This window comes from Streptomyces sp. NPDC002133 (assembly GCF_040296405.1).
Taxonomy (GTDB): domain Bacteria; phylum Actinomycetota; class Actinomycetes; order Streptomycetales; family Streptomycetaceae; genus Streptomyces.
The window spans coordinates 341,078-386,270 of record NZ_JBEOXF010000003.1; the positions used below are offsets into that span (position 1 = coordinate 341,078).

32 protein-coding genes and 4 pseudogenes (1 of these 36 only partly in view) are annotated in these 45,193 nt (G+C 72.9%); 21 read left to right on the plus strand and 15 right to left on the minus strand.

What is annotated here, in order from left to right; genetic code table 11:
* Nucleotides 1-990 carry the 5' portion of an AAA family ATPase gene (locus ABT078_RS06215; RefSeq protein WP_351224422.1) on the minus strand. Its footprint begins 909 nt before the window's first position, so 990 of the gene's 1,899 nt are visible here — the first part of the coding sequence; its start codon is at nt 988-990; the stop codon falls past the left edge of the window.
* Between the two features lie 317 nt (nt 991-1,307).
* A complete protein-coding gene (locus ABT078_RS06220) occupies nt 1,308-1,994 on the minus strand; it encodes a uridine kinase family protein (RefSeq protein WP_351224329.1) in 687 nt (228 codons plus the stop codon).
* A 247-nt stretch (nt 1,995-2,241) separates the two neighbouring features.
* On the opposite strand from ABT078_RS06220, the gene ABT078_RS06225 reads away from it, so the two are divergent.
* Nucleotides 2,242-3,612, plus strand: coding sequence for a C39 family peptidase (locus ABT078_RS06225; RefSeq protein WP_351224331.1), 1,371 nt, complete (start codon nt 2,242-2,244; stop codon nt 3,610-3,612).
* 127 nt (nt 3,613-3,739) lie between these two features.
* The gene (locus ABT078_RS06230) at nt 3,740-3,907 is read left to right on the plus strand and encodes an SCO1431 family membrane protein (protein ID WP_451082707.1); all 168 of its coding nucleotides are present in this window, start codon (nt 3,740-3,742) and stop codon (nt 3,905-3,907) included.
* 147 nt (nt 3,908-4,054) lie between these two features.
* On the opposite strand, the pseudogene ABT078_RS06235 reads toward ABT078_RS06230, so the two are convergent.
* Nucleotides 4,055-4,216, minus strand: a pseudogene (locus ABT078_RS06235) (glycosyl hydrolase family 18 protein); the annotation flags it as partial.
* 524 nt (nt 4,217-4,740) lie between these two features.
* Between ABT078_RS06235 and ABT078_RS06240 the strand changes: the two are divergent.
* The 3 genes and pseudogenes from ABT078_RS06240 to ABT078_RS06250 form a co-directional block, all read left to right on the plus strand.
* Nucleotides 4,741-5,913, plus strand: a complete 1,173-nt coding sequence (locus ABT078_RS06240; protein WP_351224333.1) for an acyl-CoA dehydrogenase family protein — start codon at nt 4,741-4,743, stop codon at nt 5,911-5,913.
* Nucleotides 5,914-6,456: 543 nt separating this feature from the next.
* A pseudogene (locus ABT078_RS06245) lies at nt 6,457-6,771 on the plus strand (Rv3169 family protein); the annotation flags it as partial.
* Nucleotides 6,734-7,315: pseudogene (locus ABT078_RS06250) on the plus strand (phosphotransferase); the annotation flags it as partial. The pseudogenes ABT078_RS06245 and ABT078_RS06250, both read left to right, overlap by 38 nt.
* A 1-nt stretch (nt 7,316) precedes the next feature.
* Here the strand turns inward: ABT078_RS06250 and ABT078_RS06255 are convergent.
* The gene (locus ABT078_RS06255; protein WP_351224335.1) at nt 7,317-7,721 is read right to left on the minus strand and encodes a hypothetical protein; all 405 of its coding nucleotides are present in this window, start codon (nt 7,719-7,721) and stop codon (nt 7,317-7,319) included.
* A gap of 217 nt (nt 7,722-7,938) precedes the next feature.
* On the opposite strand from ABT078_RS06255, the gene ABT078_RS06260 reads away from it, so the two are divergent.
* The 4 genes from ABT078_RS06260 (at nt 7,939) to fxsA (ending at nt 11,935) form a co-directional block, all read left to right on the plus strand.
* The gene (locus ABT078_RS06260; protein ID WP_351224337.1) at nt 7,939-8,379 is read left to right on the plus strand and encodes an Lrp/AsnC family transcriptional regulator; all 441 of its coding nucleotides are present in this window, start codon (nt 7,939-7,941) and stop codon (nt 8,377-8,379) included.
* A 10-nt stretch (nt 8,380-8,389) separates the two neighbouring features.
* On the plus strand, nt 8,390-10,012 hold the full coding sequence (locus tag ABT078_RS06265) for an amidohydrolase (protein WP_351224339.1): 1,623 nt from the start codon (nt 8,390-8,392) through the stop codon (nt 10,010-10,012).
* A gap of 515 nt (nt 10,013-10,527) precedes the next feature.
* The gene (locus ABT078_RS06270; protein ID WP_351224341.1) at nt 10,528-11,307 is read left to right on the plus strand and encodes a polyprenol monophosphomannose synthase; all 780 of its coding nucleotides are present in this window, start codon (nt 10,528-10,530) and stop codon (nt 11,305-11,307) included.
* 46 nt (nt 11,308-11,353) lie between these two features.
* Complete coding sequence (fxsA, locus tag ABT078_RS06275) at nt 11,354-11,935, plus strand: FxsA family membrane protein (RefSeq protein WP_351224343.1); 582 nt, start codon at nt 11,354-11,356, stop codon at nt 11,933-11,935.
* A gap of 199 nt (nt 11,936-12,134) precedes the next feature.
* Here the strand turns inward: fxsA and ABT078_RS06280 are convergent, their stop codons facing one another.
* The 4 genes from ABT078_RS06280 to yczE all read right to left on the minus strand — a co-directional run bounded on the left by ABT078_RS06280 (nt 12,135) and on the right by yczE (nt 15,664).
* A complete protein-coding gene (locus tag ABT078_RS06280) occupies nt 12,135-12,509 on the minus strand; it encodes an RNA polymerase-binding protein RbpA (protein WP_003959706.1) in 375 nt (124 codons plus the stop codon).
* A 268-nt stretch (nt 12,510-12,777) separates the two neighbouring features.
* Nucleotides 12,778-14,145 carry an MFS transporter gene (locus ABT078_RS06285; RefSeq protein WP_351224345.1) on the minus strand — a complete coding sequence of 456 codons (1,368 nt, stop codon included), beginning with the start codon at nt 14,143-14,145 and terminating at the stop codon, nt 12,778-12,780.
* 71 nt (nt 14,146-14,216) lie between these two features.
* Nucleotides 14,217-14,990: a glycerophosphodiester phosphodiesterase family protein gene (locus ABT078_RS06290; protein WP_351224347.1), complete on the minus strand. Its 774-nt coding sequence runs from the start codon at nt 14,988-14,990 to the stop codon at nt 14,217-14,219.
* The gene (gene yczE / locus ABT078_RS06295; protein ID WP_351224426.1) at nt 14,987-15,664 is read right to left on the minus strand and encodes a membrane protein YczE; all 678 of its coding nucleotides are present in this window, start codon (nt 15,662-15,664) and stop codon (nt 14,987-14,989) included. Before yczE ends, ABT078_RS06290 begins: the two co-directional genes overlap by 4 nt.
* 68 nt (nt 15,665-15,732) lie before the next feature.
* On the opposite strand from yczE, the gene ABT078_RS06300 reads away from it, so the two are divergent.
* On the plus strand, nt 15,733-17,232 hold the full coding sequence (locus ABT078_RS06300) for an SCO1417 family PLP biosynthesis transcription factor (RefSeq protein WP_351224349.1): 1,500 nt from the start codon (nt 15,733-15,735) through the stop codon (nt 17,230-17,232).
* A 459-nt stretch (nt 17,233-17,691) separates the two neighbouring features.
* Here ABT078_RS06300 and ABT078_RS06305 read toward each other — a convergent pair whose 3' ends face one another.
* Together ABT078_RS06305 and ABT078_RS06310 are read right to left on the minus strand one after the other, a co-directional pair.
* Nucleotides 17,692-19,284 (minus strand): hypothetical protein, encoded by a 1,593-nt coding sequence (locus ABT078_RS06305; protein ID WP_351224351.1) that lies wholly within the window; start codon nt 19,282-19,284, stop codon nt 17,692-17,694.
* 46 nt (nt 19,285-19,330) lie between these two features.
* Entirely contained in the window at nt 19,331-19,525 is a 195-nt protein-coding gene (locus ABT078_RS06310; RefSeq protein WP_351224353.1) for a hypothetical protein, read from the minus strand.
* A 287-nt stretch (nt 19,526-19,812) separates the two neighbouring features.
* Between ABT078_RS06310 and ABT078_RS06315 the strand changes: the two genes are divergently transcribed.
* The 6 genes from ABT078_RS06315 to ABT078_RS06340 all read left to right on the plus strand — a co-directional run bounded on the left by ABT078_RS06315 (nt 19,813) and on the right by ABT078_RS06340 (nt 29,452).
* Entirely contained in the window at nt 19,813-20,205 is a 393-nt protein-coding gene (locus ABT078_RS06315; RefSeq protein WP_351224355.1) for an ankyrin repeat domain-containing protein, read from the plus strand.
* A gap of 219 nt (nt 20,206-20,424) precedes the next feature.
* Nucleotides 20,425-21,843, plus strand: a complete 1,419-nt coding sequence (locus tag ABT078_RS06320; RefSeq protein ID WP_351224357.1) for a HEAT repeat domain-containing protein — start codon at nt 20,425-20,427, stop codon at nt 21,841-21,843.
* A 421-nt stretch (nt 21,844-22,264) separates the two neighbouring features.
* On the plus strand, nt 22,265-23,386 hold the full coding sequence (locus tag ABT078_RS06325; protein WP_351224359.1) for a glycosyltransferase family 4 protein: 1,122 nt from the start codon (nt 22,265-22,267) through the stop codon (nt 23,384-23,386).
* Nucleotides 23,383-24,546: a glycosyltransferase gene (locus tag ABT078_RS06330; protein ID WP_351224361.1), complete on the plus strand. Its 1,164-nt coding sequence runs from the start codon at nt 23,383-23,385 to the stop codon at nt 24,544-24,546. The genes ABT078_RS06325 and ABT078_RS06330 overlap by 4 nt, the downstream gene beginning before the upstream one ends.
* Nucleotides 24,543-25,853, plus strand: a complete 1,311-nt coding sequence (locus ABT078_RS06335; protein WP_351224363.1) for an SGNH/GDSL hydrolase family protein — start codon at nt 24,543-24,545, stop codon at nt 25,851-25,853. The genes ABT078_RS06330 and ABT078_RS06335 overlap by 4 nt, the downstream gene beginning before the upstream one ends.
* On the plus strand, nt 25,850-29,452 hold the full coding sequence (locus tag ABT078_RS06340) for a hydantoinase B/oxoprolinase family protein (RefSeq protein ID WP_351224365.1): 3,603 nt from the start codon (nt 25,850-25,852) through the stop codon (nt 29,450-29,452). The genes ABT078_RS06335 and ABT078_RS06340 overlap by 4 nt, the downstream gene beginning before the upstream one ends.
* A gap of 131 nt (nt 29,453-29,583) precedes the next feature.
* Here the strand turns inward: ABT078_RS06340 and ABT078_RS06345 are convergent, their stop codons facing one another.
* The 4 genes and pseudogenes from ABT078_RS06345 to ABT078_RS06360 all read right to left on the minus strand — a co-directional run.
* Complete coding sequence (locus ABT078_RS06345; protein WP_351224367.1) at nt 29,584-30,480, minus strand: 5-oxoprolinase subunit C family protein; 897 nt, start codon at nt 30,478-30,480, stop codon at nt 29,584-29,586.
* A complete protein-coding gene (pxpB, locus tag ABT078_RS06350) occupies nt 30,477-31,193 on the minus strand; it encodes a 5-oxoprolinase subunit PxpB (RefSeq protein ID WP_351224369.1) in 717 nt (238 codons plus the stop codon). Before pxpB ends, ABT078_RS06345 begins: the two co-directional genes overlap by 4 nt.
* Complete coding sequence (locus ABT078_RS06355; protein WP_351224370.1) at nt 31,190-31,954, minus strand: LamB/YcsF family protein; 765 nt, start codon at nt 31,952-31,954, stop codon at nt 31,190-31,192. Before ABT078_RS06355 ends, pxpB begins: the two co-directional genes overlap by 4 nt.
* 134 nt (nt 31,955-32,088) lie before the next feature.
* Nucleotides 32,089-32,625 (minus strand): annotated as a pseudogene (locus ABT078_RS06360) (MFS transporter); the annotation flags it as partial.
* A gap of 271 nt (nt 32,626-32,896) precedes the next feature.
* On the opposite strand from ABT078_RS06360, the gene ABT078_RS06365 reads away from it, so the two are divergent.
* From ABT078_RS06365 to ABT078_RS06380, 4 genes are all read left to right on the plus strand, one after another.
* Nucleotides 32,897-33,613, plus strand: a complete 717-nt coding sequence (locus ABT078_RS06365) for a GntR family transcriptional regulator (RefSeq protein ID WP_351224372.1) — start codon at nt 32,897-32,899, stop codon at nt 33,611-33,613.
* Between the two features lie 99 nt (nt 33,614-33,712).
* Nucleotides 33,713-35,239 (plus strand): hypothetical protein, encoded by a 1,527-nt coding sequence (locus ABT078_RS06370; protein WP_351224374.1) that lies wholly within the window; start codon nt 33,713-33,715, stop codon nt 35,237-35,239.
* A gap of 301 nt (nt 35,240-35,540) precedes the next feature.
* Nucleotides 35,541-36,452, plus strand: a complete 912-nt coding sequence (locus ABT078_RS06375; RefSeq protein ID WP_351224376.1) for a hypothetical protein — start codon at nt 35,541-35,543, stop codon at nt 36,450-36,452.
* A 39-nt stretch (nt 36,453-36,491) separates the two neighbouring features.
* Nucleotides 36,492-41,675: a hypothetical protein gene (locus ABT078_RS06380; protein WP_351224378.1), complete on the plus strand. Its 5,184-nt coding sequence runs from the start codon at nt 36,492-36,494 to the stop codon at nt 41,673-41,675.
* A gap of 20 nt (nt 41,676-41,695) precedes the next feature.
* Here the strand turns inward: ABT078_RS06380 and ABT078_RS06385 are convergent, their stop codons facing one another.
* A complete protein-coding gene (locus ABT078_RS06385; protein ID WP_351224380.1) occupies nt 41,696-42,112 on the minus strand; it encodes a hypothetical protein in 417 nt (138 codons plus the stop codon).
* A gap of 474 nt (nt 42,113-42,586) precedes the next feature.
* Between ABT078_RS06385 and ABT078_RS06390 the strand changes: the two genes are divergently transcribed.
* The coding region (locus ABT078_RS06390) for a sensor histidine kinase (protein WP_351224382.1) at nt 42,587-45,193 on the plus strand (2,607 nt) is incomplete at its 3' end.

Below are 45,193 nucleotides of genomic sequence, written 5' to 3' on the forward strand. Positions count from 1 at the left end.
CTGGGGCGCGGCCGACTGGGCGGGTACGGTCGCCTTCTCCCGTACGCCGTCGGCAGGCGCGGCCGGGGCGGCGGAGCCGAACTGCGCCTGCGGATCGGTGCCGAACCGCGGCTCGGGCACGAGCGGGGGCTCGGCCTCGGACTGCGCGTCCACCGCGTCCTGCCCGAGGCCCGCGCCCGCCAGCGACACCGCGGCGAGCCCGGCCGGCTCGTCGGGCCCCTCCATCCCGTCGTACTCGGCGATCGTCGCCAGCCGTGCCGAGGTGTCCATAAATGCCGGGTCGACCCGGTGCACCGCCCGGTACAGCGGCAGCGCCGCCGCTGTACGGCCGGTGCCCTCATGAGCGCGTGCCAGCCAGTAACGCAGCTCCTTGCGCTGCGGCTGCTCGCTGCGGCAGCGCATCAGCGCCGCGGACAGCAGCGGCTCGGCCTGCCCGTACATCTCCAGCCGGACCCGTGCCATCCCGCCGAAGAGCCCGGCCTCGATGCCGAGCAGAGGATCGTTCACGAGCGGCTCGGTGTGCCGCACGAGCTGCTCCCAGTCCTTGACCAGATACGCGCGGCAGGCGTGCAGGAAGCGCACCTGGGGGTCGGTGTCGACGGGCGGCAGACCGGCGAGCGCCCGGTCGAGCTCCGGCACATGGCGGCCGTCCAGCCAGTGGGAGGCGTGTGCGAGCAGGAGGTCGCGCGGGCTCTCGAGGACCGGCTGCACCCACCAGCCCAGCCAGTACCAGGAGTTCAGCGTGCGCCGGTGGTGGGCGCGCTGCTCGCCGAAGCGCTCCCTGTTGCGGTACATCCGCAGCAGCGCGGTGGTGGTGTCCACGCGCAGCGCGTGGAGGCCGAGCCAGCCGTCCGCCATCCCGGGGTCGAGCCGCACCGCGGTCCTGAATTCCTCCTCGGCCTGCGGATAGGCGCCCATGGTGTAGGCGTCCACGCCGCGCACCCAGGCGAGGTCGGCCGGAGCCAGCGCGCCGTGCGTGCCGATGTCCATCGGGTCCCCCACATACCGTGCCTCCGTGCCATCCCGCCGGGCGGGCGCCCGTCGGAGCGTGCTGAACCACCTTCTCGCGGACGGGAATTGACCGCACCGAAGGGCATCGTACCTGCGCAGGGGGCGGGTGATTAAGGGTGCGCGAGCGTCCCGCAGACGGTGACCCAGGGTGAGCGCCGGGCGGCGGAGACGGCACCGGGAGAGTGGGGCGAGGGCAAAACGAAGCCCCCGATCACGGGGGAACAACCGGGGGCCTCGCGTCTGGGCGACTTCGGAAAGCCGCACATTGAGAACGTAAGACCTGTATGGCCCTTGGGTCAAGCGCAGTTGGGGCACTCGCCGGGGCGTATTTCCGACTGCTCGGTACGGAAGGAAGGGTCATCACGCTCCGTGAGGAAGTGACTCGGTCCCGCTGTCGTCCCAGGTCCCGGGAGCCACTCGTACCCCTCTGACCACTCCCGTACCAGGGTGTCCGCGAAGGGGCGCGAGGGGTCGCCGGCGAAGTGGCGTGTCTCCGCCTCGATCCATGCGTCCCAGAAGCCGGAGAGCGCCGGCCCGTCGCGGTGCCGCCCGCGCACCCAGGACTCCCGGGGGCCCCGGTCCATCCAGAGCAGCCGGGCGAGGTGCGGCCGCAGCGCGCGGCGGCCCGCCCCCACGCCCTCGACGAGGACGACGGGCTCGGCGGGCAGCGGGCGCGGTGTGCCGAAGCGGCGCAGATTCCAGTCGTAAGGCTCGTAGAGCGCGCTGTCGCCCCGTGACAGGGGCCCGATCACCTGATCGAGCAGCCGGCCGGTCCACTCGAACAATTCGTCGTGCGTGGCGAGATCGTCGAGATGGAGCACGGGCGCGCCGTCGAGCGCATCGGCGAGCCGGCCGGCCAAGGTGCTCTTGCCCGAGCCCGCGTGTCCGTCGATCGAGACCAGCCGGACCGGGCCGCAGGACGGCGGCAGCGCGCGAAGCCCGGCGGCGGCGCGGTCGGGATCGAGGGGGACGGCGGGGCTCATAGGGGTCACCCTAAGGGCCCCTGGGCCAGGAGGGTGACGGTCGTCGCAGCTCATGCCACTGGTCAAGACCAATATTGGTCGCGCGGCACGGCGTGAATCGCTGGCAGAAGCCGTACGGGAACCGGGATAGTTGCCGGGAGTTGCCCCACCCCCACGACCCGTGCGCGCCGGCCGGGTGCGCCCTGAGCGCTCCCTGTCCGCGCCCCATGCGCGCCGCGAGACTGTCGCGCCCCGAGACGGAGGTCCCATGACCCGACCCGCTACGCGCAGAACCGTCCTGACCGCCGCACTCGCCGCCGCGGCCTCGGTGTCCCAGGCGGCACCGACGACGGCCGCCCCCACGACAGGCCGGGCGCAGACCCCGGCCCGCGGTGTCGCCGGCAGGCTCGTCGACAACCGCTTCTGGACCTCCCACGCCGACTGGCGGCAGGGCGAGCAGGCCGGCACCCGCGCCGTCACCGGCCACCGACCCGCGCTGGTGATCGCGGCCCCCGTCGGCCGGACCGAATACGCCGACCCGCACACGGGGAGGACCGCGGCCTGGGAGTACGCGACCTGGACCTCGCCGATGCACCGCCCCTCCGTGCCCGCGACCGAGGTCATCGCCTCCTGGAACGCCCGCACCCCGTCCGGCACCTGGCTTCAGGTGGAGCTCTCGGGTGCCTATTCGGACGGCACCGCGACCCCCTGGTTCGTCATGGGCCGCTGGTCCTCCGGCGACGGCGAGCGCGACATCCGCCGCACCTCCGTCGACGACCAGACCGACGGCAGAAGCACCGTCTGGACCGACACCTTCTCCATGGACGAACCGTCGACCGGGCTGCGGCTCGCCTCGTACCGACTGCGCCTCACCCTCTACCGCGCCCCCGGCACGGGCCTGACCCCCACGGTGTGGCGCGTCGGGGCCATGGCGTCCGACATCCCGGACCGCTTCACCGTGCCCGCGTCCACCCCCCGCCTCGCCCGCGAGCTGGCCGTGCCGCGGTACTCGCAGAACACACACGTCGGCCAGTACCCCGAGTACGACGACGGCGGCGAGGCCTGGTGCAGCCCCACGTCGTCGCAGATGATCATCGAGTACTGGGGGCGGAAGCCGACCGCCGAGGACCTGGCCTGGGTCAATCCCGCCTTCGCCGACCCCCAGGTCTGCCACGCGGCCCGGCACACCTTCGACTACCAGTACGAGGGCTGCGGCAACTGGCCCTTCAACGCCGCCTACGCGGCCACGTACCGGGACATGAACGCCGTCGTGACCCGGCTGCGGTCGCTCGGCGAACTGGAGAACCTCGTCCGGGCCGGGATTCCGGCCATAACGTCGCAGTCGTTCCTCAAGGAGGAGCTGACGGGTGCCGGGTACGGCACCTCCGGCCATCTGATGACCGTCGTCGGCTTCACCGCCGCCGGCGATGTGATCGCGAACGATCCGGCGTCTCCGGGCAACGAGGCCGTCCGCCGGGTCTACCGGCGCCGCGAGTGGGAGAACATCTGGCTCCGTACCAAGCGGTACAACGCGAGCGGGAACGTGGTGTCCGGCACAGGCGGCGTCTGCTACCTCTACTGGCCCGAGCACCCGACAGCCGCGCAGAGCAAGGCGCTTGCCGCCCTCGGTATCCGCTGACGCGCGCGCTCCCGCCCCCCGGGTGGTGACCGGTGTCACTGCCCGCGGGGCGTTGGGCCTGGCACTGTGGAGCGGTCACTCCCCCTGCGCCCCGAGGGCGTGGGGGACCCGCACGGGGGGGACGTCCATGACCACGACGACCGAGCGAGCAGCCATGACCGCGACCACCGCCACCGCGACCCGGGCCCGTACCGGAGGCCCCAAGGACGACGGCCCCAAGATCCTCGAGCACATCCTGGGCTGGACCCTCGTGATCGTCTTCGCGATGCTCGTCACCCAGGCCGGACTGCTCTGACGTCCTCGTCCCCTCGCTCCTCGTCCCCTCGCTCCCTGTGGCCGCGCGACGGCGTCGGGGCATGACAGAGGGCGGCGGGCATGACCGAGGGGGCAAGGAGCCGACCCGCTCCCCGCCCCCTCCGGTCCTTCCGGGGCGCGACCAGCCGATCGACTTGATCAGTTCTCCGTTCGCCGTGTCACCGCTGAGCTCCCAGAAGAACGTGCCTCCCAGGCCCTGCTGGTTCTTGTACGTCATCTTCCCGGCGATGGTCGCGGGCGTGTCGTAGCTCCACCACTGCGTGCCGCGGTGCGCGTACGCCGTCCCCGGCAGCGGCGGGCGCGGCGGCCGTCGTGGCGCTCGCGGTGGTCCCGCCTGCGGTGGCGGTGCCCGCGCCGCCGAGCAGGCCCGCGGCCAGCACGGCCGTACAGACGCCGGCGATCAGCGCCCGCAGGCGGGTGTGTGGGGGTGGGGATCCGAGCATCGTGTCTCCTCGTGGGGGGAGGGGGAGCGTGTGGGGGGACGGTGCTGCCGTGGCAGACATGGCATGAACGGGTCATGCCTCCAGGGGGCGGTAGAAGGGCTGCACCAGTTGGGTCAATGGTTCGGACCAATTTCGAGGAGGGTTTCGAGGAGCGCCCAAGCGGCGTCGGAGTGGCGTGCGGCAACCGGAAGGTGATATTCCACCCCGTGACGGACGCCCCCGGATCGGGCATACTCAACCCGCCACAGCCGCTGGTCAGCCACTTCCGTGATCCGGGAGGGCAGCATCGGCGCACAAGTGACATCCGGCGGCGCCGCCCAACCCTTCGCGCGCGACCGCCGCAGCGCCCGACAGGGAGGAGAGCGCCGAAATGCCCGACCGCGCCCCGCAGCCGGTGGACCGCACGCTGCCCACCGAGGAGTCCAGGGACCTCATCGCCCTGGTCCGAGAGATCACCCAACGGGAGATCGCGCCCCGCGCGGCCGAGGAGGAGGACGCGGGCCGTTTCCCGCGCGATACGTTCTCGCTGCTCTCCGACTCCGGTCTGCTCGGCCTGCCGTACGACTCCGCGTACGGCGGAGGTGACCAGCCGTACGAGGTGTACCTCCAGGTACTCGAGGAGCTCGCCGCCGCCCGCCTCACGGTCGGACTCGGCGTCAGTGTCCACTCCCTCGCCTGCCACGCCGTGGCCGACTACGGCACCAAGGAGCAGCAGAGCGAGTACCTTCCCGCGATGCTCGGCGGCGGACTGCTGGGCGCCTACTGCCTCTCCGAGCCGGCCTCCGGCTCGGACGCCGCATCCCTGCGCACCAAGGCGGTGCGCGACGGTGACGACTGGGTCCTCACCGGCACCAAGGCCTGGATCACGCACGGCGGGGTCGCCGACTTCTACACCGTCCTCGCCCGCTCGGGCGGCGAGGGCGCGCGGGGCATCACGGCGTACCTGGTGCCCGGTGACGCGGAGGGCCTGAGCGCCGCCCCGCCCGAGAAGAAGATGGGTATGAAGGGCTCGCCCACGGCCCAGCTGCACTTCGACGGCGTACGCGTCCCGGACTCGCGCCGCATCGGCGAGGAGGGGCAGGGCTTCGCGATCGCGCTCGCGGCACTGGACTCGGGGCGCCTCGGCATCGCCGCCTGCGCCATCGGCGTCGCCCAGGCGGCGCTCGACGAGGCGGTGGCGTACGCCACCGGCAGGCAGCAGTTCGGCCGCCCCATCGCGGACTTCCAGGGGCTGCGCTTCATGATCGCCGACATGGCGACGAAGGTCGAGGCCGGCCGGTCGCTGTATCTCGCCGCCGCCCGGCTGCGCGACGCGGGCCGGCCGTTCTCCCGGCAGGCCGCCATGGCCAAGCTGTTCTGCACGGACGCCGCGATGCAGGTGACCACGGACGCGGTGCAGATTCTCGGCGGATACGGCTACACCGCGGATTTCCCGGTCGAGCGGCTCATGCGCGAGGCCAAGGTGCTCCAGATCGTCGAGGGCACCAATCAGATCCAGCGCATGGTCATCGCCCGTCACCTCGCTGGGCCAGAGTCCCGCTGACCCATCCGGTCCGCTGCGTCCATGCCGGCGCCGCCGTGAGCCTGTTCCACTCCTGGTCGCGGCGGCCCGGCAGGGTCCGGCCCGCGCTCGCCCAGTGGCGCATCAGATCGCGGTAGATGGGCGGATCCGCGGAGTGCGGAACCGATTCTTCCTGACGTGGTGTCGTCAGGCGCCGGCGGCTCGGGCCGCCCAGGGGGTACTGCGGCGTCATGACCGTCAAAACGTGCGTCGGCCGCGCGGGGTCACCGTCACGCCGATTCGGGCGCCAGTTCGTGCCGTAACCGTCAGGGGGCAAAGCGGGTTGGGGTGGACCCGAAGGGGATCGGAAGGGGCCCCGAGGCCGTCCCTGACGTGTTCCGGGGCGCCCCTGGCGGTCTCCGAGCACTGCCGGAGCTCCCGCGGAGCTCCCACGGACCGGCTGCGGACCGGCCTCGGGCCGATCCGGGCCGAGCGCGCTCGCGCCCTCCGGCGGCGGTGACACGAGTATGGCCCTCGGCAGTTCTCTGACGTACCGTCAATTCTCCTGCCGGCCAGGAGGCCGCCGTGTCCGAGGACCGTCCGATCGCGCTCGACGAGTACCCGATCCACCAGGCGCCGCTCTCGATGAAGCACGTCGTCACGGGCGACCGCAACGCCTACGACCGTTGCATCTTCCACGTCCTCGACCACGAGGGCCGCGCGCTGCTCGTCGCCGGCCTGGGCGTCTATCCCAACACCGGGATCATCGACGCGTACGCCACCCTGCGCACCGGCGACCGGCTGCACGCCGTACGCGCGTCCGACGCGCTCGGCGACGACCGGATGCGGCTGTCGGTCGGACCACGATCAGTACCCGGTCGCGGGCGCCGGTGCAGGTGCGCTGAGACGCCACGTCGACGCACAACGCGAGTACTACGCCTGGGTCGTGGACGGGCTGCCGCGCTCATCGCTCATCGAGCGCGCCTTCGACCGGCTGGAGGCACGGTGGCCCGCCGACGAGGGCCCCGCCGTGCAGAACTGGGGCGACGCCCGGATCGGCAACATCGTCTACGACGGCTTCACGCCCGCCGCCGTGCTGGACTGGGAGATGGCCGCGCTCGCCCCGCGCGAGGTCGACCTCGGCTGGACCGTCTACCTGCACCGCTTCTTCCAGGACCTGACGGTCTGCTTCGGGCAGGCGGGACTGCCGGAGTTCCTGCGCCGCGACCGCATCGAGCGGCGCTATGCCGAACTGACCGGCCACACACCGCGCGACATGGACTTCTACACCCTCTACGCGGCCCTGCGGCACGCCATTGTGATGCTGCGCGTGGCCTACCGCCAGGTGTACTTCAAGGAGGTGGAGGTGCCCGAGAACCCGGACCGGATGATCCTGCACCACGACAGCCTCGCCGCCATGGTGCACGGAACGTACGACTGGTAGCTCAGGCCGCCCGCCGCATCCGGGGCACCTTGATGGGGCGCGAGCCCGGACCGCCGACGTGCGAGAAGGGCTGCGTCCGCCAGTCGAGCCCCTGCGGGAGCGTCAACAGGAGCGCGGTGTCCTGCTCCTGGACCTCCAGCGATTCGTCGGCGGGCCGCGCGTCCGCGGCCGGCCGCCCGGTCCCGGCACACACCGACAGCACGAACGGGTTCCACGGCGTGGGGCACAGCGCGTGCTCGGGCAGCGCGTCCTCGTCGGCGAGCAGCGCGATCGGCTGCGCGCAGTCCGGGCAGATCACCCGGTACATCTCGAAGGTGTCGTAGGTGTCGAACTCGTCTTCCTCCGGGGACGCGACGGATTCAAGAGGCTCCGGTTCGGTACGTCCGGTGCGCTTCACACTCTGCATGGAGATTCTCCCCCTCGGGTGGGCCGACCAGGCTCTTGCGGCCTCGACCACACCAAGCACTTCCCTCCGGGCCCGGCAGGTAACCGTGAGGTCTCGAACGACCCGCTCCTGGGTCTGTGGCGTTCGTCACATGCCCGCCGCAGGTGCCGGTCCACGACCCCGTCCGGCCGTGCACCCGACTGTGCCGGAGGCGACCTGGGGCAATAGGTTGATCCGCATGGAGGAGCTGGATCGTCAGATCGTCGAGTTGCTCGTCAAGGACGGGCGCATGAGCTACACGGACCTGGGCAAGGCCACGGGCCTGTCCACCTCGGCGGTGCATCAGCGCGTCCGTCGACTCGAGCAGCGCGGCGTCATCCGCGGGTACGCGGCCGTCGTGGACCCGGAAGAGGTCGGTCTGCCTCTCACGGCGTTCATTTCGGTGAAACCCTTCGACCCCAGCGCCCCGGACGACATCGCCGACCGGCTCGCCGGCGTGCCCGAGATCGAGGCCTGCCACAGTGTCGCCGGCGACGAGAACTACATCCTCAAGGTCCGTGTGGCCACTCCGCTGGAGCTGGAGGAGCTGCTCGGGCAGATCCGCTCGCTGGCAGGCGTGTCCACCCGGACGACCGTGGTGCTCTCCACCCCGTACGAGGCACGGCCGCCGCGAATCTAGGCTGTTCCCCATGAGTGAGAGCGCACCCCCCGCCGACCACCGCACCGTGCTGCTGCGCGGCGGTGAGGTACACAGCCCCGCCGATCCGTTCGCGACCGCCATGGTCGTGGAGCGCGGGCACATCGCCTGGGTGGGATCCGAGGGGGCGGCGGACGCCTTCGCATCCGGTGTCGACGAGGTCGTCGACCTGGAAGGCGCCCTGGTCACCCCCGCGTTCGTGGACGCGCACGTGCACACCACCGCCACCGGGCTCGCGCTCACCGGCCTCGATCTGTCCGGGGCCGCCTCGCTCGTCGAGGCGGCGGACCGCATCGCCGCCCACGCCGCGGCCCGGCCCGCCGACCGCATCCTCATCGGGCACGGCTGGGACGCCTCCCGCTGGCCCGAGCGGCGGCCGCCCCGTCGCGACGAGCTCGACGAGCTGACCGGCGGCCGCCCGCTCTATCTCACCCGTGTCGACGTCCACTCCGCCGTCGTCACGACCGCTCTGCTGGACCTGGTGCCGGGCGTCCGGGGCATGTCCGGGTTCCGCGACGGTGAGCCGCTGACCGGAGACGCCCACCACGCCGTGCGCTCCGCCGCGTACGCCGCTGTCTCTCCCGAGCAGCGGGCCGCCGCCCAGCGGGCCGCGCTCCGGCACGCCGCATCCCTGGGCATCGGCACCGTTCACGAGTGCGCCGGGCCGGACATCTCGTCCGAGGACGATTTCGTCGGCCTCCTCAAGGCGGCCTCCGACGAGCCGGGTCCGCGCGTCGTCGGGTACTGGGCCGACACGGACGTGGAACGGGCGCGCGCCCTCGGCGCCTTCGGCGCGGCCGGTGACCTCTTCGCCGACGGTTCGCTGGGCTCGCACACGGCCTGCCTCCACGAGCCCTATGCCGACGCTCCGCACTCCGGAGTCGCCCACCTCGACGCGGCGGCCGTGGCCGCCCATGTCACGGCCTGCACCGAGGCCGGGCTGCAGGCCGGCTTCCACGCCATCGGCGACCACGCGATCGGCAACGTCGTCGAGGGCATGCGGGCGGCCGCGTCGGCCCTGGGCCTCGCCCGCATCCGGGCCGGGAGGCACCGCGTCGAGCACGCCGAGATGCTCACCCCGGAGACCGTCGCCGCGTTTGCCGAGTACGGGCTCACCGCGTCCGTGCAGCCCGCCTTCGACGCGGCCTGGGGCGGTGACACGGGGATGTACGCCCAGCGCCTCGGGGTTGAGCGTGCCCGCACGCTCAACCCGTATGCCGCGCTGCTGCGTGCCGGTGTCCCGCTGGCCTTCGGCTCGGACAGCCCGGTGACCCCGCTCGACCCCTGGGGCACGGTCCGCGCCGCCGCCTTCCATCGCACGCCCGAGCACCGGATCTCCGTGCGCGCCGCGTTCACCGCCCACACCCGGGGCGGCTGGCGGGCGATCGGGCGGGACGACGCGGGCACCCTTGTGCCGGGAGCGCCCGCCGACTACGCGATCTGGCGCACCGGCGAACTCGTCGTCCAGGCCCCCGACGACCGGGTCGCCCGCTGGTCCACCGACCCCCGTTCCGGCACCCCTGGCCTGCCCGATCTCACCCCGGGTACGGCCCTCCCGGTGTGCCTGCGAACCGTGGTCTTCGGACAAACGGTCTACGTACGACCGAACGAGTGACATCGGGATATTTCGTACCGCCGATCGACGCGCCGACGGTTCGTTCGCGACCTGCGGATCTTCGTCGCTGACCAGCCGATTCGGTCAATCGCCGCAGATCGCACGACTGTTGACAGACCGCTGCCGAGGGCCGGTAGGTTCGGCGAGTCCACCACAGGACGTCCGACCGGTCGAACCTCCACGCAGTCGTCGAACGCCGCTGGGTCATGGGGTGGTGCGCCGCACCGGCGCACCACCGCTGGGAGCCAGGTTCAGCGCCAGCGCCTCGGGGGCGAGGGAGGGTTTCGGCCGGTGGGAGTCCTCCCTGCTCCGCAGGAGCTCGGGGGAAGGTGCGACCCGGGTGGGGCCCGGCGTTCAGTAGACAACGGCACTCGGTCGACCCGCAGCCGGCGGGTCCCAGGCCGGCCCGAAGGACGCCGGGTCCCGATCCGTTCTCCCGTTCTTCCGTGCCGACGTGGCGACGTCACCGGCGCTCGCTATGGTGGGTCCCCTGCGTACGGACGTTAGGGGCAGCAGTGAACGACGGTGGTCAGAGGCGGTACGGCCCGCTCGGCAGAGCCTTGGTGATCATCCCGACCTACAACGAGGCGGAGAACATCGAGCCGATCGTCTCGCGGGTCCGTGCCGCGGTGCCGGAGGCCGACATCCTGGTCGCCGACGACAACAGCCCCGACGGCACCGGCAAGATCGCCGACGAGCTCGCCGGTGACGACGCCCAGGTGCACGTCCTGCACCGCAAGGGCAAGGAAGGGCTCGGCGCCGCGTACCTCGCGGGCTTCCGCTGGGGCATCGAGCACGGCTACGGCGTCCTCGTCGAGATGGACGCCGACGGCTCCCACCAGCCCGAGGAGCTGCCCCGGCTGCTCACCGCGCTGAAGGGCGCCGACCTCGTCCTCGGCTCACGCTGGGTCCCCGGCGGCCGGATCGTCAACTGGCCCAAGTCCCGTGAGTACATCTCCCGCGGCGGCAGCCTCTACTCCCGTGTGCTCCTCGACGTCCCGATCCGCGATGTCACCGGCGGCTTCCGAGCCTTCCGCAAGGAGACCCTGGAAGGCCTCGGCCTGGAGGACGTGGCCTCCGCCGGATACTGCTTCCAGGTCGACCTCGCCCGCCGCGCCGTGGGCGCCGGCTTCCATGTCGTGGAGGTCCCGATCACGTTCGTCGAGCGTGAGCGCGGCGACTCCAAGATGAGCAGGGACATCCTCGTCGAGGCGCTGTGGCGGGTCACCGCCTGGGGCATCGGGTCGCGCGCCAACCGCCTCCTCGGCCGGGGCCCGGCCAAGCGACCGTCCTGATCCCGTCTTTACGCCACTCGAGCGGGCACCCAGGCACACTGGGGACATGACGACCGGCGTACAGACACCGACCGCCCCCAGGCGCTCACGCGCTCGTACCTTCCTTCCGCTCGGCATCGCCGTCTGGCTGGTGCTGGAGATCTGGCTGCTGACGGTCGTCGCGGGAGCGGCCGGCGGAGTCACCGTGCTCGCCCTGCTCGTGGGCGGCGGCGTGCTCGGCGCCGTGGTCGTCAAGCGGGCCGGACGCCGCGCCTTCCGCAGCCTCACCGAAACCCTTCAGCAGCAGCAGTCGGGCGTCGTGCCCACGGCCTCCGAGGGCCGCACGGGCAGCGGCAACGGCTTCCTGATGCTGGGCGGACTCCTGCTGATGCTGCCCGGACTGATCTCCGACGCCGCGGGCCTGCTGCTGCTCGTTCCGCCGGTCCGTGCGGCTCTGGGTCGGTACACGGAGAAGTCGCTGGAGCGCAGGATGCGGCAGGCCGCTCCCGGTTCCCTCGGCGATGCCTTCCGGCAGGCCCGGATTCACCGTCCGGACGGAAAGGTCGTGCAGGGTGAGGTCATCCGCGAGGACGTGCCGCCCACACCGCCCCGCCGGGACGAGGGCCCGCGCCCTCCGCTGACCTCCTGATCCGCGTGTGCGGTCCGTCCCTGTACCCGGACGGGCCGCACTGTCGGTGGGTCCTCGCCGTCGGCGGATCCGCGTCGCCGAGGTGAGAGACATGCGCCGAGGCGAGAGACATGCAGAGACGAGAAGAGCCGCGGGCTGCGGCACACGATTCGTGTGCGGCAGCCCGCGGCTCTTCTGCTGTGGATGTGGTGGTGCCTCTTTACGCGGACTTCCGGCTGTCGCGCGGGTGCACCGCGATGTTCATGGCCCCGGAGCGCAGGACCGCCAGCCGCTCGGCCAGCACCTCCTCGAGCTCCTCGCGGGTACGCCGCTCCATGAGCATGTCCCAGTGCGTACGCGCAGGCTTGCCCTTCTTCTCCTCGGGGCCGTCCCCGTCCACCAGGAGTGCCTGGGCGCCGCACGCCTTGCACTCCCACTCCGGCGGAATCTCCGCCTCTACCGAGAACGGCATCTCAAATCGATGTCCGTTCTGGCATGCGTACTCCACCGCCTGGCGCGGGGCCAGATCGATGCCGCGGTCGGTCTCGTAGCTGGTCACCACGAGGCGCGTGCCGCGAAGAGCTCGCTCACTCATGAATCGTGCCTCCCGGGCTTGTCGCCCACAGGACAGGTGTCGCTGTCGTCGTCATCCGGTCAACGTCCGGTCGGCGGTAAAGATTCCCGGCGCATTCCCGTTCGGGTCACGCGTCGTCGCCCGTCGTGCCGCCCCTTGTTGTACCCACCAGCGCCCGGTTTGTCACATCTGGCAGAAAGTGTCACCCAACGTTTTGACGTTTTCAGCACGCAGTAACGGTCCGCCTGGCAGGCCAAAGGCGTACACTAGCGGCCTTTCACTTCAACGTCTAAATCCGTTTCGGAACGGGGTTGCCCGCAGCCGCCACCGCACGCCGCACCGGAACCCGCGCGAGCAGCACGAATCCCAGTCCGAAGAAGATCACCAACGAGATGATGGCATCCCGGTAGCTTCCCGTGATCTGGAAGGTCAGACCGAACACCAGCGGCCCGAGCCAGCTCAGCCCGCGGTCGCTCATCTCGTACGCGGAGAAGTACTCGGCCTCCTTGCCGCGCGGCACCAAATGCGAGAACAGTGACCGCGACAGCGCCTGGCTGCCGCCGAGCACCAGCCCGATCGCGGCGGCGAGCGCGTAGAACCACACCGGCGTCCGCGCCGGCAGGAAATACCCGGCCCCCAGGATCAGCGACCACACCGCGAGCGAGCCGAGGATCGTCCGCTTCGCGCCGTACGACCGCGCCAGCCGGCCCATGCCCAGCGCACCCGCCACCGCCAGCACCTGCACCAGCAGCACCGCGGTGATCAGCGTGGTCTGATCGAGATCCAGCTCCTCGGCCCCGTAGATCGAGGCCTGCGAAATCACGGTCTGCACACCGTCGTTGTAGACGAGATACGCGAGCAGGAACGACAACGTCAGCGGGTAGCGCCGCATGTCCCGCAGCGTCGCCACGAGCTGCCGCCAGCCCGCTCCGACCGCGCCCTGGCCCGGCGGGAGCTCCTTGCCCTCCGCGATGCGCCGGTCGCGCAGCCGCCGCAGCGGCACGAGAGTGAAGGCGCCCCACCACACCCCGGCCGACGCGAGGCAGATGCGCACCGCCTCCGACTCGGACAGCCCGAAGGACTCGTGTCCCGTGTACAGCACCAGATTGAGCACGAGCACGAACGCGCCCGACGTGTAGCCGAAGGCCCAGCCGCGCGACGACACCGCGTCCCGCTCGTCGGGCTCGGCGATCTGCGGAAGGTAGGCGTTGTAGAGGACCATCGACACGGACAGCGACGCGTTCGCGACGATCAGCAGCAGAGCGCCCAGCAGATAGCGGTCGCCGTCGAGGAAGAACATGCCCGCCGTGGCGGCGGCCCCCAGGTACGCGCAGACCGCGAGCATCGGCTTCTTCCGGCCCGTACGGTCCGCGACGGCACCCACGAGCGGCATCACGAGCACCGCCAGCACCACCGATACGGAGACCGCGTAGGCGAAGAGGGAACCGGCCCGCACCGGGACGCCGAGCGGATGGACGAAGCCCTCCGCATCCGCCGCGGCCTTGGCGACCGACGTCAGATAGGGGCCGAGGAAGACCGTGAGCACGCTCGTCGAATAGACCGAGCAGGCGAAGTCGTAGAAGTACCACCCGCGTTGCTGGCGCCGGCGATCGCCCTCGTCCGTGCTTGCGGTCCGGTCCGCGGCCTCAGCGGTCATGCGGTGCCCCCTCGATCGTTCCCCGTGGAGAAGTGGAGAAGACGCGCGGCGACCGGACCGGAACGGACCGCTCAGACCCAGACTCCCCGGTGGGTCAGCACCGTGCGCAGCGTCTCCAGATGATCGGTCATGATGCCATCGACTCCGAGGTCCAGGAGGCGCGCCATCCGATCCGCGTCGTTCACGGTCCACACGTGCACCTGGAGCCCTCGGGCGTGGGCCTCCGCCACGAACCGCCGGTCCACGACCGTGATGCCGTTCTGCGACTCGGGCACCTGCGCGCAGACCGCGCCCGCGCGCACCGCCGCCGGAATGCCGAAGGAGCGCAGCCGCAGCCCCAGCACCCCGCGCACACCGAACGAGGTCGCCAGCCGCGGGCCCGCCAGCCGGTGCGCCCGCGACACCCGGCTCTCCGAGAACGAGCCGACACAGACCCGGTCCCAGGCTGCCGTGCGCCGCACGAGGCCGACGAGCGGTTCGAGGGCGCCCTCGGCCTTGATGTCCACGTTCCATCGTGCCTCGGGGAACTCCTCCAGGAGCTCCTCGAAGAGCGGAAGCGGCTCCTTGCCCGCGACCCGGGCCCGGCTCACCTCGTTCCACGGCAGGTCCGCGATCCGGCCGCGGGCGTCCGTGACCCGGTCCAGCGTCGAGTCGTGGAAGGCGACCAGCTTTCCGTCGGCGGTGGTGTGCACGTCCGTCTCGAAGTACCGGTAGCCGGTCGCCGCCGCGCGGCGGAAAGCGGCGGCAGTGTTCTCCAGTCCGTCGGCCGTGCCGCCGCGGTGCGCGAACGGTATGGGGGTGGGGTGGTCGAGATACGGATGCCGGGGCTGCGATACGCGAGTCACCTTCGAAGTATCGCTCGCTCCGGTGACGCCCCGGCGACCACCCGGCTTCCTTCGTCCGCAGCCGGGATGGCGAAAACGCGCAGGAAGAGGTGTGCGAGCGGGCCGATGGACAGGGCGTACGCCACGGTGCCGACGCCGACCGATCCGCCGAGGACGAATCCGGTGGCCACGACCGCGACCTCGATCGCGGTGCGGACCAGCCGGATCGAGCGGCCCGTCAGCCGGTGGAGGCCCGTCATCAGTCCGTCACGCGGGCCGGGGCCGAAGCGGGCGGAGATGTAGAGGCCTGTCGCCGCACCGTTGAGAACGATCCCGGCGACCATCACCGGGATCTGCACGGCGAGGCCGTGCACCTCCGGCACGAGCGCGAGCGTCCCGTCCATCGCGACGCCGATGACGAAGACGTTGGAGATCGTGCCGAGTCCCGGCTTCTGGCGGATCGGGATCCACAGGAGCAGAACGACGGCTCCGACGATGATCGAGACGACGCCGATGGTCAGTCCCGTCCGCTCGGCGAGGCCCTGGTGCAGCACACCCCACGGTTCGAGCCCGAGCCCGCCCCGCACGAGGAGGGCGGAGCTCACGCCGTACAGCACGAGGCCGAGATAGAGCTGCAGCAGCCGACGGAACAGCGTGGACAAGATTCTGCCCCCCAGTGGTGAGAGTGGACTGATGCGTGCCACTCTGTGGCTGGGAAAGAAGTGTCAACCATGGCCAATCCGAGGAAGGTGGACTGACTTTCATGGCGCAGTGGACTTCAGCGGTGGGAGCAGCGCAACTCGCTCGCCAGCTCAACGCGCAGCAGCCCCGCCCGGCAGGCCCCGGCACGCGCAGGCCGCCCGCCTACCGCGCGCTCGCCGACGGCATCCGGCTCCTCGTCCTCGAAGGCCGGGTGCCGGTCGCCGCACGGCTGCCCGCCGAGCGCGAGCTCGCGCTGTCCCTCGCCGTGAGCCGTACGACGGTGGCGGCGGCGTACGAGGCCCTGCGCGCGGAAGGGTTCCTCGAGTCCCGCAGGGGTGCGGGCAGCTGGACCGCCGTCCCCGCCGGGAACCCCGTGCCCGCGCGCGGTCTCGAGCCCCTCCCACCGGAATCGCTCGGCTCGATGATCGACCTCGGCTGCGCGGCCCTGCCGGCCCCCGAGCCGTGGCTGACCCGCAGTGTCCAGGGCGCGCTGGAGGAGCTGCCGCCGTACGCCCACACCCACGGCGACTACCCGGCGGGCCTGCCCGCCCTGCGGCAGATGCTCGCGGACCGCTACACCGAGCGCGGCATCCCGACGATGCCCGAGCAGATCATGGTCACCACGGGCGCGATGGGCGCCATGGACGCGATCTGCCATCTCTTCGCCGGGCGCGGTGAGCGCATCGCGGTCGAGTCCCCGTCGTACGCGAACATCCTGCAGCTCATGCGGGAGGCCGGGGCCCGGCTCGTTCCCGTGGCCATGGCCGAGGGGCTGGCGGGCTGGGACCTGCCGCGCTGGCGCCAGGTCCTGCGCGACGCGGCGCCCCGTCTCGCGTACGTCGTCGCCGACTTCCACAACCCCACCGGCGCGCTGGCCGACGAGGACCAGCGGCGGTCGCTCGTGGACGCCGCGCGGTCGGCGGGGACCGTGCTCGTCGTCGACGAGACGATGTCCGAGCTCTGCCTCGAACCGGACCTGGAGATGCCCCGGCCCGTCTGCTCCTTCGACGCGGCGGGTTCGACGGTCATCACGGTCGGCTCCGCGAGCAAGGCCTTCTGGGCGGGCATGCGTATCGGCTGGGTGCGGGCCGCCCCGGACGTCATCCGCTCCCTGGTCTCGGCCCGCGCCTACGCCGACCTCGGCACCCCGGTCCTCGAGCAGTTGGCGGTCAACTGGCTGATGAGCACCGGCGGCTGGGAGGAAGCGGTCGCGATCCGCCGGGCCCAGGCCCGCGAGAACCGCGACGCGCTGGTCGCGGCGGTCCGCCGGGAGCTGCCCGGCTGGGAGTTCGACGTCCCGGACGGCGGCCTCACCCTCTGGGTCCGCGCCGGCGGCCTGTCGGGCTCCCGCCTCGCGGAGGTGGGCGAACGCGTGGGCGTCCGGGTTCCTTCGGGCCCGCGCTTCGGGGTCGACGGCGCCTTCGAGGGCTACGTCCGGCTCCCCTTCACCGTCGGCGGCCCCGTCGCCGACGAGGCGGCGGGGCGGCTCGCGGCGGCGGCGCGGCTGGTGGAGACGGGGGCGACGACGGGCACGGAGGCGCCGAGGACGTTCGTGGCCTGACGGCCACCCCCGCGGTGCGGGCTGCCATGGCGGGCAGGCCGGAGCGCGTGCCGCGCCCGGGTTGCGAGGCCTGGCCGGAGTCGTGGGTGCGGGTTTTGGGGTCTGCGGACGTGACTCCCCGGGATCGGCGGCCAGGCCGCACGGTCGGTTGCCGGGCCTTGACTGCCCCGCATTGTGCCGTCGACCCCTGCGGGGCGGCCTTGCACGGCCCTCCTCGGCTCCGGGGTGGGTGGTGCCGCCCGGATTCCGGGTGCGTGTCCCCATGTGCCGGCCCGCGGTCGCCCGACGGCGGGCGACCCGACGCGGGGTACGCGCGGCGGGTCGGCCTCTGCATGCCGGACGCCGGGCACACCCACGACCGGCCCGCGGTCGCCCGACGGCGGGCGACCCACCGTGGGGAGGCCAGGGTCTCCTCGTCGCGCGGGTGGCCTGTGCGCACCCCCACCGGCACGGGGCCGATCAGCCCTCCGCCGGGACGGGGGTTCCGGTCGCGTGGGGGGCGGGGGCGGGGTCCGGAGCCGGCTCGGGGATCTCCTCGGCGGACGGGGCGGTGCGTTCAGGGAGGAGCGCGAGAACCGCGTGGCGGTGCGGCTCGCTCGTGGTCTCGTCATACGGGTCCGGGGTCGCCGGGACCTGGAGCCGCAGCACCGTGGCGGTGCCGAGGCGGGCGTATCCGCGGCCAGGCGGCACGTCGGAGGTCGGGGTCGTGTGCGGCGGCACGCCCAGCACCGCCTCGACCTGGTCGCGTGTGCAGGGGCCGAGAATCGCCCGGGCGCGGGTGTGGGACCGTACGGTCTCGGACAGGAACTCCAGGCTGTCGAACTGGTCGGCCACCACCACCGTCACCGACGCAGCCCGTCCGTGCCGCAACGGCACCTGCAGCAGCTGCTGCGGGTCGGTGCGCCCGTCCGCCGCCGCGAGGTGGCTGAAGACGCTGGGCCGGTCGACGAGAATCCACAGCGGCCGGCGCGTGTCCTCGGGCGCGGGATGCCCGGCCTGCCGGGCCCGGTTCGCCGCGATGAGCCGCCGCTCCGTCTCGTGCGCCGCCCACTCCAGGCTCGCCAGGGCCCCGGCGAGCCCGCACTCGACGGCCAGGACGCCCGTCCGCCCCGTCAGACACGCGTACTCGCCGGTCCCGCTGCCCTCCACGATCAGCACGTTGCCGTGGGACAGCGCCTGGAGGGCGATCGAGCGCAGCAGCGTGGTCGTACCGCTGCCGGGATGGCCGACGGCCAGCAGATGCGGCTCCGTCGACCTGGGCCCGGTGCGCCACACCACGGGCGCCGCGTCCTTGGTCTGGCCGCCGATGACGACCGGGACGGTCCGGTTCACGGCGGCGGGGTCGGTGAAGCCCAGCACCGTCTCCCCGGGACCCGTGACGAAGTGCTGGGCGGCGATCGCGGTCGGGAGTGCGGGCAGCACGGTCATCACGAGGTGGTTGCTCTCCTCGTCCCAGTCGAAGAGGTATTCGCGGCCACGCCCCGACTTCGCGTGCAGCAGCTGCTCGATCCGGGCGCGTGCCTCGGCCTCGCCGTCGGTGAAGTACGCCGGGTAACGTACCCGCAGCCGTTTCAGTCGGCCGGCGCCGTCGAACTCGTGGTCGCTGAACGTCTTCGCCCACTCCCCGCCGTGGGAGAACAGCGGACTCGGGTCCTCCGGTACGGAGAAGTACGGCACGAGCGCTTCGTAGAGTGCCTGCAGCCGTGCCGTCTCCGCCTCGTCGGGCCCGGTCCGCACCGGCGTACGCTCCCGCCCCATCCACCCCGCCACTCCCATCGCCGTGATCAGGCCGAGCAGTGGCCCGTAGGGGACGAGAGCGACCACCAGCACGCAGGCCGCCGCCAGGAAGAGCGTGGGGCCACGTCGTTCCTTCGGCGTGGCGGCCCATTTGCGCCGTCCGGCGGCGGCCAGCAGCCGCATTCCGCGGCTGATCGTGATGAGCGGCTGGAGGACGTCGGTGGCGTTGTCGGCGGCTGTCCGCGCGAGCTCTCGGCTGCGAGCGATCCGGTCGGTGCCGTTGCTCAGAATGCGAGGGAGTGGTCGCCGGGCCACGTGGTTCTCCTGCTCCTTGAGTTGTGGAAGGGGTGATGCGGGGGCGTCAGAACTTGATCCCGCCCAGCAGGCTGGCGAGGCTTGCGCCTCCTGCTGTGATGCTCGGGGCGATGGCCGTGCCCGCGAGGTAGAAGCCGAACAGGGCGCTGACCAGGGCGTGCGATGCCTTCAGCCCGTCCTTCTTGAAGAACAGGAAGACGATGATTCCCAGCAGCACGACGCCTGACATGGACAGGATCATGAGTTGTTCTCCTGGTTGAGGGGACAGTCACCATGAGTACTTCCAGCCTCACAGGAAGTGCCTATGCGATGAAAGGTGCAATCGGGTGAATATCAGGACTTTTCACCCGATGGGCTTACGCCGGATGGTTGCCCTGGGCGCATTGATCTTTGCCGTGGACGGACGCGGTCATGGCGCGCCACGGGCAGTACTCTGGCGGTTCACTCGTACGTGCCGCTCGACCGCCCTCGGCGCTCGTACCCAGCACCTCCAGCACCAGGTCAACGCAGCGGAAGGCAGTCCGTCCCATGAGTGAAACCCCGGACCCCGAGGTCATCGAGCTCGCGTCCAGGATCTTCGATCTGGCGCGCCAGGGCGACGCCGACGCACTCGCCGCCTACGTCGACGCCGGAGTCCCTGCGAACCTCACCAACGACAAGGGCGACTCGCTCGTCATGCTCGCCGCCTATCACGGCCACGCCCCCGCGGTGCGGGCACTCCTCGACCGCGGGGCCGACGCGGAGCGCGCCAACGACCGCGGCCAGACCCCGCTCGCCGGTGCCGTCTTCAAGGGCGAGGACGCGGTGATCCGCGTGCTCCTCGACGGCGGAGCCGATCCGGAGGCCGGAACTCCGTCCGCGGTGGATACCGCGCGGATGTTCGGGAAGACGGACCTCCTGGAGCTGTTCACCAAGCGGTGAACGGGCGTTGAACGCCAGGTGGGAGCTTCGCCGTAAATGTGGTCGCGGCGACGAAACGGCTGGGTCATCATGACGTCGGGCCCGCAGCGGGCCACCGACGAGAGGCAGAGGAAGATGGTCTACACCAAGCGGAAGACGACGGGCAGCCGATCATGTTGCTGCGCGGCCTAGGCGAACACACCCCCGGTTGCGTCGACAGCTTGATGTGAGGCACTTTCCATGTTCGAACCAGTCATAGCGCCGAGCGGCACCTTGCTCGGCCTGCTGCAGAGGGGCCGCGGCGACGGCACGCTCCACGCGCTCGCCGCGCCCCGCTCCGAAGCCCTCGCGGCCCTCAACCACTGCGTGCTGAGCGACCCCCGGCACGACTGGCAGGTGGAGAACCGCTCTCTCTACTACGCCCGCCTCTACCTGGACCTCCATGGCGGGCTCGACGAGATCGAGGCCCACCTCTTCGGGGCCGACGACCACATCGACGCGGACGAGACGAGGACCGGGCTCGCGCTCGCCGTCCTCGGCCACCTCGCCTCGTACGGACGCGACGACGCGCTCTTCCTGCTGAGGCGCTACGCAGCGGCAGGTTCCAACTGGGCCTGGGCACTCGACGAGCTCGCCCTGCGCGACGACGACAACGGCCTGCGCACGCTCGCCGGAGCGGTGCTGGCCCGATTCCCGGCCACCCCCGAGGGCGAGGCGGAACTGGCCACGGCCGTGCGGGACGCCTTCGAGCCCCGGCCGTGGCGGCTGTGGGCCGGCGATCCGCGGGAAGCGGTGGGGGCGCGGGTGCGCGCCGCCCGGGAACGAGGCTCCTTCGACCGGTGGCAGCGGCAGATGCGGCCCAGCGGGCCACGGCCCGGCTGGAGCGTGCAGGCCGTCTTCGAGTGGGCCCAGCAGGGGCACGAGCGCGGCAGCGTGCTGCATGTGCCGGCAGCCCGCTGTCTCACCGCCGTCGCAGGACCCGACGACCGAACCACGATCATCGAGGCGGCGCGCAGCGGGCCCGACGGCGCCAGGTGCGCCGCCCTGCACTACCTGGCCCAGTCACAGGACCCCGCCGTGCTGGACCTCATCGAGACCGCCGCCCTCGACGTGTCCCGCACGGTCGCCGATGCCGCCGTGTCCGCGTTCGAGCGGATGTGCAGCGAGGCCGCCGTCGACAGGGCCCGCGGCTGGGTCCACCGGCCCGACGCTCTCGGCGGCTCCGCCGCAGGGGTCCTTGCCTGCCGAGGCGGCACCCAGGACACCGATCTGGTCCTCGGAGCCCTGCGCGAGACCGTCCGTGCGGAGGGGCCCGACGCCCCTCTCCTGGGGACCCTCGTCGACGGCGCGGGCCGGCTCGGCATCGAAGGCGCGGCACCCGTGCTGCGCCACATCTACCGCGAGACCGCGTCCTCGCAGCTACGCGGCCGCACGGCACGTGCCCTCGCAGCGACCGACCCCTCCTTCGCCACCGGCTTCGCCGTCGAATGCCTGTGGGACTGCGAGGAGACCACGAGAGAAGTCGCCGCCCTCCACGCCGAAACCGGTGACGCGCGCGTCGCGGAGCGCCTGCGCCGCCTGGCCGCCGACCCGGCCGAGGAGGCCGAGGTCCAGACAGCGGTCCGCAGCCGCATCGGCATGGACACGCCTCCCCACTGAGCCGGCGCCGAGCCGCCTCCGTACCGAGCCGCCGCGGCGCCGAGCCGCCTCCGGGGGAAGCGTGGGCGCTGCGGCCCGGGCGGCGCTGCCCGGCGGGGCTCTGTCCCCTTGATCGCCACCGGGACGTGTGCCCGGAACCGCTGAGTGGACCCGGGTGTCGTTCCTCCATCGCCGGACGGGCTCTGCACGAGCCCTCCGCGGATGGGACGGGGCGACGACGAGGCGCGGGCGGAGGGCGCGGGCGCCGTGGCCAAAAACGCTGCCGGTCAGTGGCCGAAACGGGCACGGTAGGACATCGCGGGGCAGGTCCGGGCCTGAACAGCCGTTCAAGCGAGGGCGTGGGCCAAACGCTCATAGGACGTTCCCCGCACGGAAAGATCCACGTTGGCCGCACCACCCCCGGTGCGACGACAACACCCCTATGCGTGTCGTCATCGTCACCGAATCCTTTCCCCCAGACGTCAATGGTGTGGCGCACTGCGCCCTGCAGACCGCCCGGCACCTCGCCGACCGCGGTCATGATCCGCTCGTCATCGCCCCGGCCGTGGCCGGACACGGGAGCGACATCGAAGCGCCGTGCCCCGTGGTGCGGGTGCCGTCCCTGCCGCTGCCCGGCTATCCGCAGGTCCGCGTGGCGCTGCCCAGCCGACGGCTCGCCGCGGCACTCACCGCGCACCGGGCCGATGTCGTCCACCTCGCCAGCCCCTTCGTGCTCGGAGTGCGGGGGATGGGGGTGGCGGCGAGACTCGGGCTGCCCGCCGTCGCCGTCTACCAGACCGACCTCGCCGGCTACGCCCGTACGTACATGGGTGCCGGCGAATCCACGGCGTGGCGGCGCATCCGTACCGTGCACACCGCGGCCGACCGGACCCTGGCGCCGTCCAGCGCCGCCCTGCGCGACCTCGAGGAGCACGGCGTGCCCCGGGTGCGGCTCTGGCCGCGCGGCGTGGACACCGCGCGGTTCCGGCCCGAGCTCCGGGACGAGGCACTGCGGCGCGAACTCGCCCCGAACGGCGAGACGATAGTCGGCTACGTCGGCCGCCTCGCCCCCGAGAAGTGCGTCGAACTGCTCGCCGGTGCCTGCGGGCTGCCGGGAGTCAAGGTCGTGGTCGTCGGCGACGGGCCGAGCGAAGCGTCCCTGCGTGACGCGCTGCCCGGTGCCGTGTTCCTGGGCCGTCGCACCGGCGACGACCTCGCGCGGATCTTCGCCTCGTTCGACGTGTTCGCGCACACGGGTCCGTACGAGACCTTCTGCCAGACCGTGCAGGAGGCCATGGCCAGCGGCGTGCCGGTGATCGCCCCGGCGGCCGGCGGGCCGCTGGACCTTGTCGACCACGGCCGTACGGGACTTCTCGTCCCGCCCCGCGACACCGCGGCGGTCACGCAGGCGGTGGCGGCACTGGTCGCCGACCCCACGCGCCGGGAGGCGTACGGGCGCGCCGGGCGCGACACGGTCGAGGGCCGCACTTGGGCGGCGGTCGGAGACCAGCTCCTCGGGCACTATGCCGAGGTACTGCGGGAGCGGACGGCGGTAGCGGCATGAGGAGCACGAACGGGCTGCGCATCGTGCGCCTCGCGAACTTCGTGACACCCGCGTCGGGCGGGCTGCGGACCGCGCTGCGCGAGCTGGGCCGCGGCTATCTCGCGGCCGGACACGAGCCGGTCCTGGTCATGCCCGGTGACACGGAGACCGACACGATGACCCCCCAGGGGCGGGTCATCATCCTCCCCGGCCCGGTGCTTCCCGGCACCGGCGGCTACCGCGTACTCGCCGGCCGGTCCCGGCTCAGCCGGCTCCTGGACGAGCTCGAGCCCGACCGGCTGGAGGTGTCCGACCGGACCACGCTGCGGTGGACGGGGGAATGGGCGCGGCGTCGCAGGGTCCCCTCGGTGATGGTCTCCCACGAGACGGCGGACGGAGTGCTGCGTACGTGGGGCGTCCCGGGGGCGTTCGCCGAGCGCACCGCTGACCGGCTCAACCGGCGCAGCGCCTGGTCGTACTCGCGGATCGTGTGCACCACGGAGTGGGCCGAGCGGGAGTTCATCCGGATAGGCGCCGGCAACGTGGTCCGCGCGCCGCTGGGCGTGGAGCTGGAGCGGTGCCGTCCGGGACGGCGCAGCACGGTGCTGCGGGCCCGTTACGCCGAGGGCGCCGAGGTGCTGCTGCTGATGTGCTCCCGGCTCTCGGTGGAGAAGCGGCCCGGCATGGCGCTCGACGCCCTCGCCACGCTGCGTGCCCGCGGTGTGCGCGCGGCGCTGGTCGTCGCAGGTGAGGGCCCGCTGCGGAGCGGGCTGACCCGGCGTGCCCACGACGCGCGGCTGCCGGTCCACTTCCTGGGGCACGTCGCCGACCGCGAGGCCCTCGCGGATCTGCAGGCGGCGGCGGACATCTGCCTGGCGCCGGGGCCGGCCGAGACCTTCGGGCTGTCCGCCCTGGAGGCCCTGGCCAGCGGCACCCCGGTCGTCGCCAGCGCATCGTCCGCCCTCCCCGAGGTCATCGGCGACGCGGGCATCGCGGCCCGCGACACACCGGAGGCCTTCGCGGACGCGGTACGGGAACTCCTTTCGCGCCCCGAACATGCCCGCCGCGAGGCCGCCCGTGCCCGCGCGGAACTCTTCGGCTGGGACCGCGCGGTCGCCGCCTTCCTCTCCGCCCACGACGCGCCCACCCGCGTACCCGGCCACCCGGAGGTCGCAGCATGACCACGGACCTGAGCCCGCCGGTCCCTGTGCCCGGGACGGTCCCTGTGCCCGGGGCGGTGGCCGAACCGGTGGTCGGCCCCGCGCCCGAGGCCGCCTTGCCGCCCACCTCCCTGGACGACCTGGTGCGGACCGCGGCCCGTGGCCGGGCGGTCGCGCCGGTCGGCCCGGCGGGCTCCACCGGCCCGTCGAGCGCCGGCGCGGCCTCCGGTACGGCGGGTGCACCGACCGCGGCCGGGCTCACCGGGCCCGGAGCCCTGACCGAGGTCCCGGCCACCGCCCCCGCGGTGCCGACGCCCGGCCCGGTGCCGCTTACGGCCCTGCCCTCGCGGAGAGCCGAGGACTCGAGTCCCGGAGCGCACGGCGGCACGGCGGCCGGCCTCGCCGGGACCGAGACGGGGACCGGGACCGGGACCGAGACGGGGACCGGACGCGGACCCGCGCCCGCCACCGCACCCCGACGCTTCGCCGCCCTCGGTGACTCCCTCACCGAGGGCGTCGGTGACCGGGTCGACGGCACGTGGCGCGGCTGGGCCGCGCTGCTCGCGCAGGGCCTGGGCGAGCCCGAGAGGCCCGCGGAGTTCCGGAACTTCGCCGTGAGCGGGGCGCTCACGCGCGACGTGCACGAGACCCAGACGCCCGAAGTCCTCGCGTACGCACCCGAAGTCGCCTCCGTCGTCGTCGGCGTGAACGACACACTCCGGCACACCTTCGACATCCACGACCTCGCCTTCCGGCTCGACAAGGTCTGCGCCGCGCTCAGCGAACAGGGCACCACGATCCTCACGGCCTGTCTGCCCGACCCGGGTGCGATGCTCGCGCTGCCCGCACCGCTCGCCCGCCCCCTCGCCCGCCGGCAGCGGGCCGTCAACGCCGTCGTCCACGCGCTCTCCGAGCGCTACGGGGCCGTCCACCTGCACATCGCCGACGCGACCTGGGTCGAGGACCGCACCATGTGGAGCGCGGACCGGCTCCACCCCGGCGAGCGCGGACACCGCATGATCGCCCGTCGCTTCCACGAACTGCTCGCCGCTGAGGGCCTCGCCCTCGGAACGCCACCCGGCGCCGAACCCGAGCAGCCCGCGCCGAGCCGTGTCGCCAAGGCGCTGTGGCTGGCCACCGCCGGCACCGCCTGGGTGGCGCGCAGATGCACCGACCTCCTGCCCCAGCTGGTGGGTCTCGCCGCCGCCGAGGTACGCCACTGGTCCCGAGGCACCAGCGCACGCCTCGACCACCTCGCCGAAAACTCCCTCTCCGCCGCGCTCGCCTCACTGTCCCTCGACGCTCCCCTTGCCAGAATGGGGGAATGAGCGGGCGCTGGGAATTCTGGATCGACCGTGGCGGGACGTTCACCGACATCGTCGGGCGACGACCCGACGGACATCTCGTCACCCGCAAACTGCTCTCCCACAACCCCGAGCACTACCGCGACGCGGCCGTGGCCGGCATCAGACTGCTCCTCGGGCTCGGGCCCGAGGACACCGTGCCTGCGGACCGTATCGCCGTCGTCAAAATGGGCACGACCGTCGCCACCAACGCGCTCCTGGAGCGGCGCGGCGAGCCGACCGTCCTCGTCATCACCCAGGGCTTCCGGGACGCGCTGCGCATCGCGTACCAGAACCGCCCCCGCCTCTTCGACCGCCGCATCGTCCTCCCCGAGGCCGTGTACGACCGGGTCGTCGAAGTCCCCGAGCGCGTCGACGCCCACGGCGAGATCGTCCGGCCCCTCGCACTGGACACGGTCACCCGGCAGCTCGAAGCCGCCCGCCGCGACGGCTTCTCCGGCGTCGCCGTCGTCCTGATGCACGGCTACCGCCAACCCGCCCACGAGTCGGCCGTCGCCGCCGCAGCCCGCGACCTCGGCTTCACCCAGGTCAGCTGCTCCCACGAGGTCAGCCCGCTCATCAAGCTCGTACCGCGCGGGGACACCACCGTCGTGGACGCGTACCTCTCGCCGATCCTGCGGCGCTACGTCGACGAGGTGGCCGAGGAACTCCGCTCCATCCGTCTGATGTTCATGCAGTCCAACGGCGGTCTCCGGGAAGCCGCCCACTTCCGGGGCAAGGACGCCGTCCTGTCCGGTCCGGCCGGCGGAGTCGTCGGCATGGCCCGCACCTCCGAACAGGCGGGGTTCGACCGCGTCATCGGCTTCGACATGGGCGGCACGTCCACCGATGTGTCGCACTACGCGGGCGAGTTCGAGCGCGAGCTCGGCACACAGGTCGCCGGTGTACGGATGCGTGCGCCGATGATGAACATCCACACCGTCGCGGCCGGCGGCGGCTCGATCCTCCACTTCGACGGCCAGCGCTACCGCGTAGGACCCGACTCGGCAGGCGCCGTGCCCGGCCCCGCCTGCTACCGGCGCGGCGGCCCGCTCACCGTCACCGACGCCAATGTGATGCTCGGCCGCGTCCAGCCCGACCACTTTCCCGCCGTCTTCGGGCCCGACGGCGACCAGCCGCTCGACGCCGATGTCGTGAGGGAACGCTTCACGGAGCTCGCCGAGGAGATCCGGAAGGCCACCGGCACCGAACGCAGCCCCGAGGAAGTCGCCGCCGGCTTCCTGGAGATCGCCGTCCTCAACATGGCGAACGCCGTCAAGAAGATCTCCGTCCAGCGCGGCCACGACGTCACCCGCTACGCCCTGACCAGCTTCGGTGGCGCCGGCGGCCAGCACGCCTGCGCCGTGGCCGACGCCCTCGGTATCGACACCGTCGTCGCGCCGCCGCTCGCCGGGGTCCTCTCCGCCTACGGCATCGGGCTCGCCGACGCCACCGCCATGCGCGAGCAGTCGGTCGAGGCAGAGTTGAGCGACAGCACCCTGCACCGCGTTCAGGACGTGTGCGGCGAACTGGCCGAACGCACCCGCGCGGAGCTCCGCGCCGACGCCGTCCCCGACGACGCGATCACCACCCGGGCGCGCGTGCTCATCCGCTACGCCGGAACGGACACGGCACTGCCCGTGCCACTGGGCACGCTCGACGGGATGCGGCAGGAATTCGAGTCCGTGCACCGGGCGCGGTACGCGTTCACGATGGACAAGCCGCTGGTCGTGGAGGCGGTGTCGGTCGAGGCGGTGGGGGCGGCGGGACCGCACGGGTCGGTCGTCGTCGAGGAGGCGGCTGAGGGCGTCGGGGCCCGGGTGCGGGCGACCGTGCCCATGTTCGTGGACGGAGGCCGAACGGACACACCGCTCTACCGGCGGGAGGACCTGTCCCCGGGCGACTCCGTCGAAGGCCCGGCGATCGTCGCCGAGGCCGACGCGACGACCGTCGTCGACCCGGGCTGGCGGGCGGCCGTGGGAGAGGGCGGGCATCTGCTGCTCACACGCGTACGGCCACGGCCCGGGCGTGCCGCCGCCGGTACGGACGTCGACCCCGTCCTGCTCGAGGTCTTCAACAACCTCTTCATGGCCATCGCCGAGCAGATGGGCGTACGCCTCGAGAACACCGCCCACTCCGTCAACATCAAGGAGCGGCTCGACTTCTCCTGTGCCCTCTTCGACGCCGAGGGCAATCTCATCGCCAACGCACCTCACATCCCCGTGCATCTGGGCTCGATGGGGGAGTCCATCAAGGAGGTGCTGCGGCGCAACGCCGGCGATCTGCGGCCGGGCGATGTGTACGCCATCAACGACCCGTACCACGGCGGTACGCATCTGCCCGATGTGACCGTCGTGACACCCGTCTTCGACGCGGACGGGACCGAACTGCGGTTCCTGGTGGCCTCGCGCGGCCATCACGCCGAGATCGGCGGTATCACCCCCGGCTCCATGCCCGCCTTCAGCCGGACGATCCACGAGGAAGGCGTCCTCTTCGACAACTGGCTGCTCGTCCGGGACGGCCGGCTGCGCGAGGCCGAGACGAGGGACCTCCTCACGGGCGCTCCCCACCCGTCCCGGGATCCCGACACCAATCTCGCCGACCTGCGCGCTCAGATCGCCGCCAATGAGAAGGGCATCAGCGAACTGGCCCGCATGGTGGACGAGTTCGGTCTCGACGTCGTCCAGGCCTATATGCGCCACGTACGGAACAACGCCGAGGAGTCCGTACGCCGCATCCTCGCCGACCTGAGCGACGGCTCGTACCGCTACGAGACCGACGGTGGCGCGAGCATCGAGGTCGCGCTCAGCGTGGACAGGGAGGCCAGGAGCGCGGTTCTCGACTTCACCGGTACGTCCCCGCAGCAGCCCGGCAACTTCAACGCCCCCAAGTCGGTGGTGATGGCAGCCGTCCTGTACGTCTTCCGGACGCTCGTCGCCGACGACATCCCCCTGAACAGCGGCTGCCTGGAACCGCTGGAGGTGCGCGTACCCGAGGGGTCGATGCTCGCGCCGACGTACCCGGCCGCGACCGTGGCCGGCAATGTGGAGACCTCGCAGGCCGTCACCGGCGCGCTCTATGCGGCGCTCGGCGTCCAGGCCGAGGGCTCCGGCACGATGAACAACGTCACCTTCGGCAACGACCGGGTGCAGTACTACGAGACCGTGGCGAGCGGCTCAGGCGCGGGCGACGGCTTCGACGGGGCCGATGCCGTACAGACCCATATGACCAACTCGCGGCTGACCGACCCCGAGGTGCTGGAGTGGCGCTACCCGGTGCGGGTGGACGCCTTTTCGGTACGCGACGGCAGCGGGGGTGCGGGCACCTGGCGCGGTGGGAACGGCGTGGTGCGGCGGATCCGCTTCCTGGAGCCGATGACCGTGGCCCTGCTCACCGGCCACCGTCGCGTGCGCCCGTACGGGATGGCCGGCGGCGAGCCGGGCGCACTGGGCGCGAACGCCGTGGAGCGGGCGGACGGCACCGTCGAGGACCTCCGGGGTGTCGACTCGGTGGAGGTCCGGTCCGGTGACGTCCTGGTCGTACGGACCCCGGGCGGCGGCGGCTACGGGCAGCCGGAGGCCTGACCGGCCCGGGGACAGTGCGCAGTTCCAGTCCGTCCGGGGAGCCGGAGGCCTGCCCCGGACAGCGCCCGGGTCCGCCCCGGACGGCGTTCGAGACGGACGCCCGAGGCGCCGTGACGTGGCCGGCGCGCTGCTCAGCCGCGCCGGGCGCTTGCCGCACCGGGCCCGCCCACCGGCACGAACCGCACCGGCGTCCCCGGCACCGCCTGCGCCGCCGCCGCGAGATCCGCCTCCCGGACGACCGCGACCACCGGATATCCGCCCGTCGTCGGGTGATCGGCGAGGAACACCACGGGCAGTCCGTCCGGCGGGACCTGCACCGCGCCCAGGACCGTCCCCTCGCTGGGCAGCTCTGCCAGGACGGCCCGCTCCAGGGGTGTGCCGTCGGTGCGCAGACCGATGCGGTTGCTCGCCGCCGACACCCGGTGGTCACCGCTGACGAACGTCCGCAGCGCCGACTCCGTGAACCAGTCGTCGCGCGGCCCGAACCGCACCCGCAGGACCAGCTCCGACGGCGGGCCCGGCCAGGGCGGCGGGATGTCCACCCGCCCGGGCGGCCCGGCGGGCACACCCAGCGGCACGACCGTGCCGTCGACCAGCGGCGCAGGCCCCAGCCCGGAGAGCAGATCCGTCGAGCGGCTGCCGAGCACCGGCTCGGCCGCCACACCCCCCGCGAACGCCACATAGCTCCGGACACCGCGCACCGCCGCGCCCACCTCCAGCAGCGCCCCCGCCGCGACCCGCACCGGTGCCCCCCAGGCCATCGCACGGCCGTCGACGCGCACCGCACACGGCGCCCCACCAACGGCCACGGTCACCGCACAGCGCGGCCGCACCGCGCACCCGGTGAACGTGGTCTCCAGCACCGCCGCCCGCTCCGGATTGCCGACGAGCCGGTTGACCAGCCGCAACGCACCCGGGTCCAGTGCTCCGGATCGCGGCACCCCGAGGTGCGCGTGCCCTGGCCGGCCCAGGTCCTGGACGCTGGTCAGCGCGCCGGCCCGTACGACCGCGAGGGCCCGGTCGGTCATCCACGCTCTCCCGCATCGGGCGTGGAGGCCTCGGGCACGAACGCATCGGGCGTGGAGGCCTCGGGCACGAACGCATCGGGCGTGGAGGCCTCGGGCACGAACGCAACGGGCACGAAGCGCACCCGGGCACCCGGGGACAGCAGGGCGGCGGGATCGCGCGCCGGATCCCACAGGATCACGTCCGTCGTCCCGATGAGCTGCCAGCCGCCGGGGGAGGAGCGGGGGTACACGCCCGTGTACGGCCCCGCCAGCCCGACCGAGCCCGCCGGCACGGACGTCCGGGGCGTGGCCCTGCGCGGGACCGCGAACTGCTGGCCGAGCCCGGTCAGATACCCGAAACCGGGTGCGAACCCGCAGAAGGCGACGCGGAATTCGGCCCCCGAGTGGATCCCCGCGATCTCGTCCACCCCGACTCCCCAGAGCGCCGCGACCTCCGTCAGATCGGGACCGTCGTACCGCACGGGTATCTCGATCACCCTTCCCGTGTCCGCTGCGCGTGGCGGTATGTCCCAGCAGGGCAGCTCGGCGGCCAGCCGCCCCGGCTCCTCCATCCCGTCGAGCAGGACCGTGCGGGCGGCGGGCACGATCTCCCGGACCTGGGTCAGCGAACCTGCGGCGCGGCGCCGCAGCAGCTCGGCGTGGAGCGACTCCACCTGCTCGCCGCTGTCCAGCTCCACGAGGAGTGCCCGTTCACCGACGGGCAGAAGCCTCATACGAAAGCCTCCACACGGACCCCGGACGCCTCCAACTGCGCCCGGACCCTGCGCGCCAGACCGACCGCTCCCGGGGTGTCGCCGTGCAGACAGAGCGAGCGGGCACGGACGCCGACCGCCTGGCCGCAGAGCGAGGTGACGACCCCGAACCTGGCCATCGACACCGACCGTTCCACCACTGTCCCGGGGTCCGTGACGACGGCACCCTCCTGCCCCCGTGGCACGAGGGTGCCGTCCACCGTGTAGGCCCGGTCCACGAACGCCTCGGTGACGACCGGGAGTCCGGCCTTCTCCGCCATCGTGTGCAGCCGGGAACCGGGCAGCCCCAGCACCGGCAGCCGCTCGCCGGTGAGCATGACGCCCTCGACGACGGCCTCCGCCTGCTCCTCGTCGCGGACGACGCGGTTGTAGAGCGCCCCGTGCGGCTTGACGTACGAGACGCGCGTACCCGCTGCCCGTGCGAACACCTCCAGCGCACCTATCTGGTAGGCGACCTCGGCGGCCAGCTCGTCGGCCGGGACGTCCATGGAGCGACGGCCGAAGCCGGCCAGATCGCGGTACGAGACCTGGGCACCGATCCGCACCTTGCGCTCGGCCGCCATGTCGCAGACCCGCCGCATGGTCGCCGCGTCCCCGGCGTGGAAGCCACAGGCCACATTGGCGCTGGTGACGACGGACAGCAGTTGCTCGTCGTCGGTCAGCCGCCAGCGGCCGAAGCCCTCGCCGAGATCGGCGTTCAGGTCGATCGAAGCCCAGGTCATGGTGGATGGTCCTTTCACAGGGGCGACCGGGTCACACAAGCTCGCGGCCACGCGTCTCCGGCAGCCCGAGCAGCGCCACAAGGGCGAGGCCGTAGCCGACGGCGCCGAAGACCAGCGCGCCGCCGACGCCCCAGCACCAGCTTGTAGACGACGACGGCGAGTGCCCAGCCCGCGGCCCACGCGCTCTGGATCGCGCCGAGAGTGCGGCCGCGGTGCCTGGCCGTTGCGTACTCGGCGACCAGGATCGCGCCGACCGCCCACTCCCCGCCGAAGCCGAGGCCCTGGAGAGCGCGGAAGACCAGCAGGGTCTCGTAGTTGGGCGCGAAGCCGCACAGGACGGTGAACAGCGCGTATGTGATCACCGTGATCAGCAGCGCCCGGACGCGGCCGATGCGGTCCGCGAGTATGCCGGCGAGCGCGCCGCCGACGGCCGAGACGACGAGGGTGACCGTCGTCAGGAGTCCGGTCTGACCGCTGTCGAGACTGAAGAACGCGGCGATCGCCACCATGCTGAGCGGCAGCGTGAAGAAGTCGTAGGAGTCCAGGGCGTATCCACCGAACGCGCCGGCGAAGGCGCGGCGGCCGCGCGGGCCGAGGGCGCGAAGAAAGGCGAACGCGGGGGTGTCCTCGGGCAGTTCGCCCTGCTTCGACGGTGTCTGGGTCGTGCTCATCTGCACCTCGCAGGAGGGGAGGGGTGCTGCTGAGACAGGCGGAAGGCATGCCGCGGTCATGCGGAACGTGATGCGGAAGGTCGTGGAGAAGGCGTGCGGCAGTCGTGCGCCGGTCACGCGGCACGCGTGCCGTGCTGTGACGCCGACCACACGTAGAGTAGAGGATCGTTGAACGATCCGACAAGAGTCATGTTGTCTCGTTCCTGCTTCTACGATTGAATCCGGACGGCGCCGGTGGGGCGGCGGCCATGGAGACCGAATAGAGGGCGCTGTGGGGACGACGGGCTCCGAGCTGGGCCAACTGGCGGACGACCGCCTGCTGCTGGGCCGCACGAGCACGGCCGAACGGGTCGCGGACATCCTGCGGACCCGGATCGCCGAGGGTTTCTTCCCGCCGGGCGCCCGGCTCTCGGAGGACAGCATCGGCAATGCGCTGGGGGTCTCGCGCAACACGCTGCGCGAGGCGTTCCGCCTGCTCACCCACGAGCGGCTGCTGGTCCATCAGCTCAACCGCGGCGTGTTCGTCCGGGTCCTGACCGTCGAGGACGTCGAGGACATCTACCGCACCCGCCGGCTGGTCGAATGCGCTGTCGTCAGCGGCCTCGGCAAGCCGCCGTTCGCGCTCGAGGGACTCCGCGACGCCGTCATCGGCGGAGAGCAGGCGGCGCGCGAGGAGAACTGGAAGGGTGTCTCCACCGCCAACATCCATTTCCACCGGGAACTCGTCGCGCTCGCACACAGCGTCCGCACCGACGAGCTGATGCGCGGCGTCCTCGCCGAACTCCGCCTCGCCTTCCACGTCGTGGACGATCCCCGCAGACTCCACGAGCCCTATCTCGTGCGAAACCGGGAGATTCTGGAAGCGCTCAAGGCGGGAGAGCGGGACAGGGCGGCGGGGCTGCTCGCCGAGTACCTGGACGACTCGCGCAACGGCCTCGTGCAGGTGTACGCGGCGCTCGTGCGGGACGGGGACGCGGCGGAACGCTGAGACAGGGCGCAGCCGCGGTGTGCGGTCGGTGCCGCGGCGGGACGCGGGGTTTCTGCGCCGTTTCGACCGTTGTCAGTGCGAGGACCTAGTCTGTGCACCGTGACTTCGCCTGCCTCGACGGAATCCGTTCCGCCCCAGCTCAGCGCGGGGCCGCGCCCCGCTCAGGGTCCGGCCGCCGACGAAGGGCTGGCGCGGCGGCTCCGTGCGCTCGCGTGCACCGCGCCGCTGCACGATCTCGACACCCGCAAGGCGAATCTGGCCGGGGAGTACTCGATCTACGCGATGGCCGAAGTCGCCCTCGCCGCCATCGATCTCGTCACGCTCAACATGGACTTCGACACCGGAGCCGACCACGAGCAGATAGTGGCGAGGCTGCTCCCGCGCATCGCGGCGCAGGCCCCGCGACGACCGGTCGCGGAGCATGAGCGCGTCGCCCGCTGGGTGCTCGAGAACCTGATCAACGTGGGCAGCGTCGACCGCGGCTTCCGTGCGGTTTACGGCACTTTCGGGCCCGACGGGGTGTATGTCCGGCGGGACTACGACTTCAAGCTCATCGAGGAAGTGCCGGGTTACGGCGGCAGCGTCTATCTCCGTACGACGGACGAAGCGGTCAACGTCCTCGTCGGCGCCCTCGACACGGACGTCACCAGCGCACAGATCGCGGCCGAGGTGAAGCTGGAGGTCCTGATCAGCCGCGGCCGGCTCGCCGATGCCCAGCTCGCCGCCGAGCAGGCCCGCTATCGGACCGTGCAGTACGCGGAGACACTCCGCAGGACCCTCGAAGCCACCCGGCGCAACGTCCGCGCCGTCGACTGGCTCGACGCCGTGCCCGACATGATCGCCGAGGCGCTCGACCACGTCGCCGACCGCTACCGCCACGAGAACGCGATCCTGACGAACATCCGCAAGGCGCGCGACGAGGCCGAGGACCCCGAGCACAAGCGGCGGGCCGCCGAGCTCGTCGACATAGTCAAGGACTGCATCCGCCGCCACACGCAGCTCCAGTCGCGCCTCCTGGAAGCGGGCCCCCTCTTCCGCGCCGAGCAGGACCGGCAGGCCTTCGCCGCGCCCGCCCCCCGCTCCGGGATCGACCTGTACGGGCACCTCGTAGCCCCCCTGCTGCCGCTTCCCGTCGGGCAGGCCATCCGGGTCACGGACGCCTTCTTCGCACGCGGCACCGGACTGCGCGCCCCCGCGGCCGTGCGCGTCGGCGACCTCGTCGACATGCTGCTGACCCCGCCGGTCGAGCGCGAGCACCTGGGCGCCGAAATGCCCGAGCCCGACCTGATCGCCACCCCCGACGACAGCCGCTTCAGCGAGGAGCAGCTCGCGAGCGCGAGCGAGCTGCTCGACCTCGAGCACGACGCGCCCCGCCGTCTTTCGGGCCTGCTGGCCGAGGCCCGCCGCCGCGACCCGGACCTCCCCTATCTGGTCGCCCTCCTCGCCGTCCACGCGGCGAGCCCCCCGGTCGGCACGGCCTACCGGCAGGGCGAACAGCGCCTGCTCTTCGCCGTCGACGACGGCACCGAGCTGGACGACCCCGAATTCGGCGGCGCGGACCTGATCGTCGGCACGGCCCTGCTGGACGCGGCGGGCATGGCGGCGGACCGGACGGAGGCGGCGTGAGCGCGCGCCCGGTCCCCGGCGACGCCGGCGACCGCAGTGTGCCGACGCTCCCCCACACATGGCGGTTCCCACTCGCCGCCGTGGCCACCGGGCGGCCCAGAGCGTGGTCGGCTGCCCGAGGGACGGTCCCACGGAGCCCATCCGGCCGACGGTCGAAGCCGGCCTGCGGCACCCTGCCGGCACAGCCCTCCGTCCCCGCGACCGCGACCGCAGGCACGCGACCCCGCCGCGTCACGGTGCCCACCCACGCACCCGTACCCGTACTCGTACCCGCAGAGAACCACCGCAAGGAGCCGCAGCCGTGAGCGACCAGCACGCAGAGCACGCCGGGGCGTGGAGCGAGCCGGGCGCGCCGCAGGGGCCGCCGGCCGGGCCGATGTCCGCGTCCGCCGGTGTCACGCCCGCGGACGCCGCCGACGCCGCACGGCTCGTCTCCTTCGGGCTGCAGCCCAAGCTGCTCCCCGCGAGGGACGCCGAGTACGCCGACCTGCTCCGGCGGTACCGGGAGGAGCCCGTCTTCGCGCGGCTCGCCGACGCCGTGGCCACCGGACTCGGACTCGTCGTCCTCGAAGTCTCCCCGCGCGCGGGCATGGCCGTGACCGCCGGCGAGGACTCGGTCTTCGCCGTACGCATGGGCGACTACGCGCGCCGCGCCTCCGCCGACTCCGCCGACCGGTTCCTGCACGGCCTCGCTCATCTCGCCGTCGCCGCCATGGCGTTCCCGCGCCCCGAGGACCTCGCCGACGACGGCTACATCGGCCGGATCACGGTCAACGGAGTCGACGCCTTCGTACGCCAGGCCTGCCGCCGCCTGGAGGAGCGCGCCGAGGAACAGGGCGAGAACACCGACCCTGCCTCGGACGCCCCCGGACTCGAGGCCGCCTGGCGGATCTATGCGCGCCGCAGCGCCACGGGCGCGACGAAGGACGCCCGAAGGCTCGCCGGCTCCACCACCGGCATCGTCGGCAAGGCCGTCGCCTTCCTCACCGACTCCGGGTTCCTGCAGCGCACAGGCGACGACGCCGGAGGCGCCTATCGCACCACCGCCCGCTACCAGCTGCAGGTCCGCGACATGGCGGGCAGTGCCGCCATGGCCGAGCTCCTGGAGCTCGGCGTCGTCCCCGTCACCGACGGCACCGCCACGCTCGTGCCCGCGCCCGACGCCGACGACCTGGAGCTGGCCGCCGACGCCGGCCTTCCCTTCCACGCCTGACCTGCTGAATCCCGCCGAGAACGACGAGAGTCCGCCGCCATGTACGAGCTGTCCCGGGTCCGCCTCTACTCCATCGGGCCTGCCGGTGCGCGCTACGCCGACACCGTGCTGGACCTGCGCGGAGTCGGCGAGCCCGTGCCCCACCCGGCCCCCATGCAGGCCGAGTTCTTCGAGGAGGAGCCGGTCGGTCCGCCGCGCCGCCCCGCTCCCGCGGGCGTGCTCTTCCTGGAGAACGGCGGCGGCAAGTCCGTCCTGCTCAAGCTGATCTTCTCGGTGATGCTGCCCGGTCACCGCAACACGCTGGGCGGCGCCAGCTCCGGTGTCCTGCGCAAGTTCCTCCTCGCCGACGACTGCGGCCACGTCGCGCTGGAGTGGCAGCACACCCTCACCGGTGAGCTCGTCGTCGTCGGAAAGGTCAGCGAGTGGCGCGGCCGGCAGGTCTCCAGCGACCCCCGGAAGTTCGCCGAGGCCTGGTACTCCTTCCGGCCGGGGCCGGGCCTGAGCCTCGACTCGCTGCCGGTCGCCGAGTCCACCGTCGTACGCCCGCCCGTCGAGGGCGCGTCCGGTGCGCAGGGCCGCCGCCGCACCATGAAGGGTTTCCGGGACGCGATCACCGAGGCGGGCAAGGCGTACCCGCATCTCGAGGTGTACTGGGAGGAGATCCACGACCGCTGGAACGAGCACCTCGGCGACCTGGGACTCGACCCCGAACTCTTCCGCTACCAGCGCGAGATGAACGCCGACGAGGGTGAGGCCGCGGGCCTCTTCGCCGTCAAGAAGGACTCCGACTTCACCGATCTGCTCCTGCGCGCCGTCACCGACACCCGGGACACGGACGGTCTCGCCGACCTCGTCGGCGGCTTCGGCAACAAGCTGGGCCGCCGCGCCGAGCTCACCGCGGAGCGGGACTTCACCGCGGGCTCCGTGGACCTGCTCGGCCGCATCGTGGAAGCGGCCGAGGCACGGGCGCGGGCGCGCGACATCCACGCGGGCGCCGAGCGCCGCACGCGCACGCTCGCCCGCAGGCTGTCCGCCCGCGGGGGCGAGGAGCGTCGCCGCACCGCGGATCTCGCGCAACAGGTGACCGCCGCGGCCCACACCGTGACCGAGGCCGAACAGGCCCGCAGCCGCAGCTCGCGCATCGCAGCCGAACTCGCCTACCGGCACGCATCGCTGGCGCTCACCGTCGCCGAGAAGGGCGCGGCGGCGCAGCGCCGCGAGCTGAGCGACGCGCGCACCCTGCACGCCGCATGGCAGGCCGCCGAGGCGGTGCTCCGGCACCGTGCGGCCGCCGACCGTGCGGCGCGCGTCGCCGCCGCCATCCGGGAGGCCGAGCGGGACGCCGCGCCCGCGCTCGCGGCCCGCGCGAAGGCAGCGGCCGACCTGGTGCGGGCGCTGCACTCCGCCGCCGAGGGCGGCGAGCGCGTCGCCAACGAGGAGGAGGAGCGCTCCGCCGCGCTCCAGGAGGCCGGCGAATCCGCCCACCGCGACGCCACCGCCGCCGCGACCGAGGCCCAGCGCGCGCGGAGCGAGGCCGGACATCTGCGTCAGCGCCTCGCGGAGGTCGAACAGGAGACCGCGGAGGCCGTCCGTGCGGGCTGGCTCGACGACACCGCGCCCGACGCCGACCCGGCGCGCGCCGCGCTTGCGGCGAGCGACGCGGAGAAGACCGCGGTCGCCGCCTGGGACACAGCCCGCGACGCGGCCCGCACGGCCGCGGACCGCGCCCGCGAGTCGGCTGCCACGGAGACCCGTGCCGAACTGTCCGCGGCCCGCGCCGCGGACGCCGCCCGGGCCGCGGACCACGCCTACGAGGCGGAGCGCCGGGCCGCAGCCTCCATCGCCGAGTCGGATCGGCTCGCGGAACTGCTGAGCCTTCCCTCGGTTCCGGCTCCCGGCGCGCCGGCCGTCCCGGGGCCGCGCCGCGGCACCGCGTCCCCGGCGACCTCCGCCCGGCGCGGTGCCGCACACGTCTCGGTACCGGGCCCCGCGACCGCCGGCGACACGGCCCCGACGGACGTTGCCGGCTCCGCCCGGTCCGAGGACTCTCCGGCTGGTACGGGTCCCTTCCGCCCGGGCGAGGCGGGTGGTTCGGGTACGGCAGGTGCGGGCGGTGCCGCCTCGGCCGCGGACGCTGCTGCCGGTTCTGCCGGCGTGTCCCCGGGTGACTTTGCCGGCGCTTCGGGCGCGGTGACCACGGATGCCGCGGGCTCTGCCGGGCCTGAGGGTTCTCCTGCCGGTACGGGAGCGTCCGGCCCGGGCGCGGCGGGTGGTCCCGCCGAAGCGCCGGACCCGGCGGCTGCAGGCGTCCCCGCTTCGGCTGCGGACGGCGCCCCCGGCGCCGCTGCAGCCCCGCAGACCCCCGCCGCTGACGCCATCCCCGCCGGGCATGCGACCCCCGGCGCCCAGCCTGCCCGCGCCGTCGACGGCCCCCTCACCGCCGAGGAACTCGACCGGTACGCCGACGAGTTGCGCGAGCTGCTCGAAACGGGCGTTGCCGCGGCCGAGCGGCAGCTCTTCGAGCTGAGGACGGCCGCTGCCGACGACGCCCGCATCCTCGGCGCGCTCGGTGACGGCGGGCTGCTGCCGCCGGGGCCCGATGTGCTCGCGACCGTCGAGTACCTGGGTGAGCACGGCATCCCCGCACTTCCCGGCTGGCGCTATCTCGCCCAGGCCGTCGATCCCGCCGATCACGCGGCCGTCCTCGCCGCGCGGCCGGAGCTGGTGGACGGCGTCGTCATCACCGACCCCGCCTCCTACGCCCGCGCCCGCGAGGTGCTGGCCGGGGCCGCGCTGCTGCCGCGTTCCACGGTCGCCGTCGGCACGGCCGCCGCGCTGCTCGCGCCCGTGCCGGGGCCGGGTACCGGGAGCGCCGAGGACGTGTTCCTCGTGCCACCGAACCCGGCGATGCACGACGAACACGCCGCGGACGAGGAGCGGCAGACGCTGCGCGCCCGGGCGGCGGCCCGCGACGAGGCGATCAGGGTCCTCGCGGCCCGGCTCGCGGGCGACCGCGCCCTCGCCGCCCGCATCACCTCCTGGCGCGCCGACTGCCCGCAGGGCACGCTCGCCGAGCTCGCTCAGGCCGCGCGCGCCGCCAAGGAGGCGGCCGAGGCGGCCGAGGTGGCACTCGCCGAGGCCCGTGCCGTACGGGCCGAGGCGGACGAGGCTGCGGCCGACACCGCACGCGTGCGCGACGAGCGGCAGGACGCAGCGCAGCGCGCCCGCCGCGCTGCCGACGCGCTCGCGGGGCTCGCGTTCCGCCTTCGGGAGCGCGCCGGGTGGCAGGCGAAACTGCGTGAACTCGCCGACGACACGGCCGAGTCCGAGGCCCGGGCGGCGACCTGCCTGGAGCGGGCGCGGGCCGCGGACGAGGACCGCCGGGCCGCCCAGCGCGCCGCCGACGACGCCCGCCGCACCGCCCGCGCGCTCCGCGCCGAGCGGGCCGAGATCGCCGGCGCCCCGGAGCAGCTGCCGGAGCCCGACCGCGAGGCACCCGAGGCGCCACGCGCCTCGCTCCCGGCCCTGCGCGAGGCATACCGGACCGCGTCCCAGCTGTACGAGAAGGTCGGCGTCGGCGCCGACCTGCGCGCCGAACAGGCCCGCGCCGAGAGCGACGAGAGTGCCGCGCTGGGTGAGCTGGACCGGCTCACCAACAAGGTCCGCACCCGGGCGGCCCAGCTGCTGGAAGGCACCGACGGCGCCGACGGCCCGTCCCGCCAGGCCGCCGCCGCCCGAGCCGAGTCACTGGTGCAGCTGCTGGAGTCCCGCGCCTCCGAGGCGAGCGAGAAGCTCGGCCGGCTCCGGGGCGAGGCCGAGCGGCTCGCGCCCGTCGACGGCGACGCCCACACCGAGCTCCCCGAGGAGCTGGTCCCCGCCGACGCCGAGCACGCCCAGACCCTGCTGCGGACGGCCACGACCGAACTCGCCGCCCGCACCGGGGCCTTGGACACCGCCCGTGCCACCCACGCCGAGCTGCTCCGCGCCCACCGTGCCACCGAGGACGCGGCAGGCGGCTTCGACGAGACCGCGGCGATGCTGCGGGATCTGCTCAGGGACCATGCGGAGGAGGAGCTGGAGGTCCCGGAGCCGTATCCGGGCAGCCTGGAGGAGGCCCGGCACTCGGCGGCCGAGGCCCGCCGCTCACTGCGGGGCTGCGCGTCCGACCTGTCCACGGCCGAAGCCGCAGTCCGCGAGGCGAGCGACGTGCTCGTACGCCACGCCAACTCCACCCGCTACGAGGCGGTCCGCACTCCCGCCCGTCAGCAGATCCGCGAACTTCCCGCGGCCGCCCTTCCCGAGCACGCCGCGAAGTGGGCCGAGGCGTTCGCACCCAGGTTGCGCGTCCTCACCGACGAACTCGCCCAGCTGGAGCGCAACCGCGACTCCATCGTGGACCGGCTCCGCGGACTGGTGGAGTCCGCACTCACCACGCTGCGCTCGGCACAGCGGCTCTCCCGGCTGCCCGCGGGCCTGGGGGAGTGGTCGGGCCAGGAGTTCCTGCGCATCCGCTTCGAGGAACCGGACCAGGCGAGCCTCACCGAGCGGCTCGGCGAGGTCATCGACGAGGCCACCCGCGCCGCCGTCAGGAAGAACTCCGATCTGCGCAGGGACGGTATGTCCCTGCTGCTGCGGGGCGTGCAGGCGGCACTCCAGCCCAAGGGCGTCGCCGTCGAGATCCTCAAGCCGGACGCGGTGCTGCGCGCCGAGCGCGTCCCGGTCGGGCAGATGGGCGACGTCTTCTCCGGCGGCCAGCTCCTCACCGCCGCGATCGCCCTGTACTGCACCATGGCGGCCCTGCGCAGCAACGACCGCGGCCGCGACAAGCACCGCCACGCCGGCACGCTGTTCCTGGACAACCCCATCGGGCGGGCCAACGCCACGTATCTGCTGGAGCTGCAGCGCGCCGTCTCGGACGCGCTCGGCGTCCAGCTGCTCTACACCACGGGGCTGTTCGACACGACCGCCCTCGCCGAGTTCCCGCTGGTCATCAGGCTGCGCAACGACGCGGACCTGCGGGCGGGCCTGAAGTACATCAGCGTCGAGGAGCATCTGCGCCCCGGGCTGCCGCAGCAGCGCACCGACGGCGAGACCGTGCACGGGGAGATCACGGCAACGCGCATGTTCAGGCGGGGCCCCGACCAGCCGACGCCACAGGAGCACTCCTCGGACCAGCCGACGTCTCCGGAGCACGTCCCCGACCCGTCGGCGGCGACTCCATAGGCCCGGAGGGGCACGGGACTTCAGGCCTCCGACAGCCTGCCACCCGTGCCCCGCCTCCGTATGCGCGCGGCTTCCCGCGCCGCCGCCCGGGCCGTGCGCCGGGCCCGCCGCCGCTCGCGTCGCAGCTGCCTCGCCGTACTGCTCGGCACCGAGACGACGCCGTGCCGCTGGTTCCACACCTGCCGGGTCACCCAGACGTCCAGCACCGCCCACGTCGCCACGACCGTGCTGCCGACGCTGCTCAGCACCATCGGGAACGCCAGCCACGAGCCCGTCAGGCTGAACAGGAACGCCGTCATCGCCTGAATGAGCGTCACCGCCGTCACGATCACCGCGCGCACGGCCGCCGTGCGCACCGGATCGGGCATCGGCCGCCGAATCGCGGGCTCCTCCACCCAGAGCCGCCCCGGCACACCCGTCTCATCCGCCGTACCCATGGTCCGCGCTCACTCCCCACCGCTGCCCGACTGTTGGGTGGCTGCCCGGATTCGGCCCGTTTACGCCGACGCCCGCGCCGAATGCGCCGCGCCCTGGGGGCTCTCGAAGGACCTTGAAGGCCCCCGAAGGCCCCTGGAGCCCCGCAACCCCCGGCAGTTCCTGCACCCCAACTCCCCTTCCCCGTACGGAAAGACGAACGACACCCACCGAAGATTCCCGCGGAAGAAAGAATTCCAGCCATCCGTGCAGGAACGGAAGGTTGTCCTCTGCCAGGTGTCCTGGGCCACACCCCGGTGGTCCAACTCCGCGAATACCAGGACAACTCCTGATCAACACAACTTCGCGCGGCCGAAAAACGTCCGGACACGCCTTCGAGTTGTCACCGTGTCAGTAGTAGGCTCGCGCCGTTTGTTGACGGAGAACACAAGCGGAATCACCGCCTGCCGACCGCGGGCACTGATCAGGGGGAGGCCATGCGCTTTCGCGGGAAGTCCATCCGCAGGAAGATCGTGGCGTTGATGCTCGTGCCGCTGGTGTCCCTCACCGCGCTGTGGGGTTTCGCGACCGCGATCACCGGCCAGGACGCCAAGCAGCTCCTGGACGTCGGATACATCATCGACCGCGTCGGCTACCCCCTGGAGGACACGGTCCGTGTCATCCAGAAGGAACGCCGCCAGACCATGGTCTATCTCGCGGACCCGCGCGCGTCCGACGCCCTCACGACACTGCGACGCCACCGCGACGCCACCGACGCCGCCGTGGCCGAAATCCGCAGTAACGCCAAGGACTCCGGTGTACGGGACTCCATACGCCCGGACGTCTCCGAGCGGCTCGACTCGCTCCTCGACGCCCTCGACGGAATCGACTCGCTGCGCCGCAACGTCGAGCAGAGCGCCATCACCCGCGCCCAGGCCCTCGAGTTCTACAACCGGCTCGTCGACCCCTGCTACGGCTTCCTCACCTCCCTCCACGCCCTGGAGGACGTGGAACTCGAGAAGCAGGGCCGCGCCCTCGTCGGTGTCGCACGAGCCCGTGAACTGCTCTCCCGCGAGGACGCGCTCGTGACGTCCACACTGATCACGCGCAGGATCACCGCCGAGGAGATCCGCGCGGTCTCCGACCTCGCCGCCAACCGCAAGCTCCTCTACGAGACCAGCCTCGAGGCCCTGCCCTCCTTCGAGCGCGACAGCCTGGAGAAGTTCTGGCGCAGCCCGGACACCCAGCCCCTGCGCGAGGCCGAGGAGAAACTGATCACCGAGGGCCCCGGGAAGAACCCGCGAGCGGTCGACGCCGCGCGCTGGGAGGAACTGGCCGCACCGGTCCTGGACGACCTCGCCGGCCGGAGCACCGAGGCAGGCAACCGCTACCAGGACCGCGTCGAGCCCGCCGCGTACAACGTCCTCGTCAGGGCCGGAGTCGCCGGCGTCCTCGGCTTCCTGGCCCTGCTGGGCTCGCTCGTGGTCTCCGTGCGCATCGGCCGTGACGTGGCCCGCTCGCTGTCCCGGCTGCGCAAGGAGGCCCACGAGGTCTCGGGCGTCCGCCTGCCCAGCGTCATGCGCAGACTCGCCGCCGGCGAGACCGTCGACGTCGAGACCGAGGCACCGCACCTCGAATACGAGAAGGACGAGATCGGCCAGGTCGGCCAGGCCCTCAACACCCTCCAGCGCGCGGCGGTCGAGGCCGCCGTCAGACAGGCCGACGTGCGCCGCGGAGTCTCCGAGGTCTTCGTCAACCTCGCGCGCCGCAATCAGGTGCTGCTCCATCGCCAGCTCACGCTCCTCGACACGATGGAGCGGCGCACGGAGGACACCGACGAGCTCGCGGACCTGTTCCGGCTCGACCACCTCACGACCCGCATGCGGCGGCACGCCGAGGGCCTGGTGATCCTCTCCGGCGCCGCCCCGTCCCGCCAGTGGCGCAAGCCGATCCAGTTGATGGACGTCGTACGGGCCGCGGTCGCCGAGGTCGAGGACTACGAGCGCGTCGAGGTCCGTCGGCTGCCCCGCATCGGCGTGGGCGGACCCGCCGTCGCCGACCTCACCCACCTCATCGCGGAGCTGCTGGAGAACGCCACCGTCTTCTCGCCCCCGCACACCGCCGTCCAGGTCCATGGCGAGCGGGTGGCCAACGGCTTCACCCTGGAGATTCACGACCGGGGCCTCGGCATGGCGCCCGAGGCACTCCTCGACGCGAACCTCCGGCTCGCCGAGACCCCCGAGTTCGAGCTCTCCGACACCGACCGGCTCGGCCTGTTCGTCGTCAGCCGGCTCGCCCAGCGGCAGAACGTCCGGGTCTCGTTGCAGCCGTCTCCGTACGGAGGGACCACCGCGGTCGTCTTCATCCCGGCCACGCTGCTCACCGACGCCCCCGAGACGGAGGGCGCCGGCTTCCGGCTCGACCGCAAGAACGGCCGAGGGGACCGGGACAGGGACCGCGACCGGCGCCGCTCCGATGGCGGCAGGCTGGCCGCGGTGTCCCAGGTGCCCGCGGGACTCGGCGGTCCCACCCTGCTCGACGGACCCGTCGAGCTGGAGCCCCCGGTCGGCACACCGGGCTTCGACGACCGTCCGGCCATCGGTGCCATCGACACGATCGAGTCCCTCGGCCTGATCGACACCACCGCCGACATCGAGGACACCGAGAGCGAGCGCGGCGGAGTGTTCCGCGCCCGAGACTTCCTGCGCGCGCCCGCCGACGAACAGCACCAGCAGGCATCGGACCAGGCGCCCGAGCACCCGCGCGACACCCGGCGCCCCGTGGGGCCCATCCCGCTGCCGCGGCGCAAGCCGCCGACGCTGGTCAGCGACCGCGGCCGCCGGGTGGAGGGGCCGGGGGGCCGCTCCCACCCCTCGTCGGGACGGACCACGGAGGCGAAAACGGACACGGCATCCGCCCGGGCGCGGTCCACGGACCGGACTCCGGGCCTGCGCCCCGCACCGCCCACGGACCGCCGCCCGGGCCTTGCCCCCGGCACCGGCACGGACGCGGGCACGGGAACGGGAACGGCTTCGGCTCCGAGCACGGCCCCGGACGCCGCAAGCTCCGCCCCGCCCGCGCCCGGCGGCCTGCCCCGCCGCGTG

Coding starts and splice junctions, on each gene's coding strand:
- ABT078_RS06220 (WP_351224329.1), bottom strand. CDS start 1,994: ATGAGCCCCGCCGTCCCCCTCGATCCCGACCGCGCCGCCGCCGGGCTT.
- ABT078_RS06225 (WP_351224331.1), top strand. CDS start 2,242: ATGACCCGACCCGCTACGCGCAGAACCGTCCTGACCGCCGCACTCGCC.
- ABT078_RS06230 (WP_451082707.1), top strand. CDS start 3,740: ATGACCACGACGACCGAGCGAGCAGCCATGACCGCGACCACCGCCACC.
- ABT078_RS06240 (WP_351224333.1), top strand. CDS start 4,741: ATGCCCGACCGCGCCCCGCAGCCGGTGGACCGCACGCTGCCCACCGAG.
- ABT078_RS06255 (WP_351224335.1), bottom strand. CDS start 7,721: ATGCAGAGTGTGAAGCGCACCGGACGTACCGAACCGGAGCCTCTTGAA.
- ABT078_RS06260 (WP_351224337.1), top strand. CDS start 7,939: ATGGAGGAGCTGGATCGTCAGATCGTCGAGTTGCTCGTCAAGGACGGG.
- ABT078_RS06265 (WP_351224339.1), top strand. CDS start 8,390: ATGAGTGAGAGCGCACCCCCCGCCGACCACCGCACCGTGCTGCTGCGC.
- fxsA (WP_351224343.1), top strand. CDS start 11,354: ATGACGACCGGCGTACAGACACCGACCGCCCCCAGGCGCTCACGCGCT.
- ABT078_RS06280 (WP_003959706.1), bottom strand. CDS start 12,509: ATGAGTGAGCGAGCTCTTCGCGGCACGCGCCTCGTGGTGACCAGCTAC.
- ABT078_RS06285 (WP_351224345.1), bottom strand. CDS start 14,145: ATGACCGCTGAGGCCGCGGACCGGACCGCAAGCACGGACGAGGGCGAT.
- ABT078_RS06300 (WP_351224349.1), top strand. CDS start 15,733: ATGGCGCAGTGGACTTCAGCGGTGGGAGCAGCGCAACTCGCTCGCCAG.
- ABT078_RS06310 (WP_351224353.1), bottom strand. CDS start 19,525: ATGATCCTGTCCATGTCAGGCGTCGTGCTGCTGGGAATCATCGTCTTC.
- ABT078_RS06315 (WP_351224355.1), top strand. CDS start 19,813: ATGAGTGAAACCCCGGACCCCGAGGTCATCGAGCTCGCGTCCAGGATC.
- ABT078_RS06320 (WP_351224357.1), top strand. CDS start 20,425: ATGTTCGAACCAGTCATAGCGCCGAGCGGCACCTTGCTCGGCCTGCTG.
- ABT078_RS06325 (WP_351224359.1), top strand. CDS start 22,265: ATGCGTGTCGTCATCGTCACCGAATCCTTTCCCCCAGACGTCAATGGT.
- ABT078_RS06330 (WP_351224361.1), top strand. CDS start 23,383: ATGAGGAGCACGAACGGGCTGCGCATCGTGCGCCTCGCGAACTTCGTG.
- ABT078_RS06335 (WP_351224363.1), top strand. CDS start 24,543: ATGACCACGGACCTGAGCCCGCCGGTCCCTGTGCCCGGGACGGTCCCT.
- ABT078_RS06340 (WP_351224365.1), top strand. CDS start 25,850: ATGAGCGGGCGCTGGGAATTCTGGATCGACCGTGGCGGGACGTTCACC.
- ABT078_RS06345 (WP_351224367.1), bottom strand. CDS start 30,480: ATGACCGACCGGGCCCTCGCGGTCGTACGGGCCGGCGCGCTGACCAGC.
- pxpB (WP_351224369.1), bottom strand. CDS start 31,193: ATGAGGCTTCTGCCCGTCGGTGAACGGGCACTCCTCGTGGAGCTGGAC.
- ABT078_RS06355 (WP_351224370.1), bottom strand. CDS start 31,954: ATGACCTGGGCTTCGATCGACCTGAACGCCGATCTCGGCGAGGGCTTC.
- ABT078_RS06380 (WP_351224378.1), top strand. CDS start 36,492: ATGTACGAGCTGTCCCGGGTCCGCCTCTACTCCATCGGGCCTGCCGGT.
- ABT078_RS06385 (WP_351224380.1), bottom strand. CDS start 42,112: ATGGGTACGGCGGATGAGACGGGTGTGCCGGGGCGGCTCTGGGTGGAG.